At 38.2% G+C, this 57,671-nt stretch carries 48 protein-coding genes, 6 tRNA genes and 2 pseudogenes (2 of these 56 running past the window's edge); 46 read left to right on the plus strand and 10 right to left on the minus strand.

What is annotated here, in order from left to right; translation table 11 throughout:
- The 17 genes from wzzE to V3224_RS15380 all read left to right on the plus strand — a co-directional run.
- Window positions 1–924 carry the 3' portion of an ECA polysaccharide chain length modulation protein gene (wzzE, locus tag V3224_RS15300; protein WP_334471527.1) on the plus strand. The gene continues 135 nt to the left of window position 1, outside the view, so the window shows 924 of its 1,059 coding nt (coding positions 136–1,059); the start codon falls outside the window, past its left edge; it ends in the stop codon at window positions 922–924.
- A gap of 119 nt (window positions 925–1,043) precedes the next feature.
- On the plus strand, window positions 1,044–2,174 hold the full coding sequence (gene wecB, locus V3224_RS15305; RefSeq protein WP_334471529.1) for a non-hydrolyzing UDP-N-acetylglucosamine 2-epimerase: 1,131 nt from the start codon (window positions 1,044–1,046) through the stop codon (window positions 2,172–2,174).
- Window positions 2,171–3,433: a UDP-N-acetyl-D-mannosamine dehydrogenase gene (wecC, locus tag V3224_RS15310; protein WP_334471531.1), complete on the plus strand. Its 1,263-nt coding sequence runs from the start codon at window positions 2,171–2,173 to the stop codon at window positions 3,431–3,433. The genes wecB and wecC overlap by 4 nt, the downstream gene beginning before the upstream one ends.
- Window positions 3,424–4,500 (plus strand): dTDP-glucose 4,6-dehydratase, encoded by a 1,077-nt coding sequence (gene rfbB, locus V3224_RS15315; RefSeq protein WP_334471533.1) that lies wholly within the window; start codon window positions 3,424–3,426, stop codon window positions 4,498–4,500. Before wecC ends, rfbB begins: the two co-directional genes overlap by 10 nt.
- A gap of 16 nt (window positions 4,501–4,516) precedes the next feature.
- Entirely contained in the window at window positions 4,517–5,398 is an 882-nt protein-coding gene (gene rfbA / locus V3224_RS15320; protein WP_334471535.1) for a glucose-1-phosphate thymidylyltransferase RfbA, read from the plus strand.
- Window positions 5,376–6,098, plus strand: a complete 723-nt coding sequence (rffC, locus tag V3224_RS15325; RefSeq protein WP_032114329.1) for a dTDP-4-amino-4,6-dideoxy-D-galactose acyltransferase — start codon at window positions 5,376–5,378, stop codon at window positions 6,096–6,098. Before rfbA ends, rffC begins: the two co-directional genes overlap by 23 nt.
- Complete coding sequence (gene rffA / locus V3224_RS15330) at window positions 6,085–7,215, plus strand: dTDP-4-amino-4,6-dideoxygalactose transaminase (RefSeq protein ID WP_334472045.1); 1,131 nt, start codon at window positions 6,085–6,087, stop codon at window positions 7,213–7,215. Before rffC ends, rffA begins: the two co-directional genes overlap by 14 nt.
- A gap of 1 nt (window position 7,216) precedes the next feature.
- Complete coding sequence (gene wzxE, locus V3224_RS15335) at window positions 7,217–8,467, plus strand: lipid III flippase WzxE (RefSeq protein WP_334471539.1); 1,251 nt, start codon at window positions 7,217–7,219, stop codon at window positions 8,465–8,467.
- The gene (locus V3224_RS15340; RefSeq protein ID WP_334471541.1) at window positions 8,464–9,546 is read left to right on the plus strand and encodes a TDP-N-acetylfucosamine:lipid II N-acetylfucosaminyltransferase; all 1,083 of its coding nucleotides are present in this window, start codon (window positions 8,464–8,466) and stop codon (window positions 9,544–9,546) included. Before wzxE ends, V3224_RS15340 begins: the two co-directional genes overlap by 4 nt.
- On the plus strand, window positions 9,546–10,883 hold the full coding sequence (gene wzyE / locus V3224_RS15345) for an ECA oligosaccharide polymerase (RefSeq protein ID WP_334471543.1): 1,338 nt from the start codon (window positions 9,546–9,548) through the stop codon (window positions 10,881–10,883). The genes V3224_RS15340 and wzyE overlap by 1 nt, the downstream gene beginning before the upstream one ends.
- A gap of 28 nt (window positions 10,884–10,911) precedes the next feature.
- Window positions 10,912–11,649, plus strand: a complete 738-nt coding sequence (wecG, locus tag V3224_RS15350; RefSeq protein WP_334471545.1) for a lipopolysaccharide N-acetylmannosaminouronosyltransferase — start codon at window positions 10,912–10,914, stop codon at window positions 11,647–11,649.
- Between the two features lie 266 nt (window positions 11,650–11,915).
- Window positions 11,916–13,292, plus strand: a complete 1,377-nt coding sequence (gene thrP, locus V3224_RS15355) for a bifunctional threonine/serine APC transporter ThrP (RefSeq protein ID WP_032114335.1) — start codon at window positions 11,916–11,918, stop codon at window positions 13,290–13,292.
- 152 nt (window positions 13,293–13,444) lie between these two features.
- Window positions 13,445–13,521, plus strand: a tRNA-Arg gene (locus tag V3224_RS15360).
- A gap of 73 nt (window positions 13,522–13,594) precedes the next feature.
- Window positions 13,595–13,670, plus strand: a tRNA-His gene (locus tag V3224_RS15365).
- 19 nt (window positions 13,671–13,689) lie between these two features.
- Window positions 13,690–13,776 (plus strand) — tRNA-Leu (locus V3224_RS15370).
- A gap of 57 nt (window positions 13,777–13,833) precedes the next feature.
- Window positions 13,834–13,910: transfer RNA gene (locus tag V3224_RS15375), tRNA-Pro, on the plus strand.
- Between the two features lie 218 nt (window positions 13,911–14,128).
- A complete protein-coding gene (locus V3224_RS15380; protein WP_334467716.1) occupies window positions 14,129–15,001 on the plus strand; it encodes an IS982 family transposase in 873 nt (290 codons plus the stop codon).
- A gap of 1,115 nt (window positions 15,002–16,116) precedes the next feature.
- Here the strand turns inward: V3224_RS15380 and hemY are convergent.
- The 4 genes from hemY to hemC are packed head-to-tail and all read right to left on the minus strand — an operon-like array spanning window position 16,117 to window position 20,248.
- Window positions 16,117–17,310: a protoheme IX biogenesis protein HemY gene (gene hemY, locus V3224_RS15385; protein ID WP_334471547.1), complete on the minus strand. Its 1,194-nt coding sequence runs from the start codon at window positions 17,308–17,310 to the stop codon at window positions 16,117–16,119.
- A complete protein-coding gene (hemX, locus tag V3224_RS15390) occupies window positions 17,307–18,551 on the minus strand; it encodes a uroporphyrinogen-III C-methyltransferase (RefSeq protein WP_334471549.1) in 1,245 nt (414 codons plus the stop codon). The genes hemY and hemX overlap by 4 nt, the downstream gene beginning before the upstream one ends.
- A 21-nt stretch (window positions 18,552–18,572) precedes the next feature.
- Window positions 18,573–19,310 (minus strand): uroporphyrinogen-III synthase, encoded by a 738-nt coding sequence (gene hemD / locus V3224_RS15395; protein WP_032114337.1) that lies wholly within the window; start codon window positions 19,308–19,310, stop codon window positions 18,573–18,575.
- Entirely contained in the window at window positions 19,307–20,248 is a 942-nt protein-coding gene (gene hemC, locus V3224_RS15400; RefSeq protein WP_334471551.1) for a hydroxymethylbilane synthase, read from the minus strand. Before hemC ends, hemD begins: the two co-directional genes overlap by 4 nt.
- A gap of 554 nt (window positions 20,249–20,802) precedes the next feature.
- Between hemC and V3224_RS15405 the strand changes: the two genes are divergently transcribed.
- Complete coding sequence (locus tag V3224_RS15405) at window positions 20,803–23,370, plus strand: class I adenylate cyclase (RefSeq protein ID WP_334471553.1); 2,568 nt, start codon at window positions 20,803–20,805, stop codon at window positions 23,368–23,370.
- A 30-nt stretch (window positions 23,371–23,400) separates the two neighbouring features.
- On the opposite strand, the gene cyaY is transcribed toward V3224_RS15405, so the two are convergent.
- Window positions 23,401–23,724 carry an iron donor protein CyaY gene (gene cyaY / locus V3224_RS15410; RefSeq protein WP_334471555.1) on the minus strand — a complete coding sequence of 108 codons (324 nt, stop codon included), beginning with the start codon at window positions 23,722–23,724 and terminating at the stop codon, window positions 23,401–23,403.
- Window positions 23,725–23,809: 85 nt separating this feature from the next.
- Here cyaY and lptM point away from each other — a divergent pair, with 85 nt between their 5' ends.
- The 7 genes from lptM (at window position 23,810) to corA (ending at window position 30,478) form a co-directional block, all read left to right on the plus strand.
- A complete protein-coding gene (gene lptM, locus V3224_RS15415) occupies window positions 23,810–24,013 on the plus strand; it encodes an LPS translocon maturation chaperone LptM (RefSeq protein ID WP_334471557.1) in 204 nt (67 codons plus the stop codon).
- Between the two features lie 17 nt (window positions 24,014–24,030).
- Window positions 24,031–24,855: a diaminopimelate epimerase gene (gene dapF / locus V3224_RS15420; RefSeq protein WP_334471559.1), complete on the plus strand. Its 825-nt coding sequence runs from the start codon at window positions 24,031–24,033 to the stop codon at window positions 24,853–24,855.
- A gap of 28 nt (window positions 24,856–24,883) precedes the next feature.
- Window positions 24,884–25,588, plus strand: a complete 705-nt coding sequence (locus tag V3224_RS15425; protein WP_334471561.1) for a DUF484 domain-containing protein — start codon at window positions 24,884–24,886, stop codon at window positions 25,586–25,588.
- Complete coding sequence (xerC, locus tag V3224_RS15430; RefSeq protein ID WP_334471562.1) at window positions 25,585–26,499, plus strand: tyrosine recombinase XerC; 915 nt, start codon at window positions 25,585–25,587, stop codon at window positions 26,497–26,499. Before V3224_RS15425 ends, xerC begins: the two co-directional genes overlap by 4 nt.
- Window positions 26,500–27,216, plus strand: coding sequence for a 5-amino-6-(5-phospho-D-ribitylamino)uracil phosphatase YigB (gene yigB / locus V3224_RS15435; RefSeq protein WP_334471563.1), 717 nt, complete (start codon window positions 26,500–26,502; stop codon window positions 27,214–27,216).
- Window positions 27,217–27,271: 55 nt separating this feature from the next.
- Window positions 27,272–29,443: a DNA helicase II gene (gene uvrD, locus V3224_RS15440; RefSeq protein ID WP_334471565.1), complete on the plus strand. Its 2,172-nt coding sequence runs from the start codon at window positions 27,272–27,274 to the stop codon at window positions 29,441–29,443.
- 84 nt (window positions 29,444–29,527) lie between these two features.
- Window positions 29,528–30,478, plus strand: a complete 951-nt coding sequence (gene corA, locus V3224_RS15445; RefSeq protein WP_180558550.1) for a magnesium/cobalt transporter CorA — start codon at window positions 29,528–29,530, stop codon at window positions 30,476–30,478.
- Window positions 30,479–30,598: 120 nt separating this feature from the next.
- On the opposite strand, the gene V3224_RS30075 is transcribed toward corA, so the two are convergent.
- Together V3224_RS30075 and V3224_RS30080 are read right to left on the minus strand one after the other, a co-directional pair.
- Window positions 30,599–30,808 carry a hotdog fold thioesterase gene (locus V3224_RS30075; protein WP_442890490.1) on the minus strand — a complete coding sequence of 70 codons (210 nt, stop codon included), beginning with the start codon at window positions 30,806–30,808 and terminating at the stop codon, window positions 30,599–30,601.
- Window positions 30,809–30,813: 5 nt separating this feature from the next.
- Window positions 30,814–31,065, minus strand: a complete 252-nt coding sequence (locus V3224_RS30080) for a hypothetical protein (protein ID WP_442890492.1) — start codon at window positions 31,063–31,065, stop codon at window positions 30,814–30,816.
- A gap of 262 nt (window positions 31,066–31,327) precedes the next feature.
- Between V3224_RS30080 and recQ the strand changes: the two genes are divergently transcribed.
- The 6 genes and pseudogenes from recQ (at window position 31,328) to V3224_RS15480 (ending at window position 36,046) form a co-directional block, all read left to right on the plus strand.
- Entirely contained in the window at window positions 31,328–33,154 is a 1,827-nt protein-coding gene (recQ, locus tag V3224_RS15455) for an ATP-dependent DNA helicase RecQ (RefSeq protein ID WP_334471569.1), read from the plus strand.
- Window positions 33,155–33,168: 14 nt separating this feature from the next.
- Entirely contained in the window at window positions 33,169–34,164 is a 996-nt protein-coding gene (pldB, locus tag V3224_RS15460; RefSeq protein ID WP_334471571.1) for a lysophospholipase L2, read from the plus strand.
- 17 nt (window positions 34,165–34,181) lie between these two features.
- Window positions 34,182–34,988, plus strand: coding sequence for a sugar/pyridoxal phosphate phosphatase YigL (yigL, locus tag V3224_RS15465; RefSeq protein WP_334471573.1), 807 nt, complete (start codon window positions 34,182–34,184; stop codon window positions 34,986–34,988).
- 284 nt (window positions 34,989–35,272) lie between these two features.
- The gene (locus V3224_RS15470) at window positions 35,273–35,410 is read left to right on the plus strand and encodes a hypothetical protein (RefSeq protein ID WP_334471575.1); all 138 of its coding nucleotides are present in this window, start codon (window positions 35,273–35,275) and stop codon (window positions 35,408–35,410) included.
- 12 nt (window positions 35,411–35,422) lie between these two features.
- Window positions 35,423–35,494, plus strand: a pseudogene (locus tag V3224_RS15475) (SEL1-like repeat protein); the annotation flags it as partial.
- Entirely contained in the window at window positions 35,483–36,046 is a 564-nt protein-coding gene (locus tag V3224_RS15480) for a tetratricopeptide repeat protein (protein WP_334472046.1), read from the plus strand. The pseudogene V3224_RS15475 and the gene V3224_RS15480, both read left to right, overlap by 12 nt.
- A gap of 140 nt (window positions 36,047–36,186) precedes the next feature.
- Here the strand turns inward: V3224_RS15480 and mscM are convergent, their stop codons facing one another.
- The 3 genes from mscM to rsgA form a co-directional block, all read right to left on the minus strand.
- Window positions 36,187–39,531 carry a miniconductance mechanosensitive channel MscM gene (mscM, locus tag V3224_RS15485; protein WP_334471577.1) on the minus strand — a complete coding sequence of 1,115 codons (3,345 nt, stop codon included), beginning with the start codon at window positions 39,529–39,531 and terminating at the stop codon, window positions 36,187–36,189.
- A 22-nt stretch (window positions 39,532–39,553) separates the two neighbouring features.
- Window positions 39,554–40,471, minus strand: coding sequence for an archaetidylserine decarboxylase (asd, locus tag V3224_RS15490; RefSeq protein WP_334471578.1), 918 nt, complete (start codon window positions 40,469–40,471; stop codon window positions 39,554–39,556).
- A 98-nt stretch (window positions 40,472–40,569) separates the two neighbouring features.
- Window positions 40,570–41,619 (minus strand): small ribosomal subunit biogenesis GTPase RsgA, encoded by a 1,050-nt coding sequence (gene rsgA / locus V3224_RS15495; RefSeq protein WP_032114353.1) that lies wholly within the window; start codon window positions 41,617–41,619, stop codon window positions 40,570–40,572.
- Between the two features lie 130 nt (window positions 41,620–41,749).
- On the opposite strand from rsgA, the gene orn reads away from it, so the two are divergent.
- The 15 genes and pseudogenes from orn to rlmB all read left to right on the plus strand — a co-directional run.
- A complete protein-coding gene (orn, locus tag V3224_RS15500) occupies window positions 41,750–42,295 on the plus strand; it encodes an oligoribonuclease (protein WP_334471580.1) in 546 nt (181 codons plus the stop codon).
- A gap of 156 nt (window positions 42,296–42,451) precedes the next feature.
- Window positions 42,452–42,527 (plus strand) — tRNA-Gly (locus V3224_RS15505).
- Window positions 42,528–42,568: 41 nt separating this feature from the next.
- Window positions 42,569–42,644 (plus strand) — tRNA-Gly (locus tag V3224_RS15510).
- Between the two features lie 1,501 nt (window positions 42,645–44,145).
- Entirely contained in the window at window positions 44,146–44,604 is a 459-nt protein-coding gene (gene tsaE, locus V3224_RS15515; RefSeq protein WP_334471582.1) for a tRNA (adenosine(37)-N6)-threonylcarbamoyltransferase complex ATPase subunit type 1 TsaE, read from the plus strand.
- A 14-nt stretch (window positions 44,605–44,618) separates the two neighbouring features.
- Window positions 44,619–45,908 carry an N-acetylmuramoyl-L-alanine amidase AmiB gene (gene amiB / locus V3224_RS15520; protein WP_334471584.1) on the plus strand — a complete coding sequence of 430 codons (1,290 nt, stop codon included), beginning with the start codon at window positions 44,619–44,621 and terminating at the stop codon, window positions 45,906–45,908.
- A 6-nt stretch (window positions 45,909–45,914) separates the two neighbouring features.
- The gene (gene mutL, locus V3224_RS15525) at window positions 45,915–47,870 is read left to right on the plus strand and encodes a DNA mismatch repair endonuclease MutL (RefSeq protein WP_334471586.1); all 1,956 of its coding nucleotides are present in this window, start codon (window positions 45,915–45,917) and stop codon (window positions 47,868–47,870) included.
- Complete coding sequence (miaA, locus tag V3224_RS15530) at window positions 47,863–48,804, plus strand: tRNA (adenosine(37)-N6)-dimethylallyltransferase MiaA (protein WP_334471588.1); 942 nt, start codon at window positions 47,863–47,865, stop codon at window positions 48,802–48,804. Before mutL ends, miaA begins: the two co-directional genes overlap by 8 nt.
- 110 nt (window positions 48,805–48,914) lie before the next feature.
- The gene (gene hfq / locus V3224_RS15535) at window positions 48,915–49,211 is read left to right on the plus strand and encodes an RNA chaperone Hfq (RefSeq protein ID WP_026821863.1); all 297 of its coding nucleotides are present in this window, start codon (window positions 48,915–48,917) and stop codon (window positions 49,209–49,211) included.
- A gap of 94 nt (window positions 49,212–49,305) precedes the next feature.
- Window positions 49,306–50,598: a ribosome rescue GTPase HflX gene (gene hflX / locus V3224_RS15540; RefSeq protein ID WP_334471592.1), complete on the plus strand. Its 1,293-nt coding sequence runs from the start codon at window positions 49,306–49,308 to the stop codon at window positions 50,596–50,598.
- A gap of 85 nt (window positions 50,599–50,683) precedes the next feature.
- The gene (gene hflK, locus V3224_RS15545) at window positions 50,684–51,901 is read left to right on the plus strand and encodes an FtsH protease activity modulator HflK (protein ID WP_334471593.1); all 1,218 of its coding nucleotides are present in this window, start codon (window positions 50,684–50,686) and stop codon (window positions 51,899–51,901) included.
- 2 nt (window positions 51,902–51,903) lie between these two features.
- Window positions 51,904–52,911 carry a protease modulator HflC gene (gene hflC / locus V3224_RS15550; RefSeq protein ID WP_334471594.1) on the plus strand — a complete coding sequence of 336 codons (1,008 nt, stop codon included), beginning with the start codon at window positions 51,904–51,906 and terminating at the stop codon, window positions 52,909–52,911.
- Between the two features lie 171 nt (window positions 52,912–53,082).
- On the plus strand, window positions 53,083–54,381 hold the full coding sequence (locus tag V3224_RS15555) for an adenylosuccinate synthase (protein ID WP_334471596.1): 1,299 nt from the start codon (window positions 53,083–53,085) through the stop codon (window positions 54,379–54,381).
- Between the two features lie 194 nt (window positions 54,382–54,575).
- Window positions 54,576–54,998 (plus strand): annotated as a pseudogene (gene nsrR / locus V3224_RS15560) (nitric oxide-sensing transcriptional repressor NsrR).
- A 58-nt stretch (window positions 54,999–55,056) separates the two neighbouring features.
- Complete coding sequence (gene rnr, locus V3224_RS15565) at window positions 55,057–57,522, plus strand: ribonuclease R (RefSeq protein WP_334471597.1); 2,466 nt, start codon at window positions 55,057–55,059, stop codon at window positions 57,520–57,522.
- Between the two features lie 55 nt (window positions 57,523–57,577).
- A protein-coding gene (gene rlmB / locus V3224_RS15570) for a 23S rRNA (guanosine(2251)-2'-O)-methyltransferase RlmB (RefSeq protein WP_334471598.1) crosses the window boundary here: on the plus strand, window positions 57,578–57,671 show its 5' end (the start). Its footprint extends 644 nt past the window's final position; 94 of the gene's 738 nt are visible here — the first part of the coding sequence; it begins with the start codon at window positions 57,578–57,580; its stop codon lies off the right edge, out of view.

The raw sequence follows: 57,671 nt of genomic DNA on the forward strand, positions 1-57,671 counted from the left end.
GCTGTTGCATTGATCGTTTCTTACATGATGCAACAAAAATGGAGTGCTAATGCTGTCACTGATTTACCTACAATTAGTAATTTAGGTGCATATTATTCCCAGCAGCAATTTTTGCGAAATTTGGATTCGCATATTAATGAAACACAGGATAATCAGTTGCCAACAATTTCGAATCAGGTTTATCAAGAATTTACTACTCAAGTAGGTTCTTATGATACCCGGCGAGAGTTTTGGTTAAATAGTGATTACTATAAAACCCGCATGGAAGGAAATGCTAAGGCTGATGCTGCATTACTTGATGAATTAATTGATGATATTCAATTCACTCCCCAAGATGATAATAAGATACTTCATGATAATGTAAAATTAGTTGCTGAAACGGCTACTGATGCAAACCGGTTACTACGTGAATATATTTCTTTTGCCAACAAACGAGCTAGTTTTAATCTTAATGAACAGATTAAAGGCGCGTGGGGAGCAAAGGCACAGTCTTTAAAAGCATTAATTAAACGCCAGGAAATGGTCGCAAAGGCAAATTATGAACGGCGTTTAAATAACCTACAGCAATCGTTCAAAGTTGCGCAAAAGCAAGGTATTTCACGTAACAAAGTTGATGTCCCCATCGATCAGCTGCCTGATTCAGAAATGTTTCTATTAGGTACTTCATTATTACAAGCACAAATTGAGACATTACAGGCAACAGGGCCTAATTATGATGAAAGCTATGATCAAAATATAGCGATGTTAACGACATTAAATGTAGAACCCGCTCTTGAGAATAATTTTCAAACTTATCGCTATTTAAGAACACCAGAAGATCCCGTTAAACGTGATAGCCCTCGTCGAGCATTAATGATGGTCATTTGGGGAATGATTGGTGCCTTAAGTGGAATAGGTATTGTGTTGTTAAGGCGTAATACCTAATTATTTGCTAAACATATAGCAATAGAGGACTTCAACAAACTATTGATATGTTGAAGGTAAAATCATTATTGATGATACATCTCATTCGTAGATGAGGTTAAAATAAAAAGAGAGTCACTGTGAAAGTGTTGACTGTGTTTGGTACTCGTCCTGAAGCCATAAAAATGGCTCCACTGGTACATGCTTTGACAAACGATAAGGCTTTTGAGTCGAAAGTTTGCGTAACTGCTCAACATAGAGAAATGTTGGATCAGGTATTGCATCTTTTTGAGATAACACCTGATTATGATTTAGATATTATGACACCGGGACAAGATTTAACGGATATTACCTGTCGTATTCTTGAAGGAATGAAACCCGTATTGTTATCTTTTAAACCCGATGTGGTATTGGTTCATGGTGATACTGCTACCACGATGGCAACCAGCCTGGCTGCTTTTTATCAGCGTATTCTGGTTGGTCATGTTGAAGCAGGATTGCGTACTGGTAACTTATATTCTCCCTGGCCGGAAGAAGCCAATCGTAAAATTGCCAGCCATCTGGCAACGTATCACTTTGCGCCTACCGAGTATTCACGAAAAAATTTACAGCATGAATCGATCTCTGCTAATCGTATTTTTGTTACTGGTAACACTGTAATCGATGCGTTGTTTTGGGTGCGTGATAAAGTTATCAATGATGCCACAATACGAACAAGCCTTGCCGCGCAATACCCTTTTCTTGACCAAAATAAAAAGATGCTACTGGTTACAGGGCATAGGCGGGAAAGTTTTGGTAGCGGATTTGAACGTATTTGTCATGCATTAGCTGAAATTGCCAAAAATCATGCTGATGTTCAAGTTGTCTATCCGGTTCATCTTAATCCTAATGTCAGTGAACCAGTGCAACGCATTTTGCAGGGTATTAATAATATAAACCTGATTGATCCACAGGATTATTTACCTTTTATTTATTTAATGAATAACGCTTATTTGATCCTGACAGATTCAGGGGGTATTCAAGAAGAGGGGCCAGCTTTAGGTAAGCCAGTATTAGTGATGCGTGATACTACTGAGCGACCTGAAGCGGTTGAAGCTGGTACGGTACGTTTAGTGGGTACGCAAACAGAAAATATTGTTCAAGCGGTAACACAATTACTTACGGATTACCATGCTTATCAGAAAATGAGCCGGGCGCATAATCCTTATGGTGATGGTAAAGCATGCCAGCGAATTCTTGAAGGGTTGAAGACAAATCAGGTGACATTATGAGTTTTGAAACTATTTCTGTTATTGGTTTAGGTTATATCGGTTTACCGACTGCTGCCGCTTTCGCTGCTCGGCAGAAAAAAGTAATTGGGGTTGATGTTAATCAACATGCGGTCGATACGATTAATCAAGGTAAAATTCATATTGTTGAACCCGATTTAGATAAAACGGTAAAAACAGCCGTAGAAGCTGGCTATTTAAAAGCGTTTACTACACCGCAAAGGGCAGATGCGTTTTTAATTGCGGTTCCTACACCGTTTAAAGATGATCATCAGCCTGATCTCTCTTATGTCATGGCAGCGGCAGAATCAATAGCGCCATTATTGAAAAAAGGCGATTTGATTATTCTAGAGTCTACCTCGCCAACTGGAGCGACTGAGCAAATGGCACAGCGGCTAGCAGCTATGCGAGCTGATCTGACATTTCCACAGCAACAGGGTGAAAACTCAGATATTGATATTGCTTATTGCCCTGAGCGGGTTTTACCGGGCAAAGTCATGGTTGAGCTGATCAAAAATGATCGGGTAATCGGCGGCATGACGATGAAATCATCCCAACGGGCCAGTGAGTTATATCGTATTTTCCTTACCGGTGAATGTGTGATCACCAATGCCAAAACGGCAGAAATGTGTAAATTGACAGAAAATAGTTTTCGCGATGTAAATATTGCTTTTGCCAATGAACTCTCTTTTATTTGCGCAGAACAAGGGATTAATGTTTGGGAGTTGATTAATTTGGCCAATCGTCACCCGCGGGTCAATATTTTACAGCCAGGTCCAGGTGTTGGAGGCCATTGTATTGCCGTCGATCCTTGGTTCATTGTTGCTCAGAATCCAAAGCAATCTCGTTTGATCCAGACAGCCCGTTTGGTTAATGACAGCAAGCCAATTTGGGTGGTCGATCAGGTCAAGACAGTATTAGCTGATTGTTTAACCGAAACAGGCAAACGGGCAAATGAAATTAAAATTGCCTGCTTCGGTTTAGCCTTTAAACAGGATATTGATGATTTACGAGAAAGCCCCGCTATGCAAATCACTAAAATGATTGCAGATTGGCATACTGGTACCACTTATGTAGTAGAACCTAATATTAATGAATTGCCAAATGTACTGAAAGGTCTTTGTCAATTGGTCTCTACTGAAGTTGCCGTTGCTAATGCAGATATTATTTTGTTACTGGTTGATCATAAACAATTTAAGGCGATTAAGGGTGAACAAATCCGACAAAAATGGGTAGTTGATACCAAAGGAGTTTGGCGTTGAAACGTATTTTAATTACTGGTGGGGCTGGATTTATTGGTTCGGCAGTTGTTCGTTATATCATTGAGCATACTAACGATAGTGTGCTAGTGGTTGATAATTTGACTTATGCTGGTAATCTGGAATCGTTAGCGTCAGTGAGAGAAAGTCCTCGCTATGCTTTTGCCCAAATAAATATTTGTGATCGATCGGCAATTGATGAAATTTTTCAGCGATATCAACCTGATGCCATTATGCATTTAGCGGCAGAAAGTCATGTTGATCGCTCAATCGATGGGCCAGCCGCCTTTATCGAAACCAATATTGTCGGTACTTATCTTTTATTGGAGGCTGCTCGCCATTATTGGAATCATTTGAACCCGCAGAAAAAACAGTCATTTCGTTTCCATCATATTTCTACCGATGAAGTTTATGGCGATCTGCATACCACTGAGGGGCTATTTACCGAAACAACCCCTTATGCACCGAGTAGCCCTTACTCAGCTTCGAAGGCTTCCAGTGACCATTTAGTTAGAGCCTGGCAGTGTACTTATGGCTTACCGACCTTGGTGACCAATTGCTCAAATAATTATGGCCCTTATCACTTTCCTGAAAAATTAATTCCTTTGATGATCTTGAACGCCATAGTTGGTAAATCATTGCCTGTTTATGGTCAAGGTGAACAGATACGTGATTGGCTGTATGTTGAAGATCATGCCCGTGCATTACACTTAGTCATTAGTCAAGCCGATGCAGGTAAAACTTATAATATTGGTAGCCATAATGAACGTAAAAATATTGATGTAGTAAAGACAATTTGCTGCTTGCTGGAAGAGTTACGTCCGGTTAAGCCTGAAGGCGTGACTCACTATTGTGATTTAATTACCTATGTCGCGGATCGTCCAGGCCATGATGTCCGTTATGCCATTGATGCTAGCAAGATAGAACAAGAGTTAGGATGGAAGCCACAAGAGACCTTTGAATCAGGTATTCGTAAAACCGTTGAATGGTATTTGAACAATGAAACCTGGTGGCGCCATGTGCAAGACGGTTCATATGCAGGTGAACGTCTAGGCATCGCGACAAAATAGGAAACGAGGAGAGGTGATGAAAGGCATTGTTTTGGCTGGTGGCTCAGGAACCCGTTTGTACCCTATTACACGAGGAGTTTCTAAACAACTGTTACCTATTTATGATAAGCCGATGATTTACTATCCGCTTTCGGTACTGATGTTGGCAGGTATTCGAGAAATATTGATTATTTCCACGCCTGAAGATCTGCCTAATTATCAACGGTTACTTGGCGATGGTGATGCCTTCGGTGTTCATTTCAGTTATGCCGCACAACCTTCGCCGGACGGATTAGCGAAGGCGTTTTTGATCGGTGAAAGTTTTATAGGTGATGATGCTTGCTGTTTGATATTAGGTGACAATATTTATTTTGGGCAGGCTTTTAGCGATAAATTGAAATCTGTGGTGGCTCGTCAGTCGGGAGCAACAATTTTTGCGTATCAGGTGATGGATCCTGAACGTTTTGGCGTAGTTGAATTTGATGAAAAGTTCAAAGTACTGTCTATTGAAGAAAAACCTCAGCAACCTAAATCTAACTGGGCGGTTACTGGCCTTTATTTTTATGATAATCAAGTAATTGACTTTGCTAAAAAAATTAAACCTTCGCTACGTGGAGAACTTGAGATCACCTGTCTGAATCAAATGTATCTTGAGCGTGGAGAACTAAATGTTGAGCTGTTAGGCCGCGGATTTGCCTGGTTAGATACTGGCACCCATGACAGTTTGATTGAAGCGAGTATGTTTGTGCAAACCGTTGAGAAAAGGCAGGGATTTAAAATCGCTTGTCTGGAAGAAATAGCATGGCGTAACGGTTGGTTGACGGATGAACAGGTTAGAAAATCAGCGGAAAAACTGGCGAAAACCGGTTATGGGCAATATTTACAGGATTTGCTGCATGTCTATCCACGCCAATATTGAAATACTCAGTTGGGAAAGTGCTTTCTTTAAGCGTAAAACGGCCAAGTTACATTTTGCATCCGATGCGCCAATTGTCTCATTAGATCAACTAGCTGACTACGATATTGTGCAAGCTAAAATTGCTACCGCTGATACTAAACTGATTGATGCAATATTGGCGATGGGTTTTTGGCTGGTAGAAAGTGAAATCGATTTTTGTCTAAATATTGCTAGTAGGGCAAAAAAGCATAGTTTAGATCTAGCTGTGGCGACGGAACAGGATATTGAAATATTGAAAAGTATTGCGGCTAAGGCTTTTTCATATAGTCGTTTTCGCCCGCCCTGGTATCGATTAACAGATAATGCCCGTTTTTATTCTGTTTGGCTTGAAAAAGCAGTTAAGGGTACTTTTGATGATCTTTGTTTATTAGTTAATGATAAGCAAGGAAATATTCAAGGCTTTGTCACCATAAGGAAACTGCCAACTGAAAAAGAGGCGCGTATTGGTTTATTAGCCACCGCTCCAGCCCATCAGGGCAAAGGGGTTGGTAAACAATTACTAGCAGCCGCCTGTCAATGGTGTGAGCAGCAAGGGGTAGAGCGATTAAGGATAGCGACTCAAATCAGCAATATTTTTGCTATGCGTCTCTATTCACAAATGGGTGCACAAATTGAAAGCACAGCTTATTGGTTATATCGAGGACGACATGATCCCATTTAATAAACCACCGGTTATTGGTACTGAATTAAGTTACATGCAAGAAGCCATGCAGAGTGGCAAATTATGTGGTGATGGGCACTTTACTCAGCGTTGTGAAGAGTGGATGGAAAAGCATTTCCACTGTCTGAAAGTGCTGTTGACACCTTCTTGTACCGCCTCTTTGGAAATGTCGGCGATTTTGCTTGATATTAAACCTGGCGATGAAGTCATTATGCCAAGTTTTACCTTTGTTTCTACTGCTAATGCTTTTGTGCTAAGGGGCGCAACGATTGTCTTTATCGATATACGGGCTGATACCATGAATATGGATGAGACTAAAATTGAAGCGGCGATCACGGCCAAAACTCGCGCTATTGTCCCTGTTCACTATGCTGGTGTGGCTTGTGAGATGGATACCATTATGGCATTGGCAGAAAAACACCATCTCTATGTTGTTGAAGACGCGGCTCAAGGTGTTATGTCCACTTATAAGGGGAAAGCGCTTGGAACGATAGGGCATATTGGTTGTTATAGTTTTCATGAAACAAAAAATTACTCTTCCGGTGGTGAGGGGGGAGCGATACTGATTAATGAACCGTCACTTATCGAGCGAGCAGAAATTGTGCGGGAAAAAGGCACGGATCGTAGTCAATTTTTCCGTGGCCAAGTTGATAAATATACTTGGCGAGACATTGGTTCTAGTTACTTAATGTCAGATCTACAAGCGGCTTATTTATGGGCGCAATTGGAGCAAGCGAATAAAATTAATCAGCGTAGGCTAGCGTTATGGAAAAACTATTATCAGGCGCTTAAACCTTTCGCTGAAGTAGGTAAATTAGATTTGGCGGTTATACCGGCAGATCTAGAACATAATGCCCATATGTTCTATATCAAATTAAAAGATATTGAACAAAGAACCGCGTTTAATAAGCATATGCAAGCAGCAAATATTTTGTCAGTATTTCATTATGTTGCTTTACACTCTAGTTCAGCAGGTCATAAATTTGGCCGTTTTCATGGTGATGATTGTTATACGACGAAGGAAAGTGATCATTTAGTTCGTTTACCGATGTTTTATAATCTTACCGATGAAGAGCAGCAACAAGTGATCAATCAAATCCAATGTTTTTTTGCTTAATATGTCATTAGCTAAAGCGTCTGTTTGGACAGCTATTTCAACCTTAATAAAAATTGGGGCAGGGTTAGTTGTTATCAAATTATTGGCAGTCACTTTTGGTCCGAGTGGTGTTGGTCAGGTGGGAAATTTCCGTCAACTAATTACTGTACTTGGTGTTTTATCTGGTGCAGGGATCTTCAATGGCGTAACTAAATATGTCGCTGAATATCATCAGACACCAACAAAACTAGGTGCTGTATTAGGTACCTCATCATTAATTATTTTGGGTTTTTCAACCCTATTAGCGTTTATTTTTTTACTATTTAGCTCATTTATCAGTCTGGCGCTATTTGGTCATACCCATTATCAAATGGTTATTTGTGCCTTAGGATTGATACAAATGGGGATCGCTTATGCGAATTACTTTTTGGCGATACTAAAAGGTTACCGTGATGCGAAAGGTAATGCACTATCGATTATCGTTGGTAGCTTAGCAGGCGTGATTGCTTACTATTTTTGTTTTAGATTAAATGGTTATCAAGGGGCGCTAATAGGATTGGCTTTAGTTCCTGCATTAATTGTTGTACCAGCCGCGATCATGATCTTACGTCATAAACAGCTGAATTGGTCATATTTTAAACCAAGGTGGAATAGTACCATTGGTCATCACTTAGCTAAATTCACCTTAATGGCGTTAATAACCTCAGTCACGTTGCCGGTTGCTTATATTATGATGAGAAATTTATTGGTTGAGCGTTATAGTTGGGATGAAGTGGGCATTTGGCAGGCAGTGAGTAGTATTTCAGATGCCTATTTACAGTTTATTACCGCATCTTTTACCGTTTATTTATTACCAACTTTAGCTAAATTGCAGCATAGAGATGAGATTAGTGCAGAAATTTTTAAAGCTTTGAAGTTTGTTTTACCGGCGGTTGCGTTAGCCAGTTTTACCGTATGGCTATTACGAGATCTGGCAATTTGGCTGCTTTTTTCCGATAAGTTTATTGCAATGCGCGATCTCTTTGCTTGGCAGTTGATTGGTGATGTATTGAAAGTAGGCGCTTATGTATTTGGTTATTTAGTTATTGCTAAGGCCGCATTACGGTTTTACATTTTAACGGAGGTGACTCAATTTGCGCTGTTAACAGGGTTTGCTTATTGGTTAATACCAGCTTACGGCGCGTTAGGTGCTGCCCAGGCTTATATGGCAACTTATATTGTTTATTTTATGCTTTGTAGTGGCATATTCTATCTTTACCGCAGGCGCACATGAAAATCTTAATCCATGTATTAGGCTCTGATATCCCACATCATAACCAGACAGTGTTAGCATTTTTTAATGATGTTTTATTTTCGTCAATACCATCACCAGAAAAAAGACAGTTTATGGTTGTTAGCCGTCACCTCACTCTAGCATCACGCTATCCACGACTACACATTAACCAATTTGATAATAAAAAAGCGATTGCTAAAGTTATCGCTATACAAGCAAAAGCAGATAGAAATTGCCAATTCTTTTTTCATGGTCAATTTAATGTATCAATTTGGTTGGCATTATTGTTTGGCAAGATCCGTCGACAACAATTTTTATGGCATATTTGGGGAGCTGATCTCTATGAAGACTCAGCTGCATTGAAATTTAAATTATTTTATTATTTTCGGCGTCTGGCATTTAAACGGGTAGTGCATGTTTTTGCTACCCGAGGGGACTTAAATTATTTTTCTCAGTTAAATCCAGCTATACCAACATCACTACTCTATTTTCCAACCAAAATGGATCCAGCCTTAACCGTCTATGAAAAATCGATTAATCAAACGGATAAAGTGACAATTTTGGTTGGTAACTCAGGTGATAAATCCAATCGACATATTGAAGCGTTGCAGGCTATTAAAAAGCAGTTTGCTTTTCAGCCGGTCGAAATTTTTGTTCCTATGGGATATCCCGCTAATAATCAAGTATATATTGCCGAAGTTGCCCAAGCGGCCGAAAATTATTTTCCTAATGGAGAAGTGACAATTATTAAGGAAAAAATGGCTTTTGATGATTATCTCACTTTACTGCGTTGTTGTGATTTAGGTTACTTTATTTTCAAACGACAGCAAGGTATAGGCACATTGTGCTTATTAATTCAGTTTGGCATTCCTTTTATTATTAGCCGGCAAAATTACTTTTGGCAGGATCTTATTGAGCAGTCTGTACCTTTTCTATTTTATGATGATCAATTAGATGAACGGCAACTGGGTACCCTGCGACAGAAAATGATGTTAACGGATAGAAGCCAAATAGCTTTTTTCAACCCTAATTTTATTAAAGGATGGCAAGCTGCATTAACATCGATAGGAGAGCAGTAATGACTATGATGGAATTTGGTGGCCTATCGATTGTCTATTTTATCTCTCTGATATTAATTTTGGCACTAACATATCGTGAATTTCGACGAGTACGCTTCAATTTTAATATCTTTTTCTCTCTACTTTATTTATTAACATTCTACTTTGGTTTTCCATTAACGGGATTACTTGTTTTTCAATTTGATGTTAATGTGGTATCAACCAATGCATTATTGAATGAGCTGCTATCATCCATCAGTTTTTATATTGTTTATTATATCGCTTACAAAACCCGCTTGCGAACGGGTGTCCAACAATCTGAACAGTCGTTATTCACTATGAATGGGCTAGAAACGCGGCTAACTTGTCTCTTGTTGATGCTCATTGCTATAGTGACAGTAGCAATATTTTTCTTACAAAATGGTTTTTTACTGTTTCGTTTACAGTCTTATAGTCAGATTTTTTCTAGTGAAGTTTCAAGTGTAGCGTTAAAACGTTTTTTTTATTTTTTCATTCCGGCAATGTTAATTGTCTATTTTTTAAAGCCGACCCAGTACCGCTGGTTATTTTTTCTCTTTAGCACAGTTGCTTTTGGGGTACTCACTTATCTGGTTGTCGGTGGAACACGGGCTAATATTATTATCGCCTTTGCGCTTTTCCTATTTATCGGTATCGTCCGTGGCTGGATTAATTTATGGATGCTAATTATCGCTGGTGTTATTAGCATTATTGGTATGTTTTGGTTAGCATTAAAGCGTTATGGATTAGATGTTAGTGGTGCGGAAGCTTTTTATACTTTTCTCTATTTAACCCGTGATACCTTTTCGCCATGGGAAAATTTGGCTCTGTTACTTGATAACTATGACAAAATCGAATTCCAAGGATTAGCGCCTATTGTACGTGATTTTTATGTTTTTATTCCCACTTGGTTATGGCCTGAACGACCTGATACGGTATTGAATTCAGCCAATTATTTTACCTGGCAAGTGCTTGATAATCACTCTGGTTTAGCTATATCGCCCACATTAATTGGTTCTTTAGTGGTTATGGGTGGGGTTATTTTTATTCCTATCGGTGCAATTGGCGTTGGCTTGATTATTAAATGGTTTGATTGGCTTTATGAAAAAAGTAAGATTGAAATTAATCATTATAAAGCCGTTATTCTGCAAGTTTTCTGTTTTGGCGCTATTTTTAATATTATTGTCCTGGTTCGTGAAGGGGTAGACTCTTTCGTATCGCGGGTGGTGTTTTTTGGCTTGGTATTTGTGCTTTGTTTGTTTGTTGCCAAACTGGTTTATTGGTTATTTGCCAAAGCTGGTTTAATTCGCATATATACCACGAATGATTGTAAAAAATAAGCTAAATAATAGCTTACTGGAGTAATGTATGAAGCAACAAGTGATCCCGAAATATGATATTCGAGGTCATCTTATTTGGGGTTTTCATGATATAACCCATTTCCTTAATTACCTATTTTCAGATCAAGAAGTTAAGCATGGAACATTGGTGGCTATCAATGCGGAAAAAGTCCTAACTGCAGAGCAAGACTGTGATTTAAATGCGTTGCTAGCTGAAGCAGAATATCTCTATGCTGATGGAATCAGTATTGTCAGAGCGATTCGTCGTAAATACCCACAAGCAAAAGTTTCACGTATTGCGGGTGCTGATTTGTGGGAAGCATTGATGGCAATTGCAGGTCAAAAAGCTGTACCTATGTTTCTGCTTGGTGGAAAAGCGGAAATTCTTAAACAGACTGAAAATAAGCTTCGTACTCAGTGGCAGGTGAATATTGTTGGTAGCCAGGACGGTTATTTTAAGCCGGAACAACGTGAAATATTATTTGAGCGCATCAAGGCTAGTGGAGCAAAAATTGTTACGGTAGCAATGGGTTCACCAAGGCAAGAAATTTTTATCCGGGATTGCCGGCAAGTATATCCAGATGCACTTTATATGGGAATAGGTGGTACTTACGATGTTTTTACCGGACATGTAAAACGAGCACCTAAATTATGGCAACAATTAGGATTGGAATGGTTATATAGATTGCTTTCTCAACCGAGTCGTATCAAACGACAGATAAAATTATTACGCTTTCTGGGTTACTATTATAGTGGCAAGCTGTAGTTTTTTATTTGTGTATTATTTCTATCGTAAAGGTTCGTTTTGACAGTAGTAAATTTCAATTGCATCTGCTATCCCTTCTTTTAAATAGGGTTTTGGGCTGACAACTGTTTTTTCATTGTTGAGCAATTAACACTATTTTGATTACATTTATAAATTTTTATTTCGTTATTATTAAAAACATGTTTTCATTACGGCACTATTATCTGTAATTTTGACCATGAAGGTCATATGGTATTAAGTGATTATTGAAAGGGCAGGAAATTGCTATGGGGAAACCGGAACAAGGTCTCAGTCGTGGCCTTGAAGCGAGGCATATTGAACTTATTGCATTAGGTGGAACAATTGGTGTTGGTTTATTTATGGGTTCTGCCAGTACGTTAAAGTGGGCAGGACCTTCTGTATTACTGGCTTATATTGTTGCTGGATTATTTGTTTTTTTTATTATGCGTTCAATGGGAGAAATGCTGTTTCTTGAACCTGTTACTGGCGCTTTTGCCTCGTTTGGTTATAAATATTTGAGCCCTTATTGGGGATGTTTAACGGCATGGGGTTATTGGTTTATGTGGGTCGCTGTTGGTATATCAGAGATCACAGCGATTGGTGTCTACGCGGAATTCTGGTTTCCTGAGGTTCCACAATGGATTTTTGCGTTGATTGCTGTTGTACTTGTTGCATTAGCTAATCTGGCTGCAGTACGTTTGTACGGTGAATTGGAATTCTGGTTTGCTATGATTAAGGTTACCACGATTATTGTGATGATCTTGATTGGATTAGGGTTGATTTTTGTTGGTATTGGCAATAACTTTGAACCGATTGGTTTAGCCAATTTGACTGAGCATGGTGGCTTTTTTGCCGGTGGCTGGCAAGGCTTTTTATTTGCGCTTTGTATTGTTGTTGCCTCTTATCAAGGCGTTGAATTAGTTGGTATTACTGCGGGAGAAGCAAAAAATCCGCAGGTCACATTAAAGAAAGCTATTAATAATATTTTATGGCGAATTTTGATTTTTTATGTCGGTGCTATTTTTATTGTTGTAACGTTATTTCCTTGGACAGAGATTGGTCAAAATGGTAGTCCATTTGTGCTAATGTTTGCAAAAGTAGGTATTGTATCGGCAGCTGCGGTAATTAATTTTGTGGTACTTACAGCGGCATTATCAGGCTGTAATAGTGGCATGTATAGTGGCGGGCGTATGATTTATGCTTTAGCACAGAATGGTCAACTGCCAAAATCTTTACTGAAAGTGACCGCAAATGGTGTGCCTGCACGATGTATTATGCTAACAATTTTATGCCTTATTGTTGGCTCAGGTCTCAACTATATTATCCCTGATCCACAAGCGGTTTTTGTATATGTTTATAGTGCAAGTGTATTACCTGGAATGATACCCTGGTTTGTTATTTTATTGAGTCAATTGCGTTTTCGGCAAGTGCATCAACAGCAATTAGCCCAACATACTTTCAAATCAGTATTATTTCCTTACGTGAATTATTTGACCCTGCTTTTTTTGGCATGTGTACTTGTTGGCATGGCAATTAATCCAGATACGCGTTTATCATTAATTGTTGGCGGCGTGTTTTTATTGATTGTTTCTGTGATCTATTTTTTGAATCGTCTTTTCCGTCATAAAACAATGAAAAAATGATTAGCAATAACCTGTTTTACTGATTGAAAATGATGGTAAGGTTAATTTTATGATTGAAATGGATAAAGCATAAGCAAATAATCTTTTTATTTAAAAAATCACTCGACAGCATGCTATTAAATCCGTACTATCGTCACCCGCAACGGCGTTAAGCGCCCGTAGCTCAGCTGGATAGAGCGCTGCCCTCCGGAGGCAGAGGTCTCAGGTTCGAATCCTGTCGGGCGCGCCATTTAATGCGTGTTCTGTTACGGTGTAGTAGATTAATGTTGTATACAATGAATTGAATTTTTAAAGATTTTATGGTGGCTATAGCTCAGTTGGTAGAGCCCCGGATTGTGATTCCGGTTGTCGTGGGTTCGAATCCCATTAGTCACCCCATATTTGTTTTATGCTGTTTGCGAGGGTGGCGGAATTGGTTGACGCGCTAGCTTCAGGTGTTAGTATCCTTACGGATGTGGGGGTTCAAGTCCCCCCTTTCGCACCATAATATAAATAAGTTTTAAAAATTACATAAAAAACATCGTTAAATAGAGATTTTTTTCGGCGAGTAGCGCAGCCTGGTAGCGCAACTGGTTTGGGACCAGTGGGTCGGAGGTTCAAATCCTCTCTCGCCGACCAAATTTTAAAGAAACCCTGCAATTTATAGCAGGGTTTTTTCTTTTGTGTGCCCAGTATGGGCGCATTCCTGCGAGTGAAAGTTTTGTCATAAGCGTATCATAACCTGAGTTCGGGATAAGAAATAAAGAGAAAGTCTTGATATTCAAATAGTTGAATGAGCCTGTTTTGTTAAAATACTCTAACAGTCTGGTTAAAGAGTAGAGCATTGTTAAACAATTATGGAAAATCTTACTGAACTTTATTGCCTGATGGATGATTTTTGCAAAGACTTCGAGCCAAAAATGCATGAATATTTGCTGACTAACGGTACTAAGCGTCGTAGACGGTCTACTCAGCTTTCGTTGGCGGAAATGATGACACTGGTTGTGTTGTTTCATCAACTCCGATTCAGGCAATTCAAGGTATTTTATCTCTATTATGTCCGCTTATATCTCCGGAAGGAATTTCCTAACTTGCCATCCTATTCACGCTGTGTAGAGTTACTTCCGCGTAGTGCCTTAGCGTTAACGGCACTGTTTGAGTCAATTAAGGGAAAATGCACGGGGCTATCGGTTGCCGATTCTACTCCGATAGCGGTGTGTGATAACTTACGGATCCGCAGACATAAAGTCTTCAATGGGATAGCTGAACGGGGAAAAAATTCAACAGGTTGGTTCTTTGGTTTCAAGCTTCATGTAATTATCAATCATTTGGGGGAAATACTCAGTTTTCGACTCACACCAGGAAACACCGATGATCGGAAACCATTGCCTGAGCTGACAAAGGATCTTTCTGGTTGTTTGTACGCAGATAAAGGGTATTTATCGGCTTCACTGAAACAGCAACTCAAAACGATGGGAATTAGCCTTATAACGAATATCAAGAAGAAAATGAAGCCTATTAAACAGACTTGTTTCGACAAAGCCATCTTGCGTCATCGTTCTGTCATTGAAACGGTATTTGATGAGTTAAAAAATCTTTGTCAAATAGAGCATACGCGACATCGCTCTCCGGCTAACTTTGTAGTGAATTTATTAGGCGGACTGGTTGCATATTGTTTAATGCCATCTAAACCAAAGATACCTGTTGCAGGTACGTATCTTCAAGTATAATTGATAATGCTTATCCCGAACTCAGGTTATCATAGCAAATTAAGTGAAGTGCAATTACATGCCAGCGACCAAATATGGGAGTAAGCGTGTAGCGTAAGTCATGAGCTCATGCATAGCAGGCGCAGCCAAGCAAGCGGAATGGACTAAAAACTACAAGACTTTCATTATCAAGGCGAAATAGCATAAATGCGGTGATTGTGTGATGAAGAATAATGCGTTTTTACTTGGTGGAGATTTCACCTAACGCTTTAAAGGGTGACGGTAAAAGTCGGAGTGAGAAGCCAGTAGAGAGCGTAATAAGCGGCTAATAAAGAGCTATGCTAATTATACCATTAAGTAAACAAATAAGTGTGAATAAGTTAGTTTATACGCGTTATCTGTCAACATCGGCTTCCCTATTTTTATAGCGAAAAAATAGTATAATTGTATTTAAAATGTTGTTTTTTGTCTATTTTTAAAAGTTTGTCGTGTTTTAACAACAAAGCTAGTAAGCAATGTCTCAATATAGAGACATTTTATTTCATGAAAAATAAAGAAAAAATATAAATATTGCTATAACGTCTCTAATAAGAGACAGTTTGATAATGTGTATCGTGAATTGTGGCAATTAAAGTAAATAAAATTATTTTGTTAAAAGGCAAACAATAGTTAATTGGTGAATATTTATTCAATAGTGGGCGCAAAAAGATTATCTTTGAGTAAAAAGTAATATTTGGCATGAATTATGCTCTAAGATAGAGTGTAGATGCTCATCCTGCTTCTTGTGATAGCTTTCAGCTTCATAACCTATTGGATGACGCAGAGCCAATTTGATGTGCCTATTGTCCACGTTATCGATGCATAATATCCATCACCAACCGGACGCAACGTTGAGTGAGGCACAATCCGTCTGTAGACCTGATTGTATTTTGACACCTATCTTTTTATAGGTGTTTTTTTATTTTGTTAATTATTTAGCAAAGCTAAAATTTTATTCAACAGGTAATTATTAAATAGTATTATTGATGCTATTTGATCCAAATGTTTTACGTTAAAAATGTCAAATCAATCGATAAAGGTAAAAAAAGCCTCCATAAGTTAGAGGCGGGATCAAAACAATAGAGAATAGGGAGTCATCAATTTTCATGCTTTAATGAAAAAAGTAAGCCATGTTGGCGAATTTGTGCTGCTTCTTCCACTTTATGTTGTTTATCTAAAGCATCAGCAAGCCAAGCAAAGTCGTGAGCATCAGGACGTTGTGCTAAAGCAGACTTAAAATATTTTTCCGCTTCTTGCCATTCTCCATGCTGTAATGCAAGTTGACCTAATGTACTATTTAGTAAGGGAGTGGCACCACCTGACTGTTTTATTAGATTGGTCAGGATTTTATTCATTGCTTTGCTATCGCTAATTTGTAAACGAGGAACCAGCAATAAAAGATGCTCATCATATTGTTGTTTTAAGCCTGTAATAATAATTTTTTCTGCTGCTTCGCTATCGTCGCATTCAATAAGGCGAGCAGCAACGATCGATTGTAGTACCGGATCATGACGTATTTTACGTCCTTGAGACTGCCACCAATCTTTTAAATTTTCGCTGCCACCTTCAGCCATATATTGATTAATCAAACCTTTATAGGCGTCTTTACGTAATTTATCGATCTCTTCTGCACTATATAACTTTTCTTTTTGCATAATAGGCAAAAGTTCAATAAGCGCTTGATAAGCTCCTGAACGTTGATAGGCTTGTTCTGCCATTCTTAAGACTTCAGGGTGCCGTGGTGCCTGATCCAGTAATTTATCAACACCGTGGCGTGCTGCATGAATTTTACCTTCAGCAAGTTGTATACGCACGCGTGTAATATCAACAGGAAGTTGATGGTTACCTGCGACTTCTGCTGCGCGCTCAAGATATTGATTGGTACGATACTCATCACCACGTTGTTGAGCGGCTTCTGCTGCCAGCAGATAGTTAACAACCGGTTGTTCTGCATAGTCAGCATGACCTGTCAGTAGTTTTTCGACTTGTGAAAAATCACCTTCCGCTAATTTTAGTAATGCTTTTTGTGTTTGACTGTGCGCTTTATGATATTTACGGCCTTTTAGCCAATTATGGGTAAATGATGAGGTACCGCGAATACGACGATAGCACCAGCCAAGCAAACAGAAAATAAATTGTAAAATAATAAAACAGATGACTAAACCGGTTACACTGGTTTCAATATCGTAGTTGTTGGTTTGGATCAGTACATAACCTTGGTGCCCGGCGACAATGGGACCAATAATGATGCCAGCAATCAGTACAATAAAAAGGATCAGTACTTTTATCATGCCGTTCCCTCCTGGGCGGTTTTATTGCTAGGTTTTACCGCTTCTTCTGTTGGAGCAGGGGGAACTATTTTTACGTCATGATTTGTTCTCTTTTCGTTGGTTGGTTGCGTTTTTTGCGGTTTCGGTGTTGGAGAAGAAGGGATTTGCCCTTGAATACGTTTTTGCAACGCTTTATCGAGTAGTAATAAACTTTTTAACTCGCTGGGAATATCCATTGTAATCGGTTGTTCAATCAGTTTATCGACTTCGGTAAGGAAGGCTTTTGTTGCCGCGTCGTTGGTATTAAAGTAAATTCGAATCCAGGTTGAAACTTGCTCTAAAGATTGTTTATAAATTTGCTCTTGATGACGAGGTACGGCTTGGGCGGCAATAAGTAGTTGTGCTCGAATATTGGCGCGTAGGTAAATGTCCTGATTTGGTGCAAGTAAAGGAGTTTCATGAGAATCCCTACGACGAATAGTAATAAAATTTTTACTAAAACTTTTCCAACTTTGGCTAAGATTTTGTTTCCAATCAGCAATATTATTGGAAAGTTTCGTGCTATCCTCATCCATGGGGTTACCATCTGGAGCACTATCATTTATGCGTAAATTATCGATATCACTGCTCAGTTGATTAAGCTTTAAAATAATTCCGTCATAATCAATTTGGGTAATGGCTGATAGCCCACTGATATCATTATTAAGCGTTTTTCGGATCTCAATTAAATTAGGATCATTCATTTCTGCTAGACTTGCATCAGCACTTTTTAATAAGGCAATCGCAGTAACGGGATCATAGTCATTCCAAAGTTTTCGGCCAGCCATTTTGGCTAAGAAATCAGCTTGGGCAAGTAACCAGCGTTTCACATCTGTACTTGAAAGTGTTGTGATTTGTGCTTGTAATTCTTCGACGCGTTGTTCAAGTTGTTGCTCATATTCTTTTTTATCTAACTGGCTAATACGCTGGGATTCAACCAATTGGTTAATTTGCTGTTTTTCTGTTTCTTGTTGACGTAGTAATTCATTTATTTGTTGTTGTAATTCACTGCTTTCATTGACTATTTGTTGATGTTTTAGATGAAGATAATAATAGAAGCCACCACCGAGTATGATAATAAGAACGATAGTAATTATACTACCAAACAGACCAGAACGCTTTTGCCTATGGGGGTTACCATTTTTGGCGGTAGATTGCGTTGCTGTTTTTGAGGCATTTGATGGGTTTTCATTCACCTCATTCGGTTTATTCTGTTCCGTCATAATTAATATCTCAATATCGGTTTACATTAATGCCTGAATTAAAGCATCATTATTAGCACTTTTGGCTACTTTGACTGATTGCCATCCTAATTGGTAAGCAGTACTGGCCAAACGTTCACTGACAATAATCAAGTGGCGAGAAAGCAACCAAGGTTTAACATCATCTGTAATTAAGTTAAATAATAAATGTAACATTTCGCCACTGGTAACAATAATTGTTTTAATATTTGCCTGCCGCCATTGCAACTGGAAAGTTTGTCGATCATATTTTATTGGTTGACGTTGATAACACTCACAATAATCAATATGACTTCCGCGCGATTTTAACGTTGCGGCGAGTAGTTCACGTCCACCGTTACCCCGCAATAACAAAGATTTTTTGCCTAATATTGATTGTAAATCAGGTAATTCAATTAATGTCTCACTAGTTTCACCAGCTTGAGATAGTTGAATAGGCAAATTAGTTAATCGGTGAAAAGTCGATGCTGTTGAGTGCCCTATACCATAATAGGATAGCGTATCAGGCCATTTTCGTCCTGCTAAATAAAGTGCTGAATTAGCATGCCATACCGCATTTGGCGATAAGAAAAAAACCTGATCACCATTAGTTAGCCTGGCTAATTTAGTCGGCAGAAGGGCTAGTTCATTACCTGGCATAATTTCAATCAGTGGAGCATGAAATGCCATTTTTCCTAATGACCTAATACGTTGAACAAGTTTTTCACCGCTGGGGTTTGGTCTGGTGACCAATATACTCATCGAGAAAATGCTCCTGGCGAAATTTTGTTAAGAATTTGTTTGGCACCGTTATTGAGTAACTCCTCCGCAAGTTCAATACTCGCTTGTTGAGCGTCTTCAGGGGTAAAATATCTTTCTGCACGAATAATTTGACTACCATCGGGTGCACCAACTAGCGCTCTAAGCCAAATTTGTTTATTTTGCCAAATAGCATAACTACCTATTGGGACTTGGCAGCCACCTTCTAATCGATTGTTGACGGCTCGTTCTGCTTGAATACAGATAGCAGTATCATGATGATGTAATGACGCTAGAAAATGTTGTGTGTGATAGTCATCTAGACGGCATTCAATACCAATTGCGCCTTGCCCAACTGCTGGTAGTGACTGCTCTGGTGGCAGTGGCATACGTATGCGTGTTTCTAAACTTAGACGTTTTAAGCCAGCTGCAGCAAGAATAATACCATCGTATTCACCATTATCTAATTTACTCAACCGTGTTCCGACATTACCACGCAGATCTCGAATAACCAAGTGGGGATAAGTATGACGTAGTTGGCATTGGCGGCGTAGGCTTGATGTTCCTATAATACTCCCAGCTGGAAGCGCATCAAGGGAATCGTACTGATTGGATACAAAAGCATCACGAGGATCTCCTCTCTGGCAAATAGCCATTAATCCTAAGTTATTAGGAAAAGTTGCGGGAATATCTTTTATAGAATGAACAGCAATATCAGCTCGGTTTTCTAGTAGTGCATTTTCTAATTCTTTGACAAAAAGTCCTTTGCCGCCAATTTTAGCCAAGGGAGTATCAATTAGGATATCACCTTGAGTACTCATGGGAATAAGTTCAATCGTTAGTGTTGGATGATGCTTTTCTAATTGTGTTTTTATGAAAATCGCTTGCCACATTGCTAATGGACTTTTCCTTGTTGCGATACGCAGTGTTTGTGTTGACATATTTTTATTTTTCTTAGGTAATTAGATTATGAGTGAATTATAAAGGAAAGGTAGACAGTTTTAACTTTTGGTAAGTTTTTTTCCAGTTGTAGCTGAACACTTAATAAATATAGCTAATGCATAGTTCAATTTGTAAACAGGAAAAAGTGGTTTACAACAGTTGCAACGTGATTTTTTGTTATTGGATTAAAGCAAATAAATACATATCCAATTAATTTTTTTATATTTATCTGAATATTTATTAATGGAGGTAATTATAAAAGTTTGATAAGAAAATTTAACCAATTGTTTCCTTTTTTTATACAGATCATCTATTTGAAATTCTTAGAAACGAAAAAGATTTTTTAGGTAAAAGAATGGAAAGCATATAGTGTGAAAAATAAACAGTTAATGTAGGTGTAATGTACTTTACCCTTTTGGTACAAAATGTTAAATTGATCACGTTTCTAGCAACCTATTTAAAAAGCTTATCGCTGTTATCGTTCCCCAATACCCAAGGAACCAATGGCTGAGTTAAGGTTATTTATTTTTTAAAGTTAATTCAGGCAAAACTTTTGTATCTTTATATTGAGACACTAAAGCAAAGATTGGATGCGATCAATCAATTACGACTGGAACGAGCATCATCTTCTATGAATGAAGCGTTCAAGCATGTATATGGATTGCTGCCAGTTTTATTAAATTATCATCATCCCATGTTACCTGGTTATATAGAAGGTAATGTACCTGCTGGTGTCTGTTTTTTTGCGCCTGATGCTCAGCAAATTAATTGGTTAAAGCAGTTTGAGGCATATCTTTTTTGTGAACTATCTTCACAACAAACCAATGGTGAATTGCCTATTACAGGTATTTATTCCATGGGAAGTACATCATCAATCGGGCAAAGTGATGTTTCTGATTTAGATATTTGGGTATGTCATCAATCATGGTTAGATCAAGAAGAAAGACAACTGCTACAAAAAAAATGTATATTAATTGAGCAATGGGCGTCCTCGCTTGGTATAGATGTTACTTTCTTTTTAATTGATGAAAATCGTTTTCGCCACCATACGAGTGGTAGTTTGAGCGATGAAGATTGCGGAACAACACAACATATATTGCTATTGGATGAATTTTATCGTACAGCGGTTCGTATGGCTGGGAAACGTTTGCTATGGATGATGGTACCAGCAGAAGAAGAAGCCAATTATGATGAATATGTTTTATTTTTGTACGCGCGGGGAGTATTAACGCCAAATGAGTGGTTGGATTTAGGCGGCTTAGGTGAATTATCGGCTGAAGAGTATTTTGGTGCTAGCTTGTGGCAATTGTATAAAAGTGTTGATTCTCCTTATAAAGCCGTGCTGAAAAGTATTTTACTGGAAGCTTATTCCTGGAATTATCCGCATGGTATGTTGCTGGCAATGGAATTTAAGAAACGTTTGCATGCCGGGGAAATTGTTTCCTATGGTCTGGATGCCTATTGTTTAATGTTAGAACGCGTTACCCGTTATTTAATGAAAATCGGTGATTTTAAACGCCTTGATTTGATTCGTTGCTGTTTTTACCTCAAAGTTTGTGAAAAATTGTCTGATGAAAATAGTACCTCGGTGAGTGGTAGTTGGCGCAGACAGGTGTTATCACAGCTTGTTACTTCATGGGAGTGGAATACAGAGCGATTAAGCGTCCTCGACAAACGAAATTATTGGAAAATAGCGCAGGTTCGAGATGCACATAATGAATTACTTGACACCATGATGCAAAGTTATCGTAATCTTATTCGCTTTGCCCGTCGTAATAATTTACGGATTAGTGCAAGCCCACAAGATATTGGTGTGTTGACGAGGAAATTGTATGCCGCCTTTGAAGTATTACCTGGCAAAGTCACTTTAGTTAATCCGCAAATTTCACCAGATCTATCTGAAAGTCATCTCACTTTTATTTATGTTCCTGCTGGGCGCGCCAATCGCAGTGGTTGGTACTTATATAATAAGGCGCCAACTATTGATTCTATCATTGGACACCAACCTTTAGAATATAACCGTTATCTTAGTAAATTAGTGGCATGGACTTACTTCAATGGTTTATTGACAGAACAATCCCATATTTATATTCATAATGGTGGTTCACAATGTGATGAGAATAAATTACATCAATTTATTAATGATATAACCACAAATTTTCCTATTCGATTACTAGCACCCACACCAAAAGCTTTATATAGTCCCTGTGAAATTCGCCATTTAGCCATTATTGTTAATTTAGAGAAAGATCCGACAGCGGTGTTTTCTGATCAAATTATTCATTTTGATTTACGTAAATTAGACATATTGAGTTTTGGTGATCCACCGCAATGCTTAGTGAGTAGTATTGATCTACTGTATCGTAACTCTTGGAATGAGGTAAGAACACTGCATTTCTCCGGTGAGCAATCTATGTTGGAAGCATTAAAAACGATCCTGGGCAAAATGCATCAAGATGCTGAACTGCCAGATGTGGTTGAAGTTTTCTGCTATAGCCAACATATGAGAGGGTTGATCGGTACACGTGTTCAACAGCTGGTTTCAGAATGTATTGAATTACGTCTATCAAGTAGTTGTAATGACTCAGGACGTTTTAAGGCACTACGTATTGCAGGTCAGACTTGGGGATTATTTTTTGAGCGTTTGAATGTTTCAGTGCAGAAATTGGAAAATGCAGTCGAATTTTATGGTGCAATCTCTAATAATAAATTACATGGTTTGCCGATAAAATTGGATATCAAAGAAACTTATCATTTACCTTTAGTTGTTGATGGTTATGCCAGTGAAGGGATTGTACAATTCTTCTTTGAGGATACAGAAGAGAATCATGGTTTTAATCTCTATATTTTAGATGAAAAAAACCGGGTGGAAATTTATTCACACTGTGAAGGAAACAAAGAAGAACTTGTTAGGGATGTTAGCCGTTTTTACTCATCCTCACATTATCGTTCTACCTACCGTGCAAGTTTAGTCAATTTCAATTTACCGCAATTTTATCAGATAATAAAAGTAGAAGATAAAAATCAAGTCATTCCTTATTTGTCTGGCTCATTTTCAAACTCACCGTTCAATGAGAATGTCTGTCGAGAAGAATCAGGTATTAGTTTTTATATACATTAATAATAAAGAATGATATTTGTTTTTTCGCAGTTAGAGATCCAATGAAAATGGTTCACCACTTTGTTCACTAATAGCATAGGCTAATATTTGGATAAAATTTTTATTACTGCGAGTACAATACCAATTGTCTATTTTATAGTTAAAGTGGTAACCACCTGACCGTGTAGCTAGCCATATTTGATGGAGTGGTTCTTGGCGGTTGATAATAATTTTACTATCATTTTCGAAGGTTAGTGTCATAATACCCCCATGGGTTTCGCAATCGATATCATTATTAGCATCATACTGATCAAGTTGTTCTTCTATTTTATTCATCACTTTATCAACCAGTTGATGAAATTCTGTGTCTGTCATCGTCAATTTCCTATTTGCTTTTCTACGCCTAACTGCGATTATAGATTATAAAGGATAATGATTTAAACATGCAGGCGTTAACATAATGAAAAAATTACTTTGGCTATTTATGACATCGATATTTTTAACCTTACTTTCTGCTTGTGGTTTGAAAGGGCCACTCTATTTTCCAGCAAAAGCAACAGTGGAGCAAAAGACTGAAAGTACGATATCGTCTAAAGAGACAGAACATCAATCGATACGGACCGAAACATTGCAAAAATCGAGTAATGATAAAATAGCCAATTGATTAAGATGGAGTAGAAAATGCAATTCTCCAAAATGCATGGTTTGGGTAACGATTTTATGGTGGTAGATGCCGTTACTCAGAATGTTTATTTTTCTCCTGAACTTATTTGTCGTTTATCAGATCGACATAAGGGAATTGGATTTGATCAGCTTTTAGTTGTTGAAGCACCTTATGATCCCGATCTTGATTTTCATTATCGTATTTTTAATGCCGATGGTAGTGAAGTGGCTCAATGTGGTAATGGTGTCCGTTGTTTTGCTCGTTTTGTTCGCCTTAAAAAACTGACCAATAAACGCGATATCAAGGTAAGTACTCAATCTGGCAGGTTGACATTATCAGTAGCAGAAAATGAAGATGTTTGTGTCAATATGGGAGTTCCTGAGTTTGAGCCAAATAAAGTACCATTTAAAGCGCAAAAAGCTGAGAAAACTTATATAATTAGAACTCAGCAACAAACAATATTATGTGGCGTGGTTTCTATTGGCAACCCTCATTGTGTATTACAGGTTGAAAATATTGACACGGCTGAAGTTGCTTTATTAGGGTCGATGCTTGAAAAGCATGAACGTTTTCCTGAGCGAGCTAATATAGGATTTATGCAGGTTATTGATCATGAACACATTCGATTACGTGTACATGAACGTGGTGTAGGAGAAACACAGGCTTGTGGAAGTGGTGCCTGTGCTGCTGTTGCTATCGGTATTCAGCAAGGTTTATTAAAAAAAAATGTCCGTGTTGATTTACCTGGTGGCATGTTAAAAATTCGTTGGAATGGACTGGGTCATCCACTGTTTATGACAGGCCCTGCGACACATGTTTATGATGGTGTTATTCATTTCTAGGTTTTGTTTGGTTAAGAGGTCTTTTATTATGGATAAAAAAGAAGCAGCATTTGATCCTCAGCCTCTGTTAGATGATCAGACAGTCGTAAAATATCTAAAAAGCAATCCTCATTTTTTTATTCGCAATGCTGCTGCTGTTGAACAGATACGGGTTCCTCATCCGGTTCATCATGCGGTTTCATTAGTTGAATGGTCGATGAAACGTCAACGAGTTTATATCCAAAATCTGGAACAGGATATGCAACTATTGGTTGAGCAGGCGCGCAATAATGAAATACTATTTAATCGACTGTTAAAATTGGTTATTCAGCTATCAACGGCAGATGATTTTGCCGATTTTCAGCGACGTTTATATGCCTGGTCAAGAAGTTTTGGTTTGAGCGGTGCTTATATTCGCTTGTTTAGTGATTGTTGGCAGCTAGGCATACCAATGGATGCGCAAAAAGTTATGATTTCTCGTCAGGCATTTGAGCCTGTTCGTATTCAGCGATTTGGTGAAAAAAATCATTATCTTGGTACGTTAAATAATCCAGAAATATTATTATTAATGCCAGACGCAAATCATGTCGGTTCGGTGGCTATTTCTTTATTAGGTCTTTATGGTAATTTAGGGATGGTGATCTTTAGTAGCCGCGATACTCAGCATTATCAAAAAGGGATGGGAACGACAATGCTTGACCACTTAGCCAAATTATTGCCCGATTTGCTGTTACGCTGGGTAATTCGTGCATGAATTCAACACGGCAAAGCTTGCAGCAGCGAATTGGCGACTTTTTGCGTTACTTACGTGTAGAACGGCAGCTAAGCCCCGTGACGATTATTAATTATCAACGCCAATTAGTCATGTTAATGGACATGGCTATAAATATGAACATCAATGATTGGACGCAATTAGAAACATCACATGTTCGTATGATGGTTGCAAAATGTCGCCGACAAGGATCACAGGCAGCAACTCTCGCTTTACGTCTTTCGTCATTAAGAAGTTTTTTAAATTGGTTAGTTGAGCAGGGCATATTAACCGCTAATCCAGCTAAAACCGTTAGAACGCCGAAAAATAAACGCCATTTACCAAAAAATATCGATGTAGATGAAGTCAATCAGTTGTTAAATATTGATTTAGCAGATCCGCTATCCGTACGTGATAGAACTATGTTGGAAGTGATGTATGGCGCAGGATTGCGTTTATCGGAACTGGTTAATTTGAATTGCCAACATCTGGATTTACCTAATGGTGAAGTTTGGGTTATGGGAAAAGGTAGTAAAGAACGGAAGATACCATTAGGACGTATTGCGGTAGAATGGTTAATCCGTTGGCTTGAGATGCGCCAGCAATATGTTAAGCAAGACGAAGCTGTTTTTATCTCAATCCAAAGAGGAAAACGTATTTCCGCTCGGAATGTACAAAAGCGTTTTGCATTATGGGGAATTCGTCAGAAGGTGAGAAGTCATATTCATCCTCATAAACTTCGCCACTCTTTTGCCACTCATATCCTGGAATCAAGTGGCGATTTAAGGGCAGTTCAAGAGTTACTAGGACATGCTAATCTTTCTACCACTCAAGTTTATACTCACCTAGATTTTCAGCATTTAGCCAAGGTTTATGATGTGGCTCATCCAAGGGCAAAAAGGGAGAAATCTTGAATGCATGTTTATCGGCAATTAACTTCTATTGCAGCGATTACCTTTAATTTGGATGATACACTGTATGATAATCGCCCTGTTATTGCTAAAACTGAACAGGAATTATTAAATTTTATTCGTTGCTATGACGATCGCTTTAATAAACTTCAATTTGCCGATTTGAAAAACTATCAAACGTTAATTGTTAATCAATATCCTGAAATTTATCATGATGTTACACAGTGGCGTTGGTTAGCAGTCAAGGCGTTACTTTGTCAGTATGGTTACGATCGAGAAGGATCTGCTGGTGGTGCTGACGATATAATGGCACACTTTTCTTATTGGCGTAGTCAAATCGTAGTCCCAGACGTGACCCATAAAATCTTATCTACCTTAGCCGAAAAATTCCCACTAGCGGTTATTACTAATGGCAATGCAGATCCGTATGCTTGTGGATTAGGCGATTATTTTCAATTTGTTTTAAAAGCGGGACCAGATGGACGGACTAAACCGTTTAGTGATATGTATTATCTTGCTGCGCAGAAATTTAATATTGTAGTGGATAAAGTTTTACATGTCGGTGATGATTTAACAACCGATATTCAAGGTGCTTTACACAGTGGCATGCAAGCTTGTTGGATCAATACTAACAGTAGCAACTTACTAGCCACCAATGAGAATGACATATTACCTCATATTGAGATCACCGGTTTAGCTTCACTCATTGCGCTGATATAATCTTCTCATCTGGTTAAAAACACAGTAGTGATTTATTGACTGCTCTCTTAATTTAATGGTAACCATGAACGCCTCATATTTACTTGAAAACTTAAATAATAAGCAACGAGAAGCTGTTGCTGCTCCTCGAACGAATATGTTAATACTTGCTGGCGCAGGTAGTGGTAAAACACGGGTACTGGTTCATCGAATTGCCTGGTTACTGACGGTTGATAAGGTTTCGCCTTTCTCGATTATGGCGGTGACATTTACCAATAAAGCAGCGGCTGAAATGCGTCATCGTATTAATGCGTTATTAGGTAGCGATCAAGGCGGTATGTGGGTAGGAACTTTTCATCGCCTGGCGCATCGTCTATTGCGGGCTCACTATTTGGATGCCAGTTTACCGCAAGATTTCCAAATCTTAGATAGTGATGAACAATATCGTTTATTGCGTAGAATTATCAAGGCCATCAATCTGGATGAGAGTAAGTGGCCACCACGTCAGGCTATGTGGTACATCAATGCAAAAAAAGATGAAGGCTTGCGGCCACAGCATATTGAAAGTTATGGGAATCCAACAGAGGCGACGTGGCTGCGAGTTTATCAGGCTTATCAGGAAGCGTGTGATCGGGCTGGATTAGTTGATTTTGCTGAACTTTTATTGCGTGCCCATGAAATGTGGCTGAAGAAACCGCATATACTACAACATTATCGTGAACGTTTTACCAATATTCTGGTTGATGAATTTCAAGATACCAACAGTATCCAGTATGCCTGGATACGTATTTTGGCCGGTGATACTGGCAAGGTGATGATTGTTGGTGATGACGATCAGTCAATTTATGGTTGGCGTGGCGCACAGGTAGAAAATATTCAACGTTTCTTGCAAGATTTTCCGGCGGCAGAAACTATTCGGCTAGAACAAAATTATCGTTCGACTAACAATATTTTGAAGTCGGCTAATGCACTGATTGCCAATAATAATAACCGGTTAGGAAAAAATCTCTGGACAGAAGGGGCTGATGGTGAACCTATTTCGCTTTATTGTGGCTTCAACGAGTTAGATGAAGCGCGTTATGTTGTTAGTCGCATTAAACAATGGCATGAGAAAGGTGGCGCTTTAAAGCAGTGCGCAATTCTTTATCGCAGCAATGCACAATCACGAGTGCTTGAAGAAGCCTTATTACAGTCTTCAATGCCTTATCGTATTTATGGTGGCCAACGCTTTTTTGAGCGACAGGAAATTAAAGATGCGCTCTCTTATTTACGTTTGGTTGCTAACCGTAATGATGATGCATCATTTGAGCGAGTTGTTAATACACCAACTCGAGGTATCGGCGAACGAACTTTAGACACTGTTCGTCAGGCCGCGCGTGAAAAACAACTCACGCTTTGGGAAAGTTGTGAATATTTATTAGCTGAAAAAGTCCTTGGAGGTCGGGCGGCCGGGGCGATTGAACGGTTTCTTGAGCTAATTGATGCATTAGCTAAAGAAACGACGGATATGCCGTTACATGTTCAAACTGATCGCGTGATCCGCGACTCAGGTCTGCGGTCGATGTACCAGCAAGAAAAAGGCGAAAAAGCGCAAGCGCGGATTGAAAACCTTGAGGAGTTAGTCACTGCTACTCGTCAATTTAGTTATCAAGAAGAAGATCAAGATTTAATGCCACTGCAAGCATTTTTGTCTCATGCTGCGTTGGAGTCCGGTGAAGGGCAGGCGGAGTTACATCAAGATGCCGTTCAGTTAATGACGCTACATTCGGCAAAAGGTTTAGAATTTCCATTGGTTTTTATTGTTGGTATGGAAGAAGGTATGTTTCCAAGCCAAAGGAGTGCGGAAGAGAGCGGAGGGCTGGCAGAAGAAAGGCGATTGGCTTATGTTGGATTGACACGAGCGATGGAGAAATTGACGCTGACTTATGCGGAAAGTCGTCGATTATATGGTAAAGAAGTCTACCATCGTCCTTCGCGTTTTATTGCCGAATTACCGACTGAATGTATTGAAGAAGTCCGTTTGCGTGCAACGGTTTCTCGCCCTATTAGTCATCAGCGACTTGGTACCCCAATTAATCGAAATGATAGTGGCTATGCATTAGGCCAACGGGTTCGTCATCCTAAGTTTGGTGAAGGAACTATTATTAATTTGGAAGGGGATGGTGAGCGTTGCCGCTTGCAGATAGCTTTTCAGGGCGAAGGGATCAAATGGGTGGTTGCAGCTTATGCTAAATTAGAGTTGCAATAAAGAATGCTTGAAGTATGGGAATTTTTGTTACTAATTAACTGGCTATTATTTTGCTATTTGGGGTTCTGAAGGAGGCGCCATAATATGCTGCTGGCATTTAAATTAGACAACCACCGTTTGTCTCGCCTTGAGCTTGATGAAGGTGAAAAACTAACCGATGCGGTATGGGTTGATTTAATGGAGCCTGATGAAAAAGAACGGCAAACAGTGCAAACTGAATTGAAACAATTATTAGTAACCCCATCTGAATTAACCGATATTGAAGCATCGGCTCGTTTTTTTGAGGATGAGGATGGTTTACATATTCATTCATTTTTTTATTATCAAGATAGTGATGAACATGTTAGTAATTCGACGGTTGCTTTCACTTTTCGTGATGGCCGTTTATATACCTTACGGGAGCGTGATCTGCCGGCTTTTCGTTTGTATCGTATGCGTTCAAGAAGTCAAAAGCTGATCGATGCTAATGCTTATGAATTATTTTTAGATTTATTTGAAACCAAAATTGAACAACTTGCTGATGTAATAGAAAATATTTATAGCGTATTGGAATCGTTAAGCCGGATTATTTTGGAAGGCAAACAAGGTGATGAACTCGATAGCGCACTTTCTAATTTAGCGGAACAAGAAGATATTGGCTGGAAAGTGCGGCTGTGTTTGATGGACAGTCAACGAGCATTAAATTTTTTGATCCGCCGAGCAAGATTGCCGGCAGGTCAATTAGAGCAAGCGAGAGACATTTTACGTGATATTGAATCACTGCTACCTCATAATGAATCACTATTTCAAAAAGTAAATTTTCTTATGCAAGCGGCAATGGGTTTTATTAATATTGAGCAGAGTCGAATTATTAAAATTTTCTCCGTTGTTTCTGTGGTCTTTTTACCGCCGACGCTGGTGGCGTCCAGTTACGGTATGAATTTTGAATTTATGCCTGAATTAGGCTGGCGTTTTGGCTATCCGGCAGCAATTATATTGATGATTATTGCCGGGCTGGCACCTTATCTTTATTTTAAACGTAAGAATTGGCTTTGAATTTATCAGATAAATAAAGATAACTTGAGTAAAGTAGAAAGGCCAGCTTAATAACATAAGCTTCATATAACGTTTATTTAAAATAGATTTTTATTATGGTCTTAGCTTGATTATTTATATTTAACCCACGAAACAAGTGGCTATGCCTGTTGCGATATGTTTATTTTCGTTATTATGCAATTCGGCCCGGGCAACAGAAATCTTATTACCAGTGCGAATGATTTTTCCACTTGCAATAAATTTTTTACCACGACCTGGACGCAAGTAATTAATATTTAAATCGATGGTCGCAAAGGCTGATAAACGGTCTTTGAGCGCTTCTTTTGACAATGAAGTTATTCGATTAATGCATTACAAAAGCAAATTACACTGCTAGCAACATCTAACACTGCAGCAATTGCACCACCATGTAGGATTTGTTGTTCAAAGTTTCCTATCAATTGTGATTTGTTGTTAAAAATTAACTTGATCTGGGTGTTATCAAAGGATAACAACTCAAGACCTAATAATTGGTTGAATTGCATTTGAAGATATTTTCCAATTATAAGTTTCTGTGCATCGTCCAATGTAAGGGCAGGCGTATTCATAAATATTCTCTTAATTATTAGATATTATGTTAATCAACGATTGTTATTATGCAAAGGTTGGCAATTTTTCTATGATTATGCTTTATGAATAGGTAAAAATAAATGGTTATTTGGCATAATAAAGAGTGACTTTTTTTCTTCTAACCTCTTTATTTTATAGCGGAAATTAATAGGATGCTGTAATTCTTATCAGAGTCAGGTAGCATATATTTATTTACCGCTTTTTATCAAAATTGATTAGTCACGTTTATTAAGGATACCAGTGTCTACTGCGGAAATTATCAATATTACATCCCCGGCTCGGCAAGTGTTACAGCAGATTTTTGGTTATCAGCAATTTCGGCCAGGCCAAGAACAAATTATTAATACTATACTTACAAATCAAGATTGTTTGGTCGTTATGCCAACCGGCGGAGGAAAATCTCTCTGTTATCAAATACCCGCTTTAATTTTACCTGGCTTAACCATAGTAGTTTCTCCACTGATTTCATTAATGAAAGATCAAGTTGATCAGCTTTCTCAGTATGGTATTGAAGCCAGTTATCTTAATTCAAGCCAAACCGGGCAACAGCAAAAGCAGGTAATTGAGCATTGTCGGCAAGGCAACATAAAATTACTTTATATTGCCCCAGAGCGGTTGGTTATGGATAATTTTCTTGATCAATTGCCGAAATTAAATCCGGTTTTATTGGCTGTCGATGAAGCTCATTGTATTTCACAGTGGGGACATGATTTTCGCCCTGAATATCGAGCATTAGGGCAATTGCGGAGTCGTTTTCCACAGTTACCAGTTATTGCCTTAACGGCTACTGCCGATCAAACAACGCGTAATGATATTATTGACGGGCTTGAACTGTGTGAACCACTTGTCCATATCAGTAGCTTCGATCGACCTAATATTCGTTATACTTTAGTAGAAAAATACAAGCCTCTTGATCAGCTTTGGTTTTTTATTAAAGGACAAAAGGGTAACAGCGGTATTGTTTATTGCAATAGCCGTAGTAAAGTTGAAGAGACAGCTGAGCGATTGTATAAACGGGGTTTGAGTGCGGCGGCCTATCATGCGGGTCTTGATAATACACAACGCGCAAAAGTACAGGATGCTTTTCAAAAAGATGACTTGCAAGTGGTGGTTGCAACGGTGGCATTTGGTATGGGAATTAATAAATCTAATGTCCGTTTTGTCGTCCATTTTGATATTGCCCGTAATATAGAATCTTATTATCAAGAAACCGGTAGAGCTGGACGCGATGGCTTAGCTGCAGAAGCCATTTTATTTTATGATCCCGCTGATTTATCTTGGTTGCGTCGTTGTTTGGCGGAAAAGCCTGCCGGACAATTACAAGAGATTGAGCGCCATAAACTAAATGCCATGAGTGCTTTTGCCGAGACACAAACCTGTCGCCGTCTAGTATTGTTAAATTATTTTGGTGAAAATCGGCAGCAACCTTGTGGTAACTGCGATATCTGTTTAGATCCACCGAAACGGTATGATGGCCTAATTGATGCTCAGAAAGTACTTTCTTGTATTTATCGGACAGGGCAGCGTTTTGGTATCGGCTATATTGTTGACATTTTGCGCGGCGCAAATCATCAACGTATACGTGAATTTGATCATGATAAGTTGCCAGTTTATGGCTTGGGTAAAGAACAGAGTCATGAGCATTGGGTGAGTGTGTGTCGGCAACTTATTCATATGGGTTTAGTGAACCAAAATATTGCTCATTTTTCAGCATTACAATTGACAGAAGCAGCTAGGCCGATATTGCGCGGCGAGGTACCATTACAATTGGCTGTTGCTAGAGTTTTATCGAAAAAAAGCCGTAATCAGCAAAATAAAAACTACCAAGGTCATTATGATAAAAAATTATTTGCTAAATTACGTCAATTAAGAAAAGTGATTGCTAATGAAGAAAATATTCCACCTTTTGTGGTTTTTAACGATGCTACTTTAATAGAGATGGCGGAGCGATGCCCTGTCGGGCCGAATGAACTACTGTTGATTAATGGTGTAGGTCAAAGAAAATTAGCACGATTTGGTGAGGCATTTATGACATTGATTCGCGATCATCTGGCAGATTTTGAATGAGTTTAGGAGTAATTATGACGCCTGACATGCTAAAAGCGAGTTGGCTGACACGTGAATCTCAGTTTTTAGCGTTTGCTAATGGTCCGCTTTTAGATTTTTGGAAGATGCATGATGAAGCAGAATTTATTGGCGTTGATAATATTCCTATTCGTTATGTAAAAATTTGTTCTGCTCAGCATGATAAAGCGATTGTTATTTTGCCCGGGCGTAGTGAAAGCTATGTAAAATATCCTGAAGTCGCTTATGATCTTTATCATCTTGGTTATGATATTTTTATCATAGATCATCGTGGACAAGGCCTTTCGGGAAGAATGTTGGCCGATCCGCAAAAGGGGCACGTCGAAAAATTTACTGATTATATTGATGATTTTGAATCTTTTATTTCTCTTGAGATCAAGTCACGACACTATTCACGTTGTTATGCACTATCCCATTCAATGGGAGGGGCTATTCTTGCGGGTTATTTGCTGAGAGATAGTCTGACCTTTAATGCTGCGCTTTTATGTGCTCCAATGATAGGCATTAATTTACCGGTTTCACGTTGGTTGGCAAATTTTATCATTCAATGTGCTGAGGCGAGATCCAACACCCGTGATGATTATGCAGTATCAACCGGTAGATGGCAGCCATTACCCTTTATTATTAATGTGTTGACCCATAGTTATGAACGTTATCGGCGTTATTTACGTTATTATGCCGATTATCCTGAATTACGTCTTGGTGGTCCAACTTATCATTGGATTGGGGAGAGTCTGCAGTTTGGTGCTAGCTTAATTGAAAAAGCGGCAGAGATTGCGGTTCCGCTGATGGTATTAGAAGCGAGTGAAGATAAGGTCGTTAGTAATCGGGACATCCAGAGATTTTGTGTCGCTCGGCAAAAAATGCAGATGGGAAGAGAGGAAAAGCTACCTTTAATTATTGAAGGGGCAGACCATGAAATATTATTTGAAAACGATGCATTACGTGCTATGGCACTTAATGCAATTTGTGATTTTTTTGATCAACATTGATTAACCAAGGAAAAACAATGACGTATTCTGTTGTTGCTTCAGATTTAGATGGTACTTTACTGTCTCCTGACCACACTTTACCCCTTTATACAAAAGAAACGTTAAAATTATTAGCAGAAAAAAATATTCATTTCATTTTTGCTACGGGTCGCCACTATATTGATGTTGATCAGATCCGTAATGGGTTAGGGATTAATGCTTATATGATCACATCTAATGGCGCTAGGGTACATAACACCAATGGAGAGCTGATTTTAACGCATAATCTTGATCCTGATATTGTTCATGAGCTCTGTTTAATGGAGTTTGATAATCCGAATATTCTGACCAACTACTATTCTAGCGATAATTGGTTAATTAATAGGGAGAGCCCGGAGCAAAAAGCATATTTTCAAGAGTCTGTTTTTCACTATCAACTTTTTGAGCGTGATAATTTTTCGACGACGGATGTGAGCAAAGTTTATTTTACTTGCGAAGATCATCAGCAGTTACTGCTATTGCAGGAACAAATAAGAAATCGTTGGAGTGATCGTGTCAACGTTAGTTTTTCATTACCATGTTGTCTAGAGGTTATGAATGGTAGTGTTTCCAAAGGAAATGCACTAAAGCAGGTAGCGGATTTATTAGGCTATACTTTGCAGGATTGTATCGCTTTTGGTGACGGAATGAATGATTATGAAATGTTAACCATGGCGGGAAAAGGCTGCATTATGAAAAATTCACATCAATTATTACGAGATAATTTACCTGATATGGAAATTATTGGTTCTAATGAAGAAGAAGCCGTTTCCTATTATTTACGTCGACTTTATAGTGGTATTTAAATATTTGGCGTAGATAAAAACCATGTAAATTGAGGTTACGGAAGTTCACTTTAGAAAATAACAGGATAATTTATTATTAATTTGTTGCAGTGCTTCCGTTTTTAATTATATCAACAGGTTAATTAATAATGAATTTTCAAGATTTATTATGATTTATATTATGGAAAATAAATTGCTTAAATCTATTTTTGAATTGTGATTTGTATAGTGTGAAATAAAGGGATACTAAGATTAGTATCTTAGTATAATTTTTGAAGCGTTAGTTATAAAAAGGAGCTGGCGATATGAGAAAATTAATTCTGGTATTTACGCTAGGAATAATAAGTTATGGTTCTTTAGTATCTGCTAATATAACAACTACAAAATCTAATGGAATAACGCAATTACAGCAATTAGCTGAACAAGGTAATGACAAAGCTTAGTATGAACTAGGGGAAAAATATTTCCGTGGACAAGGAATTTCTCAGGACTTCAAACAGGCTGTCGTTTGGTATTTGAAATCAGCTGAATTAGGTAATGCAGATGCGCAATTTAGACTCGCGACTATGTATGTTAATGGTTTTGGTGTTAGGCGTGATTATGATCGGGCAATAGAATGGTACCAAAGGGCAGCAATCCAGCAGCATGTTCGTGCGCAAAGCAATATGGCTGCCATGTATGCTCATGGATTAGGTGTGAAACGAAATTTACCGGAAGCAGCATATTGGTATGAGCAAGCATCAAAAGGGGGTTATGCATTAGCACAGTTTAATTTGGGATTAATGTATAGTATTGTGATAAAAGATTATAAAAAAGCCGTCTATTGGTTTAAACACGCTGCAAAACAGGGATATGCTAAAGCTCAGGATCGTTTAGGTGTCATGTATGCAGAGGGACATGGTGTTAATAAAGATAATAAAATGGTCTATGCATGGTTAGCTACCGCAGCTTGTAATGGTAATAAAGAAAGTCAAAAATTTCATGATAGGATCGGTAAATTGTTTTCTGATAAAGAAATGAAGGCAGCGCAGGCGTTAGCTGAACGTTATATTAAAAAGTACCCCACCCAAATTGATTAAAAATAAATTAACTGATAATTAGATTAAATCCGTTATATATTAAAATAATATTATATTTATGTTAAAAATAAATATGATATATTTTGTTTGATTTTTATACAATTTTATCTGTTATTTAAACGGCCAAAGTTGATTGTAATTTATAATTCTCCGGCTTTTCTTGCCGGCTTTCGCCCAGATGTATTTTTTGTTGCACTTCGTAATAGATTATTACTGGCAATATCAACTCGGGCTTGAAAGGGCGGAAATGGTAGCGTGATCCCATGTTGTGCAAAACCGATTAATATATTTTGATGAACTTCATGGCGGGTGGGCATTCTGTGCCCCATTTCTGCCGCATAAATACGTAATTCAAAGATTTGAATACCTTGTTGTAAATCAACTAGATATACTTCAGGTGCCGGGTTAGTTAAAATCATCGGCGTTTTCTCGGCGGCATTTAATAATATCTGACTGATCTCGGTACTATCTACATCAGCGGGCGCTGGAATGGTTAAAACAATACGAGTGATAGTATCGGATAACGACCAGTTAATAAATTGCTCGGTAATAAAGGCTTTATTAGGAACAATAATTTCTTTACGATCCCAATCTGTTAAGGTTGTTGCTCTAGTATTGATTTTGGTAATACTGCCTGTTAAATCACGAATAGTGACGGTATCGCCTATACGAATTGGTTTCTCAAATAAGATCATTAAACCAGAAATGATATTGGCAAAGATTTCTTGTAGCCCAAAGCCAAGTCCAACACCCATCGCGGCAATTAACCATTGTAGTTTTGACCACTCAATACCAAGCATGGAAAACCCGACTAAGCTACCTATAAGCGCAATAGTATATTTAGTCAAGGTGGTGATTGCATAGCCAGTTCCTGGAGTTAAATCAAGGTGTTGTAACAGGGCGAGTTCCAACAATGCCGGCAAATTTCTAATTAGTTGTGCTGTAATTATAATAATAAGAATAGTAATAAATAGTGAGCTGAGGGTGATCGGTTGAATGGTATCTACACCATTTACCGTAGTAGTGACATTACAAAGCCGGATATTTTCCAGAAAAGAGAATGCTGAGTGTAGCTCAGACCAAATTAAAATCAGTGAGACTAACGCTACCATAGTGAGAATAGAGCGCACAAGTCCCAGAGATTGCGCACTGATTGTATCTAAGTCAATCGCACTTTCTTCGATATCGACTAAGCCTTCGCCACTACTATTATTGTCACCTTCATCTTTTGCTCGCTGAGCGAGAATGTCAGCGCGACGCTGTTTTGCTCTTTCAAAAGCAATTTTACGCCGTTGGATAGACATCCAGCGGCGGATAATGTGATAAATGATCAGTAAGAAAAACCAGATTGCAACAGAGGTTTCCAGCCTGGCTAAAAGTTCTTGAGATGTTGAAAGGTAACCCAATAATGTGGCAACCGCAGAAAAAATTGGCGCTATAATCAATAATAACCACAATATATTGCTAATTGCATTCTCACCCGAGCCGTGGCGATCTAGATAAAGTGGTACGCCTACTCGTTTGAGGTTATGGGTAATCAAACTTAGCTCAATACACAGTAATAAGAAGCATAGTCTGCCTAAGCTTGGGGCAAATTCACGGTCGTTATAATATTCAAACGTAATCAAGGCCATCATCAATGGTACTATGACAAAACTTGATAATTGGTAGTAACGCATTGCCCTTTTTACGTTTTCTTCTGACCAGCCAAAATGAGAAATAAACAATCCGTTTGGTAGTGCAAAAGTAGCACTAATCATAAAAACCCATAAAACCGGTGTTGTTGCTCTCACCCCAGAGCCAATAGCAGTGGCCATAGGGAATTGCCAGGCGCTTTGAAGGCCGTAACCAATCGCTGACCATAAAATAGGTAAAGGGAGTGCTATCAGAATAGACCAAAATACGGTTCGTAAGGTTAGAGCAAAGCGATCCTGGGTTACTTTACCAATACGGGTACTAGCGCGAAGAAGAAAATTATTATAATGCTGATGGGTACTAATGCTAAAAATGACGATAGCAACAGCAGCTAGCAGGTATAACAAACTATCCTGACTGGCGAAGATAACTCTAATTGCGCCACTGAGTTGAGATAATGTATCTAATGATAGTAAGCGAGTCAGATCTTTTACTATGGTAATTGGATAGTTGAGACTTATAGGATCGGTATCCGCAATCCAGAACATATAGCGATGGGTCGCATCTTTGATATCTGTTAATGCATCGGTTAACTGGGTTGCTGCAACGTAAAGCTTGGTTAATTCCAATATTTCACTATCATAACCAGAAATTATTGAGCTTAATAATTCTTTCCGGGTTTGGATGAGTGAATCATAAATTTGCGTTTGTTCTGGCGTCAAATTTTTTATTTCGGCTTGCTTTTCCTCGTTCTCTTTATTGTTGGAATCGAGATTTTCCAACATATCTTGATACTGAAGGCGAACAACTCGTTTGTTGATGATTTCTCTGTCAATTTGCTGATTTTTGGGAATTTCTGGCAAATGGTATAACTGCGCGCGTAATGCTTCACCTAAAGTAGTTGAACCGCTTAACCATTGGGCCTGTTCACGAATTGTCCCAAGCGCTTGACGAACGGTTAGTATATCACTGGAAGTCTGGCGTTGCCTTTGTTCAATATCATTTATTCTGTATGCTTGTTCATTAAGTCGTTGTGATAATTTACGATTTAGTTGCAATTGGGCTGTTAAAAATTTGGGAAGCTCTCCCCCTTGAGCCGCTAACATTTCAGTGTGTTTAAGTGCCAGTTGTGCTTTTTGTTGGCGCTGAAAGTTTAGATGATTTCGCAGTTGTTGAAGCTCTTGGTCGATTTGTTGATAACGTTTTTTAAAAAGCTCATTGCGTAAACGAGCAATTTCTTGGCGATTATTGGCTGAAAGCTGTGCTATTTCTAGTTCATTGGTTTTTGACTTTCTTGCCGTGACTTCTGTTTGTGCTAAGTTATATTGTGCTTCAGCTAAAGGGGAAACCGGAACATGCAGCGACTGTAGTCTTACGGTAGAGTCAGAAAGCAGCCGGCGAGCTTCTAATAATTGTTGAGGCAATGTTACAAGAGAATCGCTAATTTCACGATTTCTATCTTGTTCTTGCTGAATTTGTCTGCCTTGCTCAAGTAATTGACTACTAGCCTGAACAATACGTTGCTCAAGTTCGAGGATAGTTATATTGGTTGGTATAGTAACTGTTTTATTGCTTTCAATAAGAAATTGTTGCTGTAATTCTTTTATGATTTTGGGGAAATCATCAATTGCTTCTTGATAAGCGCGGGTTTTTTTCTCTGACTCTTGTGCCTCTGATAACCAATTTAGGGCAATTTGTAATGCCTGAATAATCTCTGCATTTTTTGAATTTTTATTTGCTTCAAGTTGCTTAATCTCTTTTTTAATTTGTATTTCATCAAGATTAATTGCTGCAAATGCAGGTATCGTGATGAAAAAGAGACTAAATAGAATGCCGACTATCAGGCGCACAATATGATTTCCTCAGATAAAATTATTCAGATCCATCAATTAAATTTTGTCGATGGGTCTGTTCCTTAGTATTTGGATAAATTGATTCTGCTAATAATTCTCCTACTCGAGTGACGGATCCTTGCTCTAGAGTAGAATTGAGTTTGATATGGTTAGATTCAAACAAATTGATAACAGTTGAACCCAGTTTGAATTTTCCCATTTCTTCACCTTTTTTCAGATAAACTGCACCTGTTTTATCTTTTTCTGGGTAAGTCCAACGTTTGATAATTCCTTCCCGTTGATTATTGACGCAGCCACACCAGCTAGTATCTATGCTGCCAACAATTGTTGCGCCTATTAGAATTTGAGCCATTTTTCCAAATGCTGTTTCAAAAATACAGATGAGACGTTCATTACGGGCGAAAAGATTAGGGACGTTTGTTGCAGTCAGTTGATTAACAGAAAAGAGATCACCAGGAACATAAATCATTTCAGTTAGCAAGCCATCACAAGGCATATGGACACGATGATAGTCACGTGGAGATAAGTAAGTAGTTACAAACAAACCATTTCGAAACTGCTCGGCCAGTATATAATTACCTGCTAACAATGCCGCTAAACTGTAAGAATGACCTTTAGCTTGTAGGATCTGATCATCTATAATTAATCCTAATTGGCTTATTACACCATCGGCTGGTAGAGCAAGTTGATTACTACCTGCAACAATAGGACGAATATTTTGTTTTAATGGGCGAGTAAAAAATTCATTAAAGGTAGAATAAGCGGAAAACTCACTTTCTTTGGCTTCTGCCATATCAACTTTATAAAACTTGGCAAAAAGCTTGATCATTAATTGGGTAAACCCAGCCGCTTTTTGATCCGCAAGCCAACCTGCTAATTGCGTTAGCCCTTGTTTTGGTAATAGATATTGTAATTTGATCTTTATTTTTTCCAGCACATTAACCTCTAATCTGATCCTAATGTTATTGGGTTGTCATCAAAAAAAGATAGTTATTGTACCTATGCTTTTTATGAATTCCAGAATTATGTTTATAACTATTTATTATCTGTAAAAGATCCACGTGGTTTTATTTGTTCCATGCTTGCTAAAATTCGATGGTAATTTTCGAAACGTGATTTTGCTATTTTTCCAGCGATTACCGCTTGTTGTAATGCACATCCAGGATCGTCTAAATGCTTGCAATCACGAAATTTGCAGTATCCCAAATATTGCCTGAATTCGACAAATCCTTTAGTTATTTGTTCCTTTGTTAGATGCCATAAGCCAAATTCACGGATGCCTGGTGAATCGATAAGATCACCTCCTTTGGCGAAGTGGTAAAGACGTGCCGTTGTTGTTGTATGTTGACCTAATCCTGAATTATCAGATACTTGGTTGATTAAGATTTTTTCTTCATTATCAGGTAATAAGTTATTAATCAAACTGGACTTACCAACACCAGATTGCCCGACAAAAATAGATATTTTTCCTATAAGGTTTTCAATAAGCGTATCTATTCCTTCATTAGTATGACTGGATACCTCTAAAACTACATAGCCAATGTTATGATAAAGTTTTATTGCTTTACTTATTTCTTTTCTGTTCTCTTTATTGAGTAGGTCAATTTTATTTAAAATAATCATTGGTGCAATATTAAGTGTTTCGCAGGCAACTAAATAACGATCAATAATATTTAATGATAATTGGGGTAAAATTGCTGAGACAATAATCGCTTGGTTGATATTAGCCGCGATAGGCTTGAGGCCGTCATAGTAATCGGGGCGAGTCAAGACCGATGTTCGTTCATAGACTGCTTCTATGACACCATTAACTTTTATATTAGATTGCTGATGTAGCGCAGGACGCCAAATAACACGATCACCGGTGACTAATGAGTGAATTGTTCGGCGAATATTACAGCGTTGAATGTCACCTTCATTTGTCTCGATATCTGCATGCTGACCAAAACGGCTAATAACTAACCCATCTTGGGGAATACCAAGCTGATTATCATCAATATCTTGCTGAGATTGTTTTTTTAGCTTAGTTTGATGGTTTGCATGTATTCGGCGTTGTTGGCCTTTGGTAAATTTCTTTTTAGCCACCTGACCTCACTAATTTTATTGGTTTGTTGATTGAATTCATTATCAAGAGTTATCGCAGTTGTGCTTTTAAGAAGCTATCATACACTAAGTATTGCATGCTATCAGTTTAGAATGGAACCTAGGATATAACATGGTAAATAGTGAGAACAATTTGATATGGATAGATTTGGAAATGACAGGATTGGATCCGGAACAGGATCGTATCATTGAGATCGCAACAATTGTCACTGATTCCAATCTAACTATTTTATCCGAAGGGCCAGTGATTGCCATTCATCAATCAGAGCAACAGTTGTCACTTATGGATGAGTGGAATGTTAAAACTCATACTGAAAGTGGATTGATTGATAGAGTTAAATCTAGTCAATATGATGAAAAAAAAGCAGAATTAGCCACAATTACATTTTTAGAAAAGTGGTTATCTGCGGGGGTTTCACCTATTTGTGGTAATAGTGTTGCTCAAGACCGTCGTTTTTTATTCAAATATATGCCTGAGTTGGAAAAATACTTTCATTATCGTTACTTAGATGTGAGTAGCTTAAAAGAGCTGGCGCGCCGTTGGAAGCCTGATATATTGGCCGGTTTTACGAAAAAAAATACCCATCAGGCTTTAGAAGATATAAAGGAATCTATTGCAGAATTAGCTTATTATCGTCAACACTTTATCAACCTTTAAATCGTGTTATGATCATGCTGATTATGAGCGATTTGCTGTTTTAATCAGCATTTAGATTGAAAATAGATTTTTTATGGTTAAAAGTACTTGTCTGTTTGATAATTTTTCGTATAATTCGCAACCCATAGTGATTGGTAATCTTGTTGTTATAAATATGCGGGAATAGCTCAGTTGGTAGAGCACGACCTTGCCAAGGTCGGGGTCGCGAGTTCGAGTCTCGTTTCCCGCTCCAGTATCTTATTTATTTTTATTTCTTAATCACATTTTCTTAATGCGTGAATAGCTCAGCTGGTAGAGCACGACCTTGCCAAGGTCGGGGTCGCGAGTTCGAGTCTCGTTTCCCGCTCCAAATTCTTCTTTTATCACTATTAGCATAAAATTCTGTGATATAATTTATTGTTTCTTCTTATATTTTTTGTTCTTTCAGCTTATTAATTACTCAAAGTTTAGTGGCCAATTTATACCTATTTTGTTGATGAATTTTATTTTTCTGTTTTGGATTTTATTTAATTATAAGAATAAAATTTTTTGTTGCTCTATGATAAAAACCGTCTATTTTTAAATAGGAGATTAGCTACTAAAAGAAGTCACAGTCTTGATTAATAGTCAACAATTATATAGCTAATCGAGATAGAATTTGTTTGAAAAATCGGGCACATAGGACTTGCAAATCCTATCTGCTAGGCATAGAACTTCACTCCCCCAATTTTGAAGTAGATCACGAGTTTCGCACCAATAAAAAAACGCTCTATTTTTAAGTTTAATTCAGCATAATATGTAAATAGATAAAACCTTATAAATTAAATATAACTTATTGTAAATTAATTGAATTTATGCATTTCAGTAACTTGCAGATTAATCATTACTTTTAAGCCATTTCTAGAATTTTATAGGCCTGTGCGAAACTCGTGTAGATGTGATGTTACAGCATATACTTTATCAGTGAAGTGAACAATGTGGTGTCATTCTTGGCAGGGAAATTATTTTAGTATTTAAAATGTATTGTAGGTGAATTGATGTTGTTATTTACATTAATCTTAGAAATTTTATGGCTAAAACTGCTATATTTTCTCAGTTAAAATGTTTTAATAACTTATTCATTTACAATTGAATTTTGGTTATGGCACACAGTGTCTATTTTGCTTTGTTGCACAGAGTTATCCACAGGCAAATGCGTTTTTCTATCGCTATCGCTATTGATGCTTTTCTTTATCAATATCATTTAACTTATTGAAAATATTTAAAAAAATATTTATATTTTTTGATGATTGATTATATGGTTATTTTTTTATGATCAATGCATTTTTATTTTATGCACAAGTAAAATTGAAGTATCTATTCTAGAAAATACTGATGTTAATAACTATATATTGCGCGCAAGGCGCTATTATTATTTTGATAAGGTTTTTATTTATAATAAAAGTATCATTTTAACGATATATTTCAAGGTGTAACTACCTAAGGCAATATAATATTTTAATAGTGGATATTTACCTATGTCTCGATATATTGTAGCGCCTTCTTAGTGATGTAAAAAAGCTTCTCTCAACCAAATAATTTTAATCGTTTAAGACAATAATATTGCATAATAAACGTTAATTTTTTGATATTAATAGAAATTTTTATATGTTTGTTTTTTATATAAATATGTACAAATCAAATGATAGAATATTGATAAAAGCAAGTAACTGAAAAAGATTAACTAGCTGAATAATAAGCATATGATGTAAATTTTATTGATAAATATAACATTAAATATCGCTATAATATTCGGTAAGTAATAGTATTTTGTGATATATTTTATGAATTAAATTATTAGATAAAAAATTATAAAAAGTGGAAATATTTTCATGAAAGAACTTATATTATTGCTTGCTAATGAAAAGGCAACAATAACCTTAGGGCAGTGTTTAGCTCAGCTTTGTAAGCAGGGTTTTATTCTTTATTTATATGGAGACTTAGGTGCGGGGAAAACGACTTTTTGTCGTGGTTTTTTGCAAGGTTTAGGTTATCAAGGACATGTAAAAAGTCCAACCTACACTTTAGTTGAACCCTATTTGTTGACTCCTAATCCTGTTTATCATTTTGATTTATATCGTTTAATTGATCCTGAAGAGCTTGAATTTATGGGTATCCGTGACTATTTTGATTGGCAGGCTATATGTTTGGTGGAGTGGCCAAAAAAAGGTGAAGGGATGCTACCATGCGCTGATCTTGAACTCTACCTATCATATGACAATAATGGAAGACAAGCACGATTTGTCGCGTTATCAACATGTGGGGAAATGTTATTAGAAAAATTGTCATAATAGGAATACTAATCATGATGAAGACTTCGATGATTAATATAATAAAAAGATGGCAAACTCATGTATTTCTTTTATTAATGACAATAATATTACTTAGCAACTTATTATTGTCTAATGCACAGGCTGCAACTTTATCCAATATTCGCGTCAATGATAATTTATCCGAGGCAAAAGTCACTTTACACTTTGCTGGCGGTAATCCAGAGTACCGCTTCTTTCCCCTTCATGAGCCTGAGCGTTTGGTTGTCGATTTTCGTCAATCTGATCAGGTATCTGGATTACCAATGAAGTTTATAAATAATAATTTGGTTAAAGGGATCCGTACTAGTCAGCCACCGAATAGTCAGTATCAACGTATTGTTATCGAATTGGCAAATGCAGTGAAAGCAAGTGCCGTGGCTGAACAAATAAATCATCGCTATCAAATAGTTTTTACCTTAAAGAATAATCGTGCTGGGGCATCGCAGCCTCAGACATCTAAGTCCGCAACTGAAGCAACCAATAAATTGCTATCAATTGATTCACAAGCTGAGAAAAAGTTAGCCAATAACTCACCAACTCCCTCAATATATAAAAATTTACCTAAAGGTACTCGGCAAGTTGTCGTGGCAATTGATGCTGGACATGGTGGTAAAGATCCAGGCGCAATTGGGCAAAATGGTCATCGTGAAAAAAATATAACAATGATAATTGCGCGTAAATTAGAGAACCATTTAAAGACAGATCCAATGTTTAAGCCAGTGATGACCCGTAATGGCGATTATTTTATTTCTGTAGCGGGTCGTTCAGAAGTGGCACGACAAAAAGCGGCTGATATGCTCGTTTCAATTCATGCTGATGCAGCACCTAATAATCGTGCCCGAGGTGCTTCTGTCTGGGTGCTTTCCAATCGAAGAGCGAATAGTGAATTGGGTAATTGGCTTGAACAACATGAAAAGCAATCTGAATTATTAGGTGGTGCCGGTGATGCGTTAGCAAATGGTGCAGATCCTTATCTTAGCCAAGCTGTTTTAGATTTACAATTTGGCAATTCCCAACGTGTAGGTTATGCTGTCGCGGTAAAAGTACTGAGAGAATTAAGTAAAATTGGTAATATCCATAAATATGATCCAGAACATGCCAGTCTTGGTGTACTTCGTTCTCCCGACATTCCATCTATTCTGGTGGAAACAGGTTTTATTAGTAATATTTCTGAAGAGCGCCTTTTAGTTTCTGACGATTATCAGGAAAGTTTGGCGGTAGCTATTCATCAAGGATTACGCAATTATTTTACCCAACACCCCTTACAAGCAGCGCCAAAATGATGGAATATGGCAGAGGTCATTATGTCAGCGATACAAATTCTTTCTCCTCAGTTAGCTAATCAAATTGCTGCGGGTGAAGTTGTTGAACGCCCATCATCGGTTGTGAAAGAGTTAGTCGAAAATAGTCTTGATGCTGGCGCCAGCCGTATTGATATTGAAATTGAGCGTGGTGGGGCAAAACTTATCCGTATCCATGACAATGGTGGTGGTATCGCCAAAGAAGATTTAACACTAGCGTTGGAGCGACACGCTACCAGCAAAATAGCCACGCTAGAAGATCTGGCCGCTATTATGAGTATGGGATTTAGAGGAGAAGCGCTGGCCAGTATTAGTTCGGTTTCTCGTTTAATACTAACTTCACGCGTCGAGACTCAGACAGAAGCCTGGCAAGCTTATGCTGAAGGGCGTGAGATGAATGTTACGCTAAAACCTGCTGCTCACCCAATAGGAACAACAGTTGAAGTTCTTGATCTGTTTTATAATACGCCGGCTCGACGTAAATTTTTACGTACAGAAAAAACCGAATTTAGCCATATTGATGAGATTGTACGTAGAATAGCTTTAGCGCGTTTCGATGTTGTAATCAATTTGCATCATAATGGTAAATTAGTTCGCCAGTATCGTGCGACAAATAGTGAAGAGCAATATGAACGACGCTTAGCTGCTATTTGTGGTACTTCTTTTATACAAAATGCGTTGAAATTATGTTGGCAACATGGTGATTTAGCCATTAAAGGCTGGATAACTAATCCCTATTTAGGTAAGGCCGCTGAAATTCAATATTGTTATGTTAATGGGCGCATAATGCGCGATCGATTAATCAATCATGCAATTCGTCAGGCCTATGCTGATCGTCTGCAAGAAGAACAGCAAGCGGCTTATGTGCTTTATTTAACCATTGATCCTCATCAGGTTGATGTTAATGTTCATCCAGCCAAACAGGAAGTTCGTTTTCACCAAGCTAGATTGGTTCATGATTTTATCTATCAGGGTGTGAACACGGTACTAAGCCAACAACACCAAAAACAATTTAATCAAGTCTCTGTTAGTTCAAACCAGGAAACTCATCTTGCTTCAGGATTACAAAATCGGTTAGCTGCGGGTGAAAATTTTTTTGCCTCAGATGATTCAAAGCAGCATTTAGTTATTAAAGAGCAAGAAGCACAAGTAATAACAGAATTAAGTGCCAGTAGCCAAATTTCGCCGTCTAAAACAGCATCATTTTCTTGTTACAATAATGGAAAAATAGCTAAAAAAATCTATAACAAAAAACACGGTGAGCTTTATCAGCAATTGATGCAAAATGAACCAGCTAAACAAGAAAAAATCCCACTTTTTCCAGAGCGAGAATCGATAAAAACTGAAAAAATAGCAGTAAAATCGGTTGATATAGAAAAAAATGATAAAAATTATACGTTTGGTAAAATACTAACAATTTATTCTAAAAATTTCGCATTTATTGAATCATCATTTGGAATAGGTTTGTTATCATTAGCGGAAGCTGAGCGATATTTAAAGCGAAGTCAATTAATTCCTACTGATAAAGAATTAAAATCTCAGCCCTTACTGATACCAATAAAGCTCGCATTAACAGAAAAGGAAATTGAAACTTTTTATCGAGTAAAGGTATTATTAAGCACCTTAGGTTTTGACATCAATATTTCTCATAACAAAGCAACAATTAGTGGTGTATCTTGTCCCTTGAGATCACAAAATTTAGCTGAGCTATTTCCAAAACTATTGAAATATCTTGCTCAAAATACTTCTTGTCAGTTGATGGAATTAGTTGTTTGGTTAGCAGATCATTTAGTAAATGAAAAACAAGTGTGGACGATTGCACAAGGGGTACAGTTATTAGCGGATCTTGAGCGGACTTACCCTAAATTAGTTAAAGAACCACCGAAAACATTACTACAGCTAATTGATTTTGAATCGGTGATAACGGCTTTAACTCATGAGTAAACAAATTTTTCAACATAAACCGCAAGCGATTTTTATCATGGGGCCAACGGCGTCAGGAAAGACAGCATTGGCAATGGGATTGCGTCAACAATTACCCGTTGAAATAATTAGTGTAGATTCTGCTTTAATTTATCGCGGTATGGATATAGGAACAGCGAAACCAACACGGGAAGAGCAACAAATTGCTCCACACCGATTAATTGACATATTGGATCCTGCACAGTCTTATTCAGCTGCAGATTTTCGCCGTGATGTTTTATTAGAAATGGAAAAAATTGTCGCATCGGGCCGTATTCCCTTACTCGTTGGGGGGACTATGCTATATTTTAAAGCATTACTGGATGGGTTGTCACCCTTACCTTCTGCCGATGTCACAATTCGGGCAGAAATTGAAATGCAAGCGAAACAATTTGGTTGGGGTGCAATTCATAAACGTTTGCAAGCGGTTGATCCAATATCGGCAGCTAGAATCCATCCTAATGATCCTCAACGATTGTCTCGTGCCTTGGAGGTTTTCTTAGTTTCCGGGAAGAGTCTGACAGAATTAACTGAAATTGTAGAGGCAGAATTACCTTATAATGTGTTACAGTTTGCGATTTCACCGCAAGATCGTAAAATTCTCCACCAACGTATTGAGATGCGCTTCCTGCAAATGTTGAAGACGGGTTTTGAGGATGAAGTTAGCGCTCTTTATGCTAGAGGGGATCTCCATGGTGATCTACCAGCTATACGTTCTGTTGGTTATCGTCAGATGTGGTCATATTTGTCTGGTGAAATCAGCTATGATGAAATGGTTTATCGTGGTATATGTGCAACACGTCAATTGGCTAAACGTCAAATTACATGGTTAAGAGGATGGAAAAACGTGCATAGACTCGATAGCGATGATATTAAGGGAATTCTTAACACAATATTGCATGTTATTAGTGCATAGGTTTGCTATTTATGTACAATTGGTGGTAAAGGCACAATTTTTTTGAGTAGTTAATTTTTTCGAACCATAAAGGTTCTTAGTTAAAAACAACAAAATAAGGAAAATAGAGAATGGCTAAGGGGCAATCTTTGCAAGATCCGTTCCTAAACGCGTTACGTCGTGAAAGGGTTCCGGTTTCCATTTATTTGGTCAATGGCATCAAATTACAAGGTCAAATCGAATCATTTGATCAATTTGTTATTTTACTGAAAAACACAGTAAGCCAAATGGTATATAAGCATGCTATTTCTACTGTAGTACCTTCTCGTCCTGTATCTCACCATAGTAATCAAGGGGGTAATACAGGCTTAGGTAATTACAATACAGGTAATGTGGCAGTTCCTCAGGATAGTGATGCGACTGAATAATTCAGTTAATTATCTGAACAAAAAAGTACAGGTAAAGTTCCTTTTACCTGTACCTTGCCTGTTTGATATTTTTTAAGTCTAAGGAGTTGTGCTTTTGTTTGATAGACATGAAGGTGGGGAATTAGCTGTTCTTGTGCATGTTTTTTTCTCTAATGAAAAAGATACTGAAAACCTGATTGAATTTGAATCATTAGTCATCTCTGCGGGCATTAAGCCAGTACAGATAATCACAGGAAATCGCAAATCACCGCAGGCTCAATATTTTGTTGGTGAGGGTAAAGCGCAAGAAATTGCGGCAGCTGTTAAAGACAGTAATGCCGATGTGGTTCTTTTTGATCATACGTTAAGCCCTGCACAGGAAAGAAATCTTGAACGATTATGTCAGTGCCGAGTTATTGATCGTACGGGTTTAATTTTAGATATATTTGCACAGCGCGCACGTACACATGAAGGTAAACTACAAGTTGAATTAGCTCAGTTAAGGCATATTTCTACCCGTTTGGTACGTGGCTGGACTCACCTTGAACGACAGAAAGGAGGGATCGGCTTACGTGGACCTGGTGAAACGCAACTTGAAACGGATCGTCGATTGATCCGCGGTAAAATTCGACAAATTCTTTCTCGGTTGGCTAAGGTAGAAAAGCAGAGAGAGCAGGGTAGACAAGCTAGAAGTAAAGCGGGTATTCCCACCATATCATTGGTAGGTTACACTAATGCAGGTAAGTCTAGTCTGTTTAATCAAATGACAAAGTCTGAAGTATATGCAGCAGATCAATTATTTGCTACGTTAGATCCTACATTAAGGCGTATTGATATTGATGATGTTGGAGTGACAGTGTTGGCTGATACTGTAGGTTTTATTCGCCATCTACCTCACGATCTGGTCGCTGCATTTAAAGCAACATTGCAGGAAACACGTGAAGCCAGTTTATTATTACATGTTGTCGATGCTGCGGATAACCGTATGGAAGAAAATATCCGCGCAGTTGAAAGTGTACTAGAAGAAATTGAGGCTAATGAAATTCCAGCGCTGTTAGTCATGAATAAAATTGACATGTTGAATGGATTTACTCCCCGTATTGATCGCGATGAGAATAATGTCCCTATTCGGGTCTGGCTCTCGGCTCAAACTGGTGAAGGGATTCCATTATTATTACAGGCGCTGACAGAACGCCTTTCTGGTGAAATTGCACACTATGAATTGCGTTTACCGCCAGAAGCGGGTCGTTTGCGCAGTCGGTTCTATCAACTTCAGGCAATCGAATATGAAGAAATGGATAAAGATGGCAGTATCATGCTTGAAGTGAAGCTGCCCATTGTTGACTGGCAAAGACTTTGCAAGCAAGAACAACCTTTACTTGAGTACATTGTTAAGTCAACACATTAAATGTGGTCAATAAATTGAACAAATTAAGAGTAAAATATTTTGCTCTTAGCCCTGAAAAACCAATCATAACGAATGGAGCTATAACATGGCGTGGAATCAGCCCGGTAATAACGGACAGGACCGCGACCCGTGGGGAAGCAGCAATAGCGGCAACTCCAGTGGTAATAAAGGTAATCGGAAAAAGGGAACAACTGATCTTGACGATCTGTTACGCAAGTTGAGTCGCAAACTTGGTGGTTTAGGTGGGAATAATAAAGGTAAAAATGGTTCGAGTAATCAAAATGGCGTCAATATAAACGGCCGTTTTATCGTATTTATTATCGCAGCAGTTGTTATTATTTGGGCTGCAAGTGGTTTTTATACGATAAAAGAGAGTGATCGTGGCGTCGTTTTCCGTTTTGGTAAATATAGCCATACTGTTGAACCGGGTTTAAATTGGAAACCAAATTTTATTGAAAAAGTGATTCCGATTAATGTTGAAACCATTCGTGAACAAGCGACTAATGGTATGATGTTAACTTCGGATGAAAATGTTATTCAAGTAGAAATGAACGTCCAGTATCGCGTAACAGATCCGGCTCAATATTTATTTAATGTTACTAACCCGGATAACAGTTTACGTCAGGCAATAGATAGCGCAGTACGTGGAATTATTGGTCAATCAGCAATGGAACAGGTGTTAACGACGAAACGTGCCTTTATCCGTGATGAAACACAAAAAGAGTTAGAAAATACGATAAGACCTTATAATATGGGTATAACGATATTAGATGTTAACTTCCAGGCTGCTCGTCCACCGGAAGCGGTTAAAGCCGCATTTGATGATGTTATTGCAGCGCGAGAAGAAGAACAGAAGACCATTCGTGAAGCGCAAGCTTATCGTAATGAAGTTTTGCCATTAGCGAAAGGTAATGCGCAGAAATTGATTGAAGAAGCAACAGCTTATAAATCAAGTGTGGTTTTCAAGGCGGAAGGTGAAGTCGCTAGCTTTGCCAAAATGTTGCCAGAATATCGAGCTGCTCCTCAAATCACTCGAGAACGTTTATATATTGAGACAATGGAACGAGTACTAAGTAATACGCGTAAGGTTATTGTTAACGACAAGAGCAATAGTATGTTAGTGTTGCCGTTAGAGCAGATTTTACGCAGTGGAACCAAAGATAAAGCAGCAGATATACAAAAAATAACACCACCAAAAGTTATTCAGCAATCAGATATTTCTACTGAATCGCCTTATTCATATAGCTATGGTACGCGGGATAATGCTCGGGGCAGTAATTCAACTCGTGTAGGGAGACAATAATCATGCGTAAATCAGTGATTGTTATTATTGTTGCTGCATTAGTTGTGTTGTATATGTCAATTTTCACCGTTCAACAAACAGAAAGAGGCATTATTCTACGCTTTGGTAAGGTTGTGCGTGATAGTGACAATAAACCTATTATTTATGGGCCAGGGTTGCACCTCAAAATACCATTTATTGAAACGGTAAAAATGCTGGATGCTCGTATTCAGACATTGGATGTTCAGGCCGATCGCTATCTGACTCGAGAAAATAAAGATTTAATGGTTGATTCCTATTTAAAATGGCGAATTACTGATTTTAGTCGTTACTATGTGGCGACCGGTGGCGGTAATCCTTATCAAGCTGAAACTTTACTGAAACGTAAATTTAGTGATCGTTTGCGTTCAGAATTTGGCCGTTTAAATGTGAAAGATATTATTACCGATTCTCGCGGGCGCTTGACCGTCGATGTGCGTGATGCACTTAATAAAGGTTCTGGTTCAGATACAGAAGCGACAAAAGATGCAGATCAGGCTATTGCCTCGGCAGCAGCCCGTTTTGATCAAGAGATCAAAGGTAATTCGCCAGTTGTTAATCCAAACAGCATGGCGGCGTTAGGGATCCAAGTTGTCGATGTTCGTATCAAACGTATTGAATTGCCAAGTGAAGTTTCGGAAGCGATATATCAACGTATGCGCGCTGAACGAGAGGCTGTAGCACGCCAACATCGTTCACAAGGTCAAGAAGAGGCCGTGAAGATCCGTGCAGCAGCAGATAAAACAGTGACCGAGACATTGGCAGAAGCGGAGCGCACGGCACTGAAATTACATGGTGAAGGAGATGCGATGGCAACTAAGCTATTTGCTGATGCATTTAACCAAGATCCTGATTTCTATGCTTTCATTCGTAGTTTACGGGCATACGAAAAGAGCTTTAGTAAAAATGGTGATGATGTGATGGTATTAAGCCCAGATACCGATTTTTTCCGCTATATGCGAGCACCAACTAAACAAAGAGCGGTACAGTGATCATTTAAAGATAAATGAAATGATTGCCAATTGACTCTAGGTAAGCCCGCATTAGGCGGGCTTTAATCTGTTAAGATTGTCATGAAAAGAGGTATTGGTGTTATAAAAATTGCTGGCAGCTAATGATTGAAATGGTAGAATTCTTTTTTAAGCAATCGAGTGAATTTTGAAATGGGTAAAAACGTTGTCGTATTAGGTACTCAGTGGGGTGACGAAGGTAAAGGCAAAATAGTCGATTTACTAACTGAACGCGCTAAGTATGTTGTTCGTTACCAAGGTGGGCATAATGCTGGTCATACGCTAGTGGTAAATGGTGAGAAAACTGTTCTCCATCTTATCCCATCGGGTATTCTGCGTGAAAATGTCATAAGCGTCATTGGCAATGGTGTGGTATTATCGCCTGATGCATTAATGGATGAAATGAAAAAATTGGAAGCGCGTGGCGTGCCAGTGCGTGAACGGCTCAAAATTTCGGTAGCTTGTCCATTAATCTTGCCCTATCATGTTGCTTTAGATAATGAGCGTGAAAAAGCGCGAGGCGCAAAAGCGATAGGAACGACCGGCCGGGGCATTGGACCTGCTTATGAAGATAAAGTTGCCCGCCGTGGATTACGTGTTGGCGATCTGTTTAATAAAAAAACCTTTCCAGTCAAACTTAAAGAAATTGTTGATTACCATAATTTTCAATTAGTGAATTATTATAGAGCGCCTGCAATCGATTACCAAAAAACATTAGATGATATTATGGTTATTGCCGATATTTTGACGGCGATGACCGTTGATGTCTCTGATTTATTATACAAAGCGCATCAGAAAGGCGAATTAGTGATGTATGAAGGTGCTCAGGGAACATTGCTGGACATTGATCATGGTACTTATCCCTATGTGACTTCATCAAACACAACGGCGGGTGGTGTTGCCACTGGTTCAGGATTAGGCCCGCGTTATATTGATTATGTTTTAGGAATATTGAAAGCTTATTCTACCCGTGTAGGTGGCGGTCCTTTTCCAACGGAGTTATCTGATGAAACCGGCGAATACCTGCGTGAAAAAGGGCAAGAATTTGGTGCAACAACAGGCCGTTGCCGTCGTACAGGTTGGTTAGATATTGTTGCTATTAACCGGGCAGTTCAAATCAATTCTCTTTCCGGTTTCTGTTTAACCAAATTAGATGTATTAGACGGTTTGGATGAAGTGAAACTTTGTGTTGCTTATCGCAAACCAGATGAGACTGAATTGACTATAACGTCGTTAGCAGCAGAGGAATGGGAAGATTTAGTGCCGATATATGAAACGTTACCAGGCTGGAGTGAAAGTACTTTTGGGGTAAAAGAATATAATCAATTACCTAAAGCAGCCATTGATTATATTAAACGGATTGAGGAATTAACCGGGATCCCGATAGATATTATTTCGACTGGACCTGATCGTGCTGAAACAATGATATTACGAGATCCTTTTGATGCATAATTTTACCACTCAATAATATTGCTCAAAGAGTGACGCCTGAACATTCAGGCGTTATTTTTATATCTAGTAATTCATATTACCTGATTACTAATCAATTTTGCTTAATATGATAAAAATTTACATAATAGATATAACTAGATGAATTAATGTCAAGAAGATGTCTTTCCATTTTTGTTTTATAACCAGAGGTTAATGTGCAGTTAACAAGTTTTACTGATTATGGCTTAAGAGCATTAATTTATATGGCTTCATTACCTAAGGATAAAAGAACTAATATTACTGAAGTTGCTAATGTATACGGTGTCTCGCGTAACCATATGGTAAAAATTATTAATCAATTAAGCCGATGTGGACTTGTTGCTGCGGTGAGAGGGAAAAATGGAGGGATTTACTTAGCCAAGCCAGCTGAGCAGATCCGGATAGGTGATGTTGTTCGTCTATTAGAGCCTCTAGCATTAGTTAATTGCTGCAGCGATTTTTGCCATATTACTTCTGCTTGTTGATTAAAAAAAATATTAAATCAAGCAATTGAACTTTTTTTAAATGAATTAGATAAATATACACTGGCAGATCTAATAGAAAATAATAAGCTACTTTATAAGTTACTATTAAAATAAATAACAGGCCTGGTGTATTAGTGGATTATATTAATCAAAGTGGTAGCGGAGGTGAGTGATGGCAAAAGATCCTTATAAAGACCGGGAAGCTGAGAAATATCATTCACCAATTGCAAGTCGTGAATATATTTTAGAGGTATTAGCAAAATTTACTAAGCCTGTAAGTCGACAGGAAATCGCCCGAATATTAAAGTTAACTAAAGAAGAAGAGTTAGAGGCTTTGCGCCGCCGCTTACGTGCTATGGAACGTGATGGGCAATTGGTATTTACTCGTCGTCAATGTTATGCCTTACCTGAACGCCTTGATTTACTCAAAGGCACAGTTATTGGCCATCGTGATGGTTTTGGTTTTTTACGGGTAGAAGGCCAGAAAGACGATTTTTACCTTTCTTTAGAAGAAATGAAAAAAGCGCTGCATGGTGATGTTGTACTTATCCAGCCATTGGGCAAAGATCGGCGAGGACGTACAGAAGTTCGCATTGTTCGAGTGCTTGTCCCACGAAATAATCATATTGTAGGACGTTATTTTATAGAATCGGGGATGGGGTATGTAGTCCCTGATGATAGTCGACTGTCCTTTGACATATTGATCCCTAAAGAGCAGGTTAACTGTGCCAGGATGGGAAATGTGGTTGTCGTTGAGATGACAACCCGACCAGCGCGCCATACCCAGGCAGTAGGAAATATTGTCGAAGTATTAGGCGAAAGCATGGGGACTAACATTGCGGTAGAGATTGCATTAAGAACCTATGAAATTCCGTATAGTTGGCCGCCACAAGTTGAGAAGCAAGTTGCTGATTTGTCCGAACAGATCCCTGCGTCAGCAAAAAAAGGCAGAGTAGACTTATGTCATCTACCTTTAGTCACCATTGATGGCGAAGATGCCCGAGATTTTGATGATGCAGTTTATTGTATGCCGAAAGAAGACGGTAGCTGGTGCTTATGGGTCGCGATTGCTGATGTTAGTTATTATGTGCGGCCACAAACGGCTTTGGATAGTGAAGCGGTTAGTCGGGGAAATTCAGTCTATTTTCCATCACGAGTGATCCCTATGTTGCCTGAAATTCTTTCTAATGGGTTATGTTCATTAAACCCTGAAGTTGAGAGGCTTTGCATGGTATGTGAAATGCAGCTATCGGCGGAAGGGAAAATTACTTCATCTAAATTCTATGAAGCCGTAATGCGTTCTCATGCCAGATTGACTTATACCAAAGTCTGGAAAATTTTACAGGGTGACGAAGAATTACGTCAACATTATCAAGACCTGGTGCCGCATTTAGAACAACTTCATCGATTATATAAAGTGTTAGATAATGCGCGCATAAAACGGGGTGCTATTTCCTTTGAATCTGAAGAAGCTAAATTTATTTTTAATGCAGAAAAACGCATTGAGCGGATAGAGCCGGTTGAACGTAATGATGCGCATAAATTAATTGAAGAGTGTATGATTTTAGCGAATATCGCTGCCGCACGTTTTGTTGAGCGGAATAAAGAACCTAGCTTGTACCGTGTCCATGATAGGCCCAAACAAGAGAGTATTGTAAATTTGCGGACTGTATTTAGCGAGCTGGGTTTGACATTACCAGGTGGCATGAAACCACAGTCAGCTGATTATGCTAAAGTTATGGATGAAGTGGCTGAACGTTCGGATCATGAATTGCTACAAACAATGATTTTGCGTTCAATGAAACAAGCTATTTATGATCCTGAAAATAGAGGGCATTTTGGCTTAGCACTGAAATTTTATGCCCATTTCACTTCACCGATCCGTCGATATCCTGATTTAGCGCTACATCGTTCGATAAAATATCTTTTATCTGGCCAACATGGAAACAATCAACATCGCTCGACGCCGACCGGTGGTTGGCATGCTGATACTCATGAAATGCTGCAATTGGGTGAACATTGTTCAATGACCGAACGGCGAGCTGATGAAGCAACGAGAGATGTTGCTGATTGGTTGAAATGTGATTTTATGCAGGATCAAGTTGGCAATGTATTTACTGGCATTATCACCAGTGTCACGGGTTTTGGCTTTTTTGTCCGCTTAAAAGATCTTTTTATTGATGGTCTGGTGCATGTCTCATCACTTAATAATGATTACTATCGCTACGATAATGTAGGACAGAGACTTATTGGTGAGTCTTCGGGGATGGTATATCGTCTTGGTGATGAAGTTGAAATTAGCGTTGAAGCTGTACATATGGATGAACGCAAGATCGATTTTGCATTGATATCAACCTTACGTAAGGCGAAAAATCCAGGTAAGACAGCAAAAGAAAAAGCAAAAAAGCAATTTAAAAAAACAATTTCAACTCATAGCAAGCAAGATCACAGCCAGGACAAAAATTTTGAGCCCAGTAGTGCATTTATTAAAGCGAATAAAAAAGGCAGCGGCAACGCTAAAAAAGTAGATAAGAAAGGGAAAAAGGTTTCTGATAAAAGTAAAAAAATTGCCGCAAAATTGAGAGCAAAAAAGCTATCAAAAAAGCACAAAAATAATCTTAGTTATTTTTATTACTGATCTTCATCGGCAATGATTGACTATCTTTGAGAGTTATAAAGTAATCGATAAATTTATGAGTGAAATTATTTATGGTATTCATGCAGTGCAAGCACTGCTGGAGCGCGATCCATCGCGTTTAAAACAAGTTTATGTACTCAAAGGGCGTG

The sequence above is a fragment of the Arsenophonus sp. PmNCSU2021_1 genome, assembly GCF_036919435.1.
Taxonomy (GTDB): Bacteria; Pseudomonadota; Gammaproteobacteria; order Enterobacterales; family Enterobacteriaceae; genus Arsenophonus; species Arsenophonus nilaparvatae.

What these genes read in the sequence shown, in the direction of transcription:
- hemD (WP_032114337.1), bottom strand. Translation starts at nt 19,310, where the DNA reads ATGAGTATATTGGTCACCAGACCAAACCCCAGCGGTGAAAAACTTGTT.
- hemC (WP_334471551.1), bottom strand. Translation starts at nt 20,248, where the DNA reads ATGTCAACACAAACACTGCGTATCGCAACAAGGAAAAGTCCATTAGCA.
- yigB (WP_334471563.1), top strand. Translation starts at nt 26,500, where the DNA reads ATGCATGTTTATCGGCAATTAACTTCTATTGCAGCGATTACCTTTAAT.
- yigL (WP_334471573.1), top strand. Translation starts at nt 34,182, where the DNA reads ATGACGTATTCTGTTGTTGCTTCAGATTTAGATGGTACTTTACTGTCT.
- amiB (WP_334471584.1), top strand. Translation starts at nt 44,619, where the DNA reads ATGATGAAGACTTCGATGATTAATATAATAAAAAGATGGCAAACTCAT.
- wzyE (WP_334471543.1), top strand. Translation starts at nt 9,546, where the DNA reads ATGACTATGATGGAATTTGGTGGCCTATCGATTGTCTATTTTATCTCT.
- V3224_RS15380 (WP_334467716.1), top strand. Translation starts at nt 14,129, where the DNA reads ATGGAAAATCTTACTGAACTTTATTGCCTGATGGATGATTTTTGCAAA.
- tsaE (WP_334471582.1), top strand. Translation starts at nt 44,146, where the DNA reads ATGAAAGAACTTATATTATTGCTTGCTAATGAAAAGGCAACAATAACC.
- rffC (WP_032114329.1), top strand. Translation starts at nt 5,376, where the DNA reads ATGTCTATCCACGCCAATATTGAAATACTCAGTTGGGAAAGTGCTTTC.
- V3224_RS15470 (WP_334471575.1), top strand. Translation starts at nt 35,273, where the DNA reads ATGAGAAAATTAATTCTGGTATTTACGCTAGGAATAATAAGTTATGGT.
- V3224_RS15425 (WP_334471561.1), top strand. Translation starts at nt 24,884, where the DNA reads ATGGATAAAAAAGAAGCAGCATTTGATCCTCAGCCTCTGTTAGATGAT.
- rnr (WP_334471597.1), top strand. Translation starts at nt 55,057, where the DNA reads ATGGCAAAAGATCCTTATAAAGACCGGGAAGCTGAGAAATATCATTCA.
- wecG (WP_334471545.1), top strand. Translation starts at nt 10,912, where the DNA reads ATGAAGCAACAAGTGATCCCGAAATATGATATTCGAGGTCATCTTATT.
- dapF (WP_334471559.1), top strand. Translation starts at nt 24,031, where the DNA reads ATGCAATTCTCCAAAATGCATGGTTTGGGTAACGATTTTATGGTGGTA.
- uvrD (WP_334471565.1), top strand. Translation starts at nt 27,272, where the DNA reads ATGGTAACCATGAACGCCTCATATTTACTTGAAAACTTAAATAATAAG.
- rffA (WP_334472045.1), top strand. Translation starts at nt 6,085, where the DNA reads ATGATCCCATTTAATAAACCACCGGTTATTGGTACTGAATTAAGTTAC.
- cyaY (WP_334471555.1), bottom strand. Translation starts at nt 23,724, where the DNA reads ATGACAGACACAGAATTTCATCAACTGGTTGATAAAGTGATGAATAAA.
- thrP (WP_032114335.1), top strand. Translation starts at nt 11,916, where the DNA reads ATGGGGAAACCGGAACAAGGTCTCAGTCGTGGCCTTGAAGCGAGGCAT.
- mutL (WP_334471586.1), top strand. Translation starts at nt 45,915, where the DNA reads ATGGCAGAGGTCATTATGTCAGCGATACAAATTCTTTCTCCTCAGTTA.
- wzxE (WP_334471539.1), top strand. Translation starts at nt 7,217, where the DNA reads ATGTCATTAGCTAAAGCGTCTGTTTGGACAGCTATTTCAACCTTAATA.
- hfq (WP_026821863.1), top strand. Translation starts at nt 48,915, where the DNA reads ATGGCTAAGGGGCAATCTTTGCAAGATCCGTTCCTAAACGCGTTACGT.
- V3224_RS15340 (WP_334471541.1), top strand. Translation starts at nt 8,464, where the DNA reads ATGAAAATCTTAATCCATGTATTAGGCTCTGATATCCCACATCATAAC.
- V3224_RS15555 (WP_334471596.1), top strand. Translation starts at nt 53,083, where the DNA reads ATGGGTAAAAACGTTGTCGTATTAGGTACTCAGTGGGGTGACGAAGGT.
- hemX (WP_334471549.1), bottom strand. Translation starts at nt 18,551, where the DNA reads ATGACGGAACAGAATAAACCGAATGAGGTGAATGAAAACCCATCAAAT.
- xerC (WP_334471562.1), top strand. Translation starts at nt 25,585, where the DNA reads ATGAATTCAACACGGCAAAGCTTGCAGCAGCGAATTGGCGACTTTTTG.
- hemY (WP_334471547.1), bottom strand. Translation starts at nt 17,310, where the DNA reads ATGATAAAAGTACTGATCCTTTTTATTGTACTGATTGCTGGCATCATT.
- lptM (WP_334471557.1), top strand. Translation starts at nt 23,810, where the DNA reads ATGAAAAAATTACTTTGGCTATTTATGACATCGATATTTTTAACCTTA.
- hflK (WP_334471593.1), top strand. Translation starts at nt 50,684, where the DNA reads ATGGCGTGGAATCAGCCCGGTAATAACGGACAGGACCGCGACCCGTGG.
- pldB (WP_334471571.1), top strand. Translation starts at nt 33,169, where the DNA reads ATGACGCCTGACATGCTAAAAGCGAGTTGGCTGACACGTGAATCTCAG.
- rfbA (WP_334471535.1), top strand. Translation starts at nt 4,517, where the DNA reads ATGAAAGGCATTGTTTTGGCTGGTGGCTCAGGAACCCGTTTGTACCCT.
- wecC (WP_334471531.1), top strand. Translation starts at nt 2,171, where the DNA reads ATGAGTTTTGAAACTATTTCTGTTATTGGTTTAGGTTATATCGGTTTA.
- miaA (WP_334471588.1), top strand. Translation starts at nt 47,863, where the DNA reads ATGAGTAAACAAATTTTTCAACATAAACCGCAAGCGATTTTTATCATG.
- orn (WP_334471580.1), top strand. Translation starts at nt 41,750, where the DNA reads ATGGTAAATAGTGAGAACAATTTGATATGGATAGATTTGGAAATGACA.
- corA (WP_180558550.1), top strand. Translation starts at nt 29,528, where the DNA reads ATGCTGCTGGCATTTAAATTAGACAACCACCGTTTGTCTCGCCTTGAG.
- hflC (WP_334471594.1), top strand. Translation starts at nt 51,904, where the DNA reads ATGCGTAAATCAGTGATTGTTATTATTGTTGCTGCATTAGTTGTGTTG.
- V3224_RS30080 (WP_442890492.1), bottom strand. Translation starts at nt 31,065, where the DNA reads ATGAATACGCCTGCCCTTACATTGGACGATGCACAGAAACTTATAATT.